The sequence below is a fragment of the Streptomyces sp. NPDC111744 genome, from assembly GCF_055634995.1.
This window is the reverse complement of record NZ_JBVKCG010000038.1, coordinates 1-44,601: the sequence shown is the minus strand read 5'-3', so window position 1 is coordinate 44,601 and position 44,601 is coordinate 1. Positions and strand designations below refer to the sequence as shown.

Annotated in this window: 33 protein-coding genes and 8 pseudogenes; 20 read left to right on the top strand and 21 right to left on the bottom strand. The window is 69.0% G+C overall.

The genetic code is table 11. From position 1 onward, the window contains the following. Positions 1 to 207 (top strand): annotated as a pseudogene (locus ACZ7OO_RS41475) (hypothetical protein); the annotation flags it as partial. 31 nt (positions 208 to 238) lie between these two features. Here the strand turns inward: ACZ7OO_RS41475 and ACZ7OO_RS41470 are convergent. Continuing rightward, positions 239 to 682 (bottom strand): hypothetical protein, encoded by a 444-nt coding sequence (locus ACZ7OO_RS41470; RefSeq protein ID WP_471512584.1) that lies wholly within the window; start codon positions 680 to 682, stop codon positions 239 to 241. Between ACZ7OO_RS41470 and ACZ7OO_RS41465 the strand changes: the two genes are divergently transcribed. Next, positions 669 to 1,175, top strand: coding sequence for a M48 family metalloprotease (locus tag ACZ7OO_RS41465; protein WP_471512583.1), 507 nt, complete (start codon positions 669 to 671; stop codon positions 1,173 to 1,175). The two genes, ACZ7OO_RS41470 and ACZ7OO_RS41465, sit on opposite strands and share 14 nt — an antisense overlap. Positions 1,176 to 1,851: 676 nt before the next feature. Here the strand turns inward: ACZ7OO_RS41465 and ACZ7OO_RS41460 are convergent. From ACZ7OO_RS41460 to ACZ7OO_RS41440, 5 genes and pseudogenes are all read right to left on the bottom strand, one after another. Further along, positions 1,852 to 2,472: a DedA family protein gene (locus ACZ7OO_RS41460; protein ID WP_471512582.1), complete on the bottom strand. Its 621-nt coding sequence runs from the start codon at positions 2,470 to 2,472 to the stop codon at positions 1,852 to 1,854. A 45-nt stretch (positions 2,473 to 2,517) separates the two neighbouring features. Continuing rightward, entirely contained in the window at positions 2,518 to 3,186 is a 669-nt protein-coding gene (locus tag ACZ7OO_RS41455) for a phosphatase PAP2 family protein (protein WP_471512581.1), read from the bottom strand. 240 nt (positions 3,187 to 3,426) lie between these two features. After that, on the bottom strand, positions 3,427 to 4,644 hold the full coding sequence (locus ACZ7OO_RS41450) for an AbrB family transcriptional regulator (RefSeq protein ID WP_471512580.1): 1,218 nt from the start codon (positions 4,642 to 4,644) through the stop codon (positions 3,427 to 3,429). Between the two features lie 222 nt (positions 4,645 to 4,866). Further along, positions 4,867 to 5,796 carry an undecaprenyl-diphosphate phosphatase gene (locus ACZ7OO_RS41445; protein ID WP_471512579.1) on the bottom strand — a complete coding sequence of 310 codons (930 nt, stop codon included), beginning with the start codon at positions 5,794 to 5,796 and terminating at the stop codon, positions 4,867 to 4,869. 354 nt (positions 5,797 to 6,150) lie between these two features. Continuing rightward, positions 6,151 to 7,860: pseudogene (locus tag ACZ7OO_RS41440) on the bottom strand (ISAzo13 family transposase). Between the two features lie 442 nt (positions 7,861 to 8,302). On the opposite strand from ACZ7OO_RS41440, the gene ACZ7OO_RS41435 reads away from it, so the two are divergent. Next, entirely contained in the window at positions 8,303 to 9,343 is a 1,041-nt protein-coding gene (locus ACZ7OO_RS41435) for a hypothetical protein (RefSeq protein WP_471512578.1), read from the top strand. A gap of 84 nt (positions 9,344 to 9,427) precedes the next feature. Here the strand turns inward: ACZ7OO_RS41435 and ACZ7OO_RS41430 are convergent. Both ACZ7OO_RS41430 and ACZ7OO_RS41425 read right to left on the bottom strand, forming a co-directional pair. Beyond that, positions 9,428 to 9,610 (bottom strand): annotated as a pseudogene (locus ACZ7OO_RS41430) (hypothetical protein); the annotation flags it as partial. A gap of 73 nt (positions 9,611 to 9,683) precedes the next feature. Then, positions 9,684 to 10,079 (bottom strand): annotated as a pseudogene (locus ACZ7OO_RS41425) (transposase); the annotation flags it as partial. A 1,146-nt stretch (positions 10,080 to 11,225) separates the two neighbouring features. On the opposite strand from ACZ7OO_RS41425, the gene ACZ7OO_RS41420 reads away from it, so the two are divergent. Continuing rightward, a complete protein-coding gene (locus tag ACZ7OO_RS41420) occupies positions 11,226 to 15,254 on the top strand; it encodes a carboxypeptidase regulatory-like domain-containing protein (RefSeq protein ID WP_471512577.1) in 4,029 nt (1,342 codons plus the stop codon). Between the two features lie 65 nt (positions 15,255 to 15,319). On the opposite strand, the gene ACZ7OO_RS41415 is transcribed toward ACZ7OO_RS41420, so the two are convergent. Further along, the gene (locus ACZ7OO_RS41415; RefSeq protein ID WP_471512576.1) at positions 15,320 to 15,751 is read right to left on the bottom strand and encodes a hypothetical protein; all 432 of its coding nucleotides are present in this window, start codon (positions 15,749 to 15,751) and stop codon (positions 15,320 to 15,322) included. 264 nt (positions 15,752 to 16,015) lie between these two features. Between ACZ7OO_RS41415 and ACZ7OO_RS41410 the strand changes: the two genes are divergently transcribed. Beyond that, positions 16,016 to 17,197, top strand: coding sequence for an adenosylhomocysteinase (locus ACZ7OO_RS41410; protein ID WP_471512575.1), 1,182 nt, complete (start codon positions 16,016 to 16,018; stop codon positions 17,195 to 17,197). A 669-nt stretch (positions 17,198 to 17,866) separates the two neighbouring features. Here ACZ7OO_RS41410 and ACZ7OO_RS41405 read toward each other — a convergent pair. Further along, positions 17,867 to 18,859 carry a hypothetical protein gene (locus ACZ7OO_RS41405; RefSeq protein ID WP_471512574.1) on the bottom strand — a complete coding sequence of 331 codons (993 nt, stop codon included), beginning with the start codon at positions 18,857 to 18,859 and terminating at the stop codon, positions 17,867 to 17,869. 359 nt (positions 18,860 to 19,218) lie between these two features. Between ACZ7OO_RS41405 and ACZ7OO_RS41400 the strand changes: the two are divergent. Next, positions 19,219 to 19,353 (top strand): annotated as a pseudogene (locus tag ACZ7OO_RS41400) (ATP-binding protein); the annotation flags it as partial. Positions 19,354 to 19,735: 382 nt separating this feature from the next. On the opposite strand, the gene ACZ7OO_RS41395 reads toward ACZ7OO_RS41400, so the two are convergent. Next, on the bottom strand, positions 19,736 to 20,260 hold the full coding sequence (locus ACZ7OO_RS41395) for a MarR family winged helix-turn-helix transcriptional regulator (protein WP_471512585.1): 525 nt from the start codon (positions 20,258 to 20,260) through the stop codon (positions 19,736 to 19,738). A 210-nt stretch (positions 20,261 to 20,470) separates the two neighbouring features. Here ACZ7OO_RS41395 and ACZ7OO_RS41390 point away from each other — a divergent pair, with 210 nt between their 5' ends. The 4 genes from ACZ7OO_RS41390 (at position 20,471) to ACZ7OO_RS41375 (ending at position 23,011) form a co-directional block, all read left to right on the top strand. After that, a complete protein-coding gene (locus ACZ7OO_RS41390; RefSeq protein ID WP_471512573.1) occupies positions 20,471 to 21,316 on the top strand; it encodes an alpha/beta fold hydrolase in 846 nt (281 codons plus the stop codon). A gap of 104 nt (positions 21,317 to 21,420) precedes the next feature. Next, complete coding sequence (locus tag ACZ7OO_RS41385; protein WP_471512572.1) at positions 21,421 to 21,840, top strand: organic hydroperoxide resistance protein; 420 nt, start codon at positions 21,421 to 21,423, stop codon at positions 21,838 to 21,840. A gap of 217 nt (positions 21,841 to 22,057) precedes the next feature. Beyond that, positions 22,058 to 22,477: an IS3 family transposase gene (locus ACZ7OO_RS41380; protein ID WP_471512571.1), complete on the top strand. Its 420-nt coding sequence runs from the start codon at positions 22,058 to 22,060 to the stop codon at positions 22,475 to 22,477. 36 nt (positions 22,478 to 22,513) lie between these two features. Beyond that, positions 22,514 to 23,011 carry an integrase core domain-containing protein gene (locus tag ACZ7OO_RS41375; RefSeq protein WP_471512570.1) on the top strand — a complete coding sequence of 166 codons (498 nt, stop codon included), beginning with the start codon at positions 22,514 to 22,516 and terminating at the stop codon, positions 23,009 to 23,011. Here ACZ7OO_RS41375 and ACZ7OO_RS41370 read toward each other — a convergent pair. Then, positions 22,980 to 23,534: pseudogene (locus ACZ7OO_RS41370) on the bottom strand (IS3 family transposase); the annotation flags it as partial. The gene ACZ7OO_RS41375 and the pseudogene ACZ7OO_RS41370 sit on opposite strands and share 32 nt — an antisense overlap. A gap of 270 nt (positions 23,535 to 23,804) precedes the next feature. Here ACZ7OO_RS41370 and ACZ7OO_RS41365 point away from each other — a divergent pair. Beyond that, a complete protein-coding gene (locus ACZ7OO_RS41365; protein ID WP_471512569.1) occupies positions 23,805 to 25,031 on the top strand; it encodes a cytochrome P450 in 1,227 nt (408 codons plus the stop codon). A 67-nt stretch (positions 25,032 to 25,098) separates the two neighbouring features. Here the strand turns inward: ACZ7OO_RS41365 and ACZ7OO_RS41360 are convergent, their stop codons facing one another. The 5 genes from ACZ7OO_RS41360 to ACZ7OO_RS41340 all read right to left on the bottom strand — a co-directional run bounded on the left by ACZ7OO_RS41360 (position 25,099) and on the right by ACZ7OO_RS41340 (position 29,616). Continuing rightward, complete coding sequence (locus tag ACZ7OO_RS41360) at positions 25,099 to 26,364, bottom strand: cytochrome P450 (RefSeq protein WP_471512568.1); 1,266 nt, start codon at positions 26,362 to 26,364, stop codon at positions 25,099 to 25,101. Next, positions 26,361 to 26,978, bottom strand: coding sequence for a GTP-binding protein (locus ACZ7OO_RS41355; RefSeq protein WP_471512567.1), 618 nt, complete (start codon positions 26,976 to 26,978; stop codon positions 26,361 to 26,363). Before ACZ7OO_RS41355 ends, ACZ7OO_RS41360 begins: the two co-directional genes overlap by 4 nt. Next, positions 26,959 to 27,315: a DUF742 domain-containing protein gene (locus ACZ7OO_RS41350; protein WP_471512566.1), complete on the bottom strand. Its 357-nt coding sequence runs from the start codon at positions 27,313 to 27,315 to the stop codon at positions 26,959 to 26,961. The genes ACZ7OO_RS41355 and ACZ7OO_RS41350 overlap by 20 nt, the downstream gene beginning before the upstream one ends. Continuing rightward, positions 27,312 to 27,731: a roadblock/LC7 domain-containing protein gene (locus ACZ7OO_RS41345; protein ID WP_471512565.1), complete on the bottom strand. Its 420-nt coding sequence runs from the start codon at positions 27,729 to 27,731 to the stop codon at positions 27,312 to 27,314. Before ACZ7OO_RS41345 ends, ACZ7OO_RS41350 begins: the two co-directional genes overlap by 4 nt. Before the next feature lie 154 nt (positions 27,732 to 27,885). Next, positions 27,886 to 29,616: a sensor histidine kinase gene (locus ACZ7OO_RS41340; RefSeq protein WP_471512564.1), complete on the bottom strand. Its 1,731-nt coding sequence runs from the start codon at positions 29,614 to 29,616 to the stop codon at positions 27,886 to 27,888. Between the two features lie 819 nt (positions 29,617 to 30,435). Here ACZ7OO_RS41340 and ACZ7OO_RS41335 point away from each other — a divergent pair. Continuing rightward, positions 30,436 to 30,917, top strand: a pseudogene (locus ACZ7OO_RS41335) (ISAzo13 family transposase); the annotation flags it as partial. Between the two features lie 731 nt (positions 30,918 to 31,648). Here the strand turns inward: ACZ7OO_RS41335 and ACZ7OO_RS41330 are convergent. Next, positions 31,649 to 32,209, bottom strand: coding sequence for a hypothetical protein (locus ACZ7OO_RS41330; protein ID WP_471512563.1), 561 nt, complete (start codon positions 32,207 to 32,209; stop codon positions 31,649 to 31,651). Positions 32,210 to 32,287: 78 nt separating this feature from the next. On the opposite strand from ACZ7OO_RS41330, the gene ACZ7OO_RS41325 reads away from it, so the two are divergent. Continuing rightward, the gene (locus ACZ7OO_RS41325; RefSeq protein WP_471512562.1) at positions 32,288 to 32,419 is read left to right on the top strand and encodes a hypothetical protein; all 132 of its coding nucleotides are present in this window, start codon (positions 32,288 to 32,290) and stop codon (positions 32,417 to 32,419) included. A 238-nt stretch (positions 32,420 to 32,657) separates the two neighbouring features. On the opposite strand, the gene ACZ7OO_RS41320 is transcribed toward ACZ7OO_RS41325, so the two are convergent. Further along, on the bottom strand, positions 32,658 to 34,016 hold the full coding sequence (locus tag ACZ7OO_RS41320) for an epoxide hydrolase family protein (protein ID WP_471512561.1): 1,359 nt from the start codon (positions 34,014 to 34,016) through the stop codon (positions 32,658 to 32,660). A gap of 891 nt (positions 34,017 to 34,907) precedes the next feature. On the opposite strand from ACZ7OO_RS41320, the gene ACZ7OO_RS41315 reads away from it, so the two are divergent. From ACZ7OO_RS41315 to ACZ7OO_RS41305, 3 genes and pseudogenes are all read left to right on the top strand, one after another. Further along, entirely contained in the window at positions 34,908 to 35,306 is a 399-nt protein-coding gene (locus tag ACZ7OO_RS41315; RefSeq protein WP_471512560.1) for a hypothetical protein, read from the top strand. A gap of 274 nt (positions 35,307 to 35,580) precedes the next feature. After that, a complete protein-coding gene (locus tag ACZ7OO_RS41310) occupies positions 35,581 to 35,814 on the top strand; it encodes a hypothetical protein (protein WP_471512559.1) in 234 nt (77 codons plus the stop codon). Further along, positions 35,814 to 36,079, top strand: a pseudogene (locus ACZ7OO_RS41305) (hypothetical protein). The gene ACZ7OO_RS41310 and the pseudogene ACZ7OO_RS41305 overlap by 1 nt, the downstream one beginning before the upstream one ends. A 573-nt stretch (positions 36,080 to 36,652) precedes the next feature. Here ACZ7OO_RS41305 and ACZ7OO_RS41300 read toward each other — a convergent pair. Both ACZ7OO_RS41300 and ACZ7OO_RS41295 read right to left on the bottom strand, forming a co-directional pair. Beyond that, on the bottom strand, positions 36,653 to 37,348 hold the full coding sequence (locus tag ACZ7OO_RS41300) for a response regulator (RefSeq protein WP_471512558.1): 696 nt from the start codon (positions 37,346 to 37,348) through the stop codon (positions 36,653 to 36,655). Then, the gene (locus ACZ7OO_RS41295) at positions 37,345 to 38,670 is read right to left on the bottom strand and encodes a sensor histidine kinase (protein ID WP_471512557.1); all 1,326 of its coding nucleotides are present in this window, start codon (positions 38,668 to 38,670) and stop codon (positions 37,345 to 37,347) included. The genes ACZ7OO_RS41300 and ACZ7OO_RS41295 overlap by 4 nt, the downstream gene beginning before the upstream one ends. A 191-nt stretch (positions 38,671 to 38,861) precedes the next feature. On the opposite strand from ACZ7OO_RS41295, the gene ACZ7OO_RS41290 reads away from it, so the two are divergent. From ACZ7OO_RS41290 to ACZ7OO_RS41275, 4 genes are all read left to right on the top strand, one after another. Continuing rightward, positions 38,862 to 39,710, top strand: a complete 849-nt coding sequence (locus tag ACZ7OO_RS41290) for an ABC transporter ATP-binding protein (protein WP_471512556.1) — start codon at positions 38,862 to 38,864, stop codon at positions 39,708 to 39,710. A gap of 56 nt (positions 39,711 to 39,766) precedes the next feature. After that, on the top strand, positions 39,767 to 42,304 hold the full coding sequence (locus tag ACZ7OO_RS41285) for an ABC transporter permease (protein WP_471512555.1): 2,538 nt from the start codon (positions 39,767 to 39,769) through the stop codon (positions 42,302 to 42,304). Between the two features lie 274 nt (positions 42,305 to 42,578). Continuing rightward, on the top strand, positions 42,579 to 43,034 hold the full coding sequence (locus tag ACZ7OO_RS41280) for a hypothetical protein (RefSeq protein WP_471512554.1): 456 nt from the start codon (positions 42,579 to 42,581) through the stop codon (positions 43,032 to 43,034). Positions 43,035 to 43,112: 78 nt separating this feature from the next. Next, a complete protein-coding gene (locus tag ACZ7OO_RS41275) occupies positions 43,113 to 43,949 on the top strand; it encodes a transposase family protein (RefSeq protein ID WP_471512553.1) in 837 nt (278 codons plus the stop codon). Positions 43,950 to 44,601: the final 652 nt, after the last annotated feature.

Below are 44,601 nucleotides of genomic sequence, written 5' to 3'. Positions count from 1 at the left end.
GTCGGCGACGCGTACGACAACGCCCTGATGGAGAGCACGATCGGCCTGTTCGAAACCGAGTTGATCAAGCCACAGCGGCCCTGGAAGACCCTCTCTCAGCGGGTGGACCGTGAGGCGGTGCTGGAGCGTTTCGTGGACGGACTGTCGGGCACCGATGAGGAGTTGCTGCGCCGGATGCTCGGGCCGGGCCCGGACCAGAGCCGGTAGGGGCACGGGCACATCAGATGCGCGTCGTTGTCTATCTGCCGTTGTTGCTGCCGCTGCTCGCGGCGCGGGGGCGCGGTTGTTGAGCGGGCGGTGCGAGCCGCGGCTGGCCACCTGGCTGCTGACCGTCTCCGCCGTGGTGGTGGCCGCGTCGGGCACCGTCTCGCTGGCCCTGCTGGCGCTGACCGGGCTGATCCGCATACCCGTGCTCGCCGGGCTGGGCCACTGGTCGCCGGCGGCTGCCCGGCAGGATGCCCCGGCCGGGCTGTCCGTCGCCGTGGCCGCCGGGCTGCTGCTGGCCGCGGCCGTCGTCGTCGCGTCGCGGATGCTGTGGCGTCGGGCGAGGACGCTGGCGGGCGCGGTGCTGGACGCGGCGTGCATGCCGGCGCCGGACGGCCTTGTGGTCGTCGACGACCCGGCGCCGGAGGCGTTCGCCCTGCCGGGGGCTGCCCGGCCGTGTGGTCGTGTCCACCGGCATGCTGGACGCCCTCGACGACATGGAGCACGGCATTCTGCTCGCTCACGAACGCGCCCATCTGGCCGGTCACCACTACGCGTTCGTCGCCCTCGCGCAGTTCGGCGCCGCGGCGAATCCGCTGCTGCGCCCGCTGGCTGCGGCCGTGACGTTCACCATCGAGCGGTGGGCCGACGAACGCGCCGCCACGGTCGTCGGCGACCGCCGGGGCGTTGCCCGCGCCGTCGGCAAGGCCGCCCTGGCCGCCCGCCACGCGCCGGGACGCTCCCGGCACCCTGGGGCCGCCATGGGGGTGCTCGGGGTACTCGGCCGTCGCGGCCCGCTGGCCTCCGCGGGCCCCGTCCCGCGGCGCGTTGCCGCCCTGCTCGCCCCGCCGGTGGCGGATCGCACCGTCCCGGCCCTGGTCACGGCGGTGGTGCTGGGCGTCGCGGTGTGGTGCACCGCCGAGGCCGCCCATGATCTGCACGTCCTGCTGAAACTGGTCGGCGCCTGGTGACAGTGCCGGTTGCCCGCCACAGGGCGGGGCACCAGCACATCCAGGGAACGCCGCTGCGGTACGGCTCAGCGGATGCGGGCTCGGCCCCGGGCCCGGGGTGGGTCGCGGTGCGGCGGTTGTCTGTGCCTGCACTGCCGCGGGCCCGGCAGACGGTGGTGAAGGGCCGGGAGACCTTTTCTGCGGCCGACGGCGGCGCTTTCGGTGGGGTTGGGCTTCCTGCCCGTGTCGGGGGCCGCCGCGGGGCTGGGACCGGTGGCGACCGGGGCGGTGGTCTCGGTGCTGGCGGCATGCGCGGCGGTGGTCCAGCCGCAGGCCGGCCGGGCCCTGGACAGAGACAAGTTGGCCGCGGAGGCGGGGCGATGCTGCCGGGGCCCGTCCGGTGTGGGCTTGCCGCCGTGCTGATCGGAGTGGGGACCGGGCTGATCACTCCGCTGGGCTTCGTGGCGCTGGCCGTCTCTGCCCCGGCCGGGCGTATCGAGCTGATGATGGGGGTGGCGGAGCTGGGGGACGCGGGCGGCCTGCTGCTGGTCGCCGGTGTCGCGGCGGCCGCGACGCTGACCGGTGGTTTCGCGGTGCTGGCGGCCGTGACCGCGGCTGCGGCCCGGGCGGTGTCCCGACGCGCAGGCGGTGGGCCGGAGCCGGCGCTATCCCGAGCCCTGAGCCGGCTTCGGGGTGGTCAGCGGGTGTGGTGGCGGCGGAGCAGGTGCCGGGCGATCAGCGCGGCGGCCAGGACGCCGAGGCCGATCAGGGCGTAGGTCTGGTAGCGGGTGATCTGCTGGTAGATCGGCCCGATGTCGGTGCCTGCCACGTAGCCGAGTGCTGACCACAGGCCGACCCACAGGGCGGCGCCGAGGGTGTTGAAGGCGAGGAAGCGGGGCCAGGGCATGCCGGTGGTTCCGGCGATGATGCCGTTGGCCTGGCGCAGTCCCTCGATGAAGCGGGCGACGGTGACGACCGCGGCGCCGTTGCGGGTGAAGAAGTCCTCGGCACGCTGGAAACGCTGCGGGGTGAGGAGGACGTAGCGGCCCCAGCGGTGGACGAAGGCCCGGCCGCCGCTGCGGCCGATCAGGTAGCCGACGTTGTCCCCGGCGATCGCGGTGATCAGGGCGATGATCGCGACGGCGGCGATGTTCAGCTGCCCGGCCCCGGCGTAGACGGCGGCGGCGATCAGGATGGTCTCGCCGGGGACGGGGATGCCGAAGTCCTCCACGAAGACCAGTACGCCGACGGCGAGGTAGCCGTAGTGGTCCAGCAGCGGGGCCAGGTGGGCCAGCGGGCCGGGCAGCGGTGGGGCCATGCGTCAATCCTCCTGCCAGGGCCGGCCGCGGTCAGGTCCAGCCGGTCAGCTTGCCGCGGTGGTGGCGGGCGCGGTGGTGGTGAGCACCGGCCGCAGCGGGGTGCGGGTCAGCGTTTCCAGCAGCCGTGCTGCCGGCCTGTGCAGGGCGGCGTATCCGGCGAGGACGACGGTGGCGCCGACGGCCAGGCCGACGAGGACGTCGTGGGGGTAGTGGACGCCGACCCAGACGCGGGAGGCTGCCATCAGCAGCGCGGCGGCCGAGGCGAGTACGCCCAGGCGCCAGTTGATCAGCAGCACGGCCATCGCGACGGCGCCGGCCATGGCGGAGTGGTTGCTGGGGAAGGAGTAGTCGCTCGCGGCGGGGCACGGCTCGACGGTGAAGGAGTGCGGCAGCGCCCGGCAAGGGCGGACCTCGCTGACCAGGGTCTTGAGTGTGGCGTTGACGGCCAGGGCGGCGGCGATGGTGACGGGCGCGCACAGGGCGGCGGTCATGGCCCGGGGGCCGGTGCGGCGGGCGGACCACCAGGCGGCTGCCAGCAGGACGCCGAAGAGCAGAACACCGTAGGTGGTCCAGAGGTCCACGGCGGTGTTGAGCCAGCCGGGGGTGTGCCGGGCGGCGTCGGTGACCTTGGTGTACCAGTCGCCGTCGAAGGACGGGCCGTCGAAGGCGGACAGCGGGCCGGAGGCGGTGGCCGCAAGGTGATCGAGAGGCAAGGGGGCTCTTTCCCGCCGCCCCGCCCCGCGCGTGGCGCCGCGGGGCGGGTGTATACGGCAGTCGGGCAGACAATCGTCTACACGCACGTAAAAGTTAACTTCTACGCGACTGTAGATGATGAACGAGGGATGGCCAAACCCTCAACCCCCGGGTCTGCATACCGACTCGCTGCCCGGAGCGCCCGGTTGAAGCAAGCGGGCGGCGGCCGTGCCCGGCCGCCGCCCGTGCGCGCATGGGGGTCAGCGGCCCGCTGGGGTGAGGTCGTCGAGCGGGTCGGGGGTGCCGGCCGGTGCCGGCTGTGCGGTGGCGGCCGACTGTCCGGCGGCTGCGGTGCGGCGGCGCAGGATCCAGCGGATCAGGGCGGGGGCGGCGAGGACCATGAGGAACAGGCGTAGTGCCTGGACGGCGAAGACGAGGGTGACGTTGGCGTTGGACGCGCTGGCGGTGGCCAGGACGGCGTTGATGCCGCCGGGGGTGGTGGCGAGGTAGGCGTCGACCAGGGTGATGTGGGTGAAGGCGGTGACGGCCCAGGCGAGCAGGCCGCAGGCCGCGGTGGTGGCGGCGGAGTACAGCAGGACCTTGGGCAGCAGTCGGCCGAGGGTGCGCAGGGTGTCGCGGGTGAAGCGCAGGCCGACCTCCAGACCGATGACGGTGAAGGCCAGTTCGCGGGCCAGCTCGGGGGGCTGGCTGCCGTATCCGGCGGCGGTCGCGACCGCCGCCAGCAGGACGGGGCCGAGTAGGGCGCCGGCGGGCAGTCGCAGCCGTACGCCGAGGATGCCGCCGGCGATCGCGGCGGCGGCCAGGAAGGCGTACCCGGTAACCGAGTTCTCGACCTCGATCTCGTCGGCGCCGAGCAGGCCGAAGCCGGCGCTGTGCGGGGCGAGGAGGAATCGGACCAGCAGCGGGGTGCTGAGCACGACCAGGGTCAGGCGTACGTACTGCATGAACGCCACCACGCGGCCGTCGGCGCCCAGGTCCTTGGCGGTGGCCACGATCGCCGCCGAGCCGCCCGCGACCATGCCCAGTGCGGCGGTGCGCTCGTCGATGGGGCTGCGGCGGGCGAAGGTGAACCCGGCGGCGAGGCTGAGCGCGAGGGTCGCCAGGGTCACGGCGAGCAGCGGGAGCAGGGCGGGGCCGCTGCTGCGCAGCGCGTGGACGTCGAAGTAGGTGCCGATCACCACGCCGACGACGGCCTGCGCGGCGGTGTGGACCCGGGGCGGCATGCCGGTGGGCAGGAGTCCGGACAGGGCGGCGGTGATGCCCCACAGGACGGCGGACAGCAGGTGCGGGGCGGGCAGGCCGATCTCTTCGGCGGCCTTGCCGGTGAACCAGACGACGGCCGCCAGCGCCACCCACACGGCGGTGCGCGGCGCGGCGGCGCGCAGCCGCGCTACCGCGCCTTCGGGAGCGGAGGCAGGGGATTGCTCGGCCGTACTCGACGGCGAGAACAGGGGCACGGTGGCTCCAGGGTCTAAGGAGTCGAAGGTGCAGCAGGAGGAGAGCTGTCCGCGCCGAGACACATGCCCGCCCGCCCCGCCGCAGGACATGGGAGGGCATGCGGGCATGGCACACCTCGGAGACAGCAATTTCTACACGCGTGTAGAAGTAACTGTGACTGTAGGGGACCGGCACGGGAGGCGGCAACTCGGCGACCGTCGACTCGGCAGCCAACTGGGCCGTCAGGCGAACCAGATGATGCTGCCAACCCCGGCGAACAGGCAGTAGACCGCGAACGGAGTGAGGGTGCGGGTGGTGAAGTAGCGGGACAGGAAGCGCACGGCGACGTACGCGCAGATCCCGGCGGTGAAGAAACCGGCGATGACCTGGCCGTGGATGTGCGCGCCCGCGGGCCCGGCCAGGCTGGGCATCTTCAGGACGCCCGCCGCGAGGATGACCGGCGTGGCCAGCAGGAAGGAGAACTTGGCGGCGTCCTCGTGGTCCAGGCCGCGCAGCAGCCCGCCGACCATGGTGATCCCCGACCGGCTGATCCCGGCGAACAGCGCCAGCGTCTGGAACAGGCCGATGACCCCGGCCTCGCGGTAACTCAGCGTCTCCAGCCGCCGGGAACCGGCCCGCGGAAGCGTGTCGGCCGCGACTGCCGCCCCGGGACCGGCGCTCAGGCTCGCGGAGCGGGCCTCGGCGCCGCGCCGCAGACGCTCGCCGACCAGCAGTATCAGCCCGTTGACGGTCAGGAACACCGCGGCAGCCAGCGGCTTGGCGAACAGAGTGCGGAAGGTGTGCTCCAGCGCCAGCCCGGTGACGCCGACCGGGATAGTGGCCACCACCAGCAGCCAGGCGAGCCGCTCGGCCGAGGTCTGGACCGAGCGGGAGCGCAGCGAGGAGACCAGGGCCCGGATGATCCGGACCCAGTCCTTGCGGTAGAAGATGAGCAGCGCGCAGGCGGTCGCGACGTGCAGGGCAACGACGAAGGCCAGGTAGGGGGAGGCTTCAGAGTCGCCGGTGGAGGTCTCGGTGACCAGGTGCTGCCACGAGCCGCCGATCCAGGCGGGCAGCAGCACGGAGTGGCCGAGGCTGGAGACCGGGAAGAGCTCGGTCACGCCTTGCAGGGCGCCGATGACGACGGCCTGCAGGTAGGACAGTTCAGTCACGGGGGATTCCTCGTCAAGATTCGAGAGCGAGGGGGTGGGCCGCCGGGCGCAGGGCGCACTCGGGGGACACTTCTTCTACGCGGGTGTAGAAGTTCTACGCGAATGTAGAAGGCGGCGGAGCGAGCCGCAACCGATGCAGGTGAACACCGGGCGACCGTCCCATGACAGCGGGGCCGCGCCGCGCGGGCGGATGTGGCTGCGGTACGCGGCGCTCTTCACCGCCGCCTTCCAGGTCCACGGCATCGCCGCTGACCTCGCGCGCCCACCTCCGACCAGGCGGAGTCGCCGGGAAACTGCCGGCTCCCTTCCAGCGCCCATGCGTCCACCGCGAGGTACCCGAGCCTGCGGCGGAGCTCAGCGGCGAGGTCGTGCAAGCGCATCCGGCATGGGAATCGACAGGGCAGGGACCTGCCGAACAATAACTCCTAGATGTTGGTGAGGATTACGGGGTGTGAGGTCGTGCCCGGCGATCGCGGCGAGCTGTTGTGCCGTGGTCACGGTGAGGGCGCCGACCGGGACCGTGTACCCGAGCCCGGTGAGTACGGGTGTGGCCTCCCGGACGGTCGCGCCGATCCGGCTCTTGGCCAGGCCGGTCGCCTCGGCGAGTGGCGTCTGGGCCATGGTCCAGGGCTTCGTGAGGAGGAAGACGACAAGCTGGTCGGCGACGGAGAGTCGTCTGCTGCCGGCGCCGGGCCCGCCGTCGGGGCGTTTGCCGGGCAGGAAGATCGGCGGGTGCTCGGCACACCAGGCTTGGTAACGGGCGGCGAGATCGTCGAAGGCGGCGGGTTCGAGTCCGGTGAGGCTGGGGTGCCGCAGCCACATGGGGAGCTTGTCGCCGGTGGGAAAGCGTCCGAACTCGACGCTGGGCGGGGACAATTCAGGAGCGAGCGGTTCGGGGCGCAACGTGTAGTTCCACGTGCCGTGCCACTCGTGCGGCGTGAGAGGAAGGCGTTCCATGACGGTGTCGGGGATGGTGACGCCGGTGGGGTAGGCGCCGGGGTCGAGCTCGGCGTGGACGGACAGTCCGCTGCGTGTCGTGGTCGCTCCGATGGTGCTGACGACGACTTCGTGGCTGGTCAGGGCCCTGCCACGCCAGTTGATGCTGATCTGTGAGAACAGCCGGTGCTCTATTTTGTTCCATTTCGATGTTCCCGGTGGAAAGTGACAGACAGTCACTTCAAGGCCCGTCTCGTAGGCGAAGTCCGCGAGATCCTTCTTCCAGGCGCGCACACGGTAACCGTTGGAGCCTCCGGCGTCGGCGGTGACCAGCAGGCGGGAGGCGTGCGAGTAGCGGCAGCGCCCCTCACCGTTCCACCAGCGGCGCAAAGTGGCCACCGCGAAGGCAGAGGTGTCCCCGTCGCAGCCCACCGACACTCAGCCTGCGTCCGCGCCGATGTCGTAGATCCCGTACGGCACCGCTTTCTGGGCGCCCTTCTCGGGGAAGTCATGTGCGCGGACCTGCACCGGCTGTCCGGCACGGTGCCACTCGCGTCCGATGACCGCGTAGTTGCCCAGCGTCTCCTTCTTCTTGGCATCCACGCTGATGACCGGCTGCCCGTCGGCGAGGTACTCCGTGACCTGGTCATTGATGTAGCGGAACTGGGCGTCCCGGTCCGGATGCCGGGCTCCCTCGGTGGTCCTGGAGGTGCCCTGCAGAGAGAAGCCCTCCGCCTTCAACAGCGCGGCCACCGTGTCCGAACCGACCCGGTGCCCCTGACGCGTCAGCTCGGCCGCCAGATTCCGTGTGGACTTCACCGTCCACAGCAGCGGAGATTCCGGGTCACCCCGCTGGTTCGGCTCGACCAGCGCCAGCAACGCGGGCACCAGCCCCGGATCGGCCTCCCGCAAGGGCTTCCGACCCGCGCCCGGTGCCCGGACCCGGCCAGCGGGCTCCTCCGCGTGCTCCAGCTCCCGCTTCCCGCGCGACACCGTGGACTCCGCCACCCCGGCCGCTCCGGCCACCATGCGGATCCCGCCGTGGCCCAGAACGCGGGCCGCGGCGCCCAGCGTCAGGCGCTGCTGGCGCTCATCGAGATGCGGCAGCAACAGCCCGAACGCCTCCACCAGCTCTGCCTTCGTGCCCTCCGACACTCCTGCATCCTACGACCCAACAGCCCACGAAAACCGCAGAGTTATTGTTCGGCAGGTCCCTGGGCATTACCCGCGTGGGCTGACGGATCGCCAACTTCCAAGTGCGGCAAGTTCGGTGGACCAGCCATGTCGAGTTGTATCAGCCGGGCCTGTGGCATGGTTTGACTTCGGTCAGCAGGGAGCACTGAAATTTCCTTGAAGGCCTATGGGCTCGCAGTCATGCTCCTGACTGCCAGGGATAAGTGATATTCGTCTCACGCGCATCTCTGAACCGCTGTAGCACCGTCGGTCGTTTCCTTGTTGCAGCAATGGCTGTACATCATCGTCCCGGCGGCAAGGAAACGCTGTCTCGTCGCAACATCTCGCGAGATGTTGCGACGTTCTGGTTCACTATTGTGTGCCGGGCTGTTTGCGCATGGAAGATTGGCAGGAAATGTTCAAATGGACCCGCTGGCGACTTTTCGCGGTCGCCCTCATGGCGGCCATGGGAGTAAGCGTCGTGGCCGCGACGTCGGCTTCCGCATCTCAGTTCCCGTGGAGTGGCGCACAGAGTCCCAGTAACATGGTTTCTGGTGACACCCCCGCTGTCGCCGCAGTGCCCAACACCACCACCGAGCTGAGAATCTGGCGCGGCGAAGGTAGTGGGGCTACGGCCCTTTACTGGTCATTCAATGGGGGTGCGGCCCAAGAAATACCGGGCGGCGCTCAAACGTCCAATGCGCCCACACTGGCCGTCTTTAATGACCACATGGTCGCTCTCCATCGCGGAGTGGATAATCGAATCTACTATCAGCTGTTCGACTACGACTTTCACTACTGGACTGGTTCCTGGGTTGCTCTGCCCGCCAGTGTGACGACCCTCGGAACGCCGTCGGTGACAACATTCGCGGGCGGTACCCAGCTCTACGTGGTCTGGCGTGGCACGGAAAGCCACATGTACCTGGGGTACCTCGACGAAAACTGGAACTGGACCGGCATGGGCCAGGTCGCCGGTAACGGTGTAACCATGAGTTCTCCCGCCATCGCGCAGATGGGGAGCATAACCTCCGCTCCTAACAACATGGGCGACTTCCTTGTGGTCGTGCATCGAGGGACCAACAATAGGGTCTACATTCAGATCGGAGTCGTTCCTCGGGGTAGTAATGCCGTCACTTGGAATCCGGAGTGGATCGAACTGCCTGGCGGCTGGCAAACAAACGCGAGGCCCGTCATCGCCTCTACGGGACCCACGAGTGGGCATGCTCAGGTCGGGATCGAGACCCAGGACGGTGTACTGGCCTGGATGGATCTCGATGTGGATGAAAGTGCTAATACGATCCATACGGGAAACTGGATCAGGGACGCGTACAACACTGCCATCAATGCGGCTCCATTCTTCTATGCGGTGGGACTCACGATCTATGCCGCCGCAATGCTGCAAAACGGCCACAGGATGACTGAGAAGCGAACGTACTGACCTCGATCTTGCGTGAGGGTCCGTCGACGGAGTCGGCGGGCCTTTTCGGTTTCCGGGGCGGGTGGTGAGCAGGCCGGTGGCCTGTCAATCCCCTCGAACTGTGGAGACCTTCTGATCGGCCAGCTCCACGGCGGAGTTGGCCCGGTGGTCGTGCTCGTAGTCGATCGGACTCTTGAACCCGCACAGGCTGTGTAGTCGGTGCGTGTTGTAGAAGCCGGTGATCCAGGTCGCGATCCGCAGTCGGGCCTCGGTGCGGGTGGCGAACGTGTACCGGTGGACTTACTCGACCTTGAGCACGCTGTTGAACGCCTCGCTGACGGCGTTGATGCCCCTATGGATGTCAAGCGGCGTCTCGGGCTGGGGCCGTGCGGTCTGCCAGGGGGGTTTGGGGGACGATGATTCGGTAGATCTCTCGTGCGACGTACCGTTTGAGGCAGCGGATGATCTCGCGGCGCGTTTTGCCCTCGGCGAGGCGTCGGCGCATGTAGTCCTGGGTGCGGCTTTCCCAGCGCAGGCGACTGAGGAGGATCCGGAAGAGGGCGGCATCGGCCTGGCGGTCACCGCCCCGGTTGAGCCTGCGACGCTGGGTCTTGCCGGAGGAAGCCTCGACCGGGCTGGTGCCGCACAAGGCGGCGAAGGATGCCTCGTTGCCCAGGCGTTCGGGGTTGTCCCCGGCAGCGATGAGCAGGGCCGCGGCGCTGTCCGGGCCGACGCCGTTCACCTCGAGCAGTCCCGGAGTGCCGTCAGCGTCGAAGATGTCGATCGTGCCCTTGCCGGCTACCTGCCCCCGGGCTTCGATGACCTTGTGGGCGAGGTGGAATCCGTCCATGGACGCGGCCACCGTCAGCCCCGGGCTGTGGAGGCGCGGACCACCCCGCCTGCGCGGGGACCACGCCCGCGAGCGTGCGGCCTGAACCAGACAGGGCGTCAAAGCGCGGAACGCGGCGCGGTTTCACGGCAGTTGAGCGTCGACTTGACCCCTTTTGCATCATTCCATGTCGCGATCCCGACCGATGAAACGTGATCTTTAACAGTCAACCTCTTGACCGGTAAATGAAATAACCACCCCAATGGCTCCCTGGGGGATTGAAACATTCCATGGCCTGCCTCGCCGATGTGCGGGGCGGACAGGCCGAGGCAGGAACGGAGCAACAGGGTTGAGGACGTCAGCAGAGCAGGGACCCGCGAGACGGCGAAGAGCGATCGCCGGTCCGCAAGGACCCGCAGTCGCCGTGCCGTCGGTAACAGCCATTCGGCTGACTGCCGCTGATACCCCCTCGGACACCGCTGTCGATCAGGCATCCGCGCCGTCCGCCACGACATCAAAGGTCTCTTCCCGGCACACCCGCGGCACGCCCAAGACGGGTGCGACAACCTTCTTGGACCTGCGCCGTGCCGAGATCAGGCCAGTCACCGGCCTACGTTTCGCGCAGGCAGCTTCTGGCGGCTACAGGCCCTCGGATCCGTCCCCTCCCGGCACCGGCAGCAGCATCCGACCGCGACGAAGCGGCGGCACTGCGCTGCCGGCCCCGAAACGGCTCGCCTGACGAGCCGTACCCCCGAAGCGTGCTGAAGGGGCTTTTCATCGTCGAGTGGTACCGATGAGGCGAGTCCTTCCGAGGGCGAGCCTCAAGCAGAGCGCCAGGGTCCGGTCCGGGATGTTCCCGACCGCGAGACACCCACCGGCCAAGCCATCCTCCACTCCGACGTCCCACGACCTCGACGAAGGATTTCCCGTCATGGTGAGACGCGGGCGCCCTCGCGCCCTTGTAACGATTTTTATATCCGTCTGCCTCGGCCTGCTTGCCGCGGTCCAGACGCCCGCAGTCGCCGCCGCATCGACGACTCATACCCGGCAGGCCGCCACCCGCCGGCCGCGAACGTGCCCGAACCGCGAGCCGCGCTGCCCGCTTCCTCGAAGAAGCAGGCGCCGGAAAACGCTGATTACCAGCCGGCCGACTGCTACCACCCCACGGGTGAAGTGAACTGCTTCGCGATGGTGCGGACGTCCGGCCATCGCGTGATGGCCGACGCGGACGAGCCGCCGGCCAGCGCGTTGACCCCTGCGGACATCCAGGCCGCCTACCACCTGCCGGCCACCGGCCAGGGCCAGACCGTCGCTATCGTGGACGCCTACGGCTATTCCTCCGCGGAGTCCGATCTCACGGTTTTCCGTCGGCAGTACGGGCTTTCCGCCTGCACCACGCAGAGCGGCTGTTTCCGCAAAGTCGACCAGCGGGGCAGCACCGACTACCCGCCGGACGATTCCGGCTGGGCCCAGGAGACCGCGCTCGACCTGGACGCCGTCTCGGCGGCCTGTCCCGCCTGCAACATCTTGCTGGTCGAGGCGGACTCCAACGTACCGTCCGATCTGGGCGCCTCCGTCAAGACCGCGGTAGCACTCGGCGCCAAGTTCGTGTCCAACTCCTACGGCTTGTCGGATGCCGTCGCGGCCGGACGCGTGAACGACGCCGACTACGATCATCCGGGCGTCGTGGTCACCGCGTCGAGCGGCGACATCGGCAACATCGTCGAGTGGCCGTCCTCCGACCCGAACGTCGTCGCGGTCGGTGGCACGACCCTGACCGCGGCCCCCGGCAGCTCGCGCGGGTGGACCGAGACGCCGTGGTCCCAGGGTGGAAGCGGGTGCTCCTCGTTCGAGCCGCGGCCCGTGTATCAGAGTGAACTGGCGACCGACTGCGCGAACAGGGCGACAGCGGACATCTCCGCAGTCGCGGACCCGAACACCGGCCTGGCGGTGTACAACTCCCTTGAAGGCGGCTGGGTTCAGATCGGCGGCACAAGCCTGTCGTCGCCGCTGATCGCCGCGATGTACGCGCTGGCGGGAGCCCCTGCCCCGGGAACCTATCCGGTGACGTACCCCTACATCCACGCCCGCAGCGACCTGTTCGACGTCACCGCGGGCTCCAACGGGACCTGCGGCACCGTACTGTGCACCGCCGGCCCCGGCTGGGACGGGCCCACCGGGCTCGGCACGCCGAACGGTGTCGCCGCCCTGGCCATGGGTGCGCAGGGAACCGTCAGCGGAAAGGTCACGAACAACGCGGGCGGCGCTCCCGTCGCCCAAGTGCCCGTCGTGTTGACGGACGCCACCCACCAGCTCACGTTCCGTGCGATCACGGACAGCACGGGTCAGTACCAGGTCAGTGTGTCCGCCGGTACGTATGACCTGTCGGTCTCGGTGTTCGGATACGGAAAAGGGACGGTCAGCGGCGTCGTGGTGGCAGCCGGCGGGAGAACCACCGCGGACGTGACACTCACGAAGAAGCCGAAGCGCACGGTGACGGGCACGGTCACGGACTCCGGCCACGGCTGGCCGCTCTACGCGAGGATCACCATCGACGGCGACCCCGACGGGCCGGTGTACACCGATCCCAGGACCGGTACCTACTCGATGGCCCTGCCCGAGCAGACCGAGTACGCGATGGACGTCACGCCGGTCTATCCCGGGTACACGCCGTCCGACACGACGCTCGCGCTCGGCGCGAGCGACCTCCGCCGCAACGTCACCGTCAAGCCGGACACCACGCAGTGCACCGCACCCGGATACGGGTACCCCGCGCAGGCCGACTTTGACGGATGGACCACGGCCCCAAAGTACGGCTGGACCGTCACCGACCACGGCACGTCCGCGAAGGGCTGGCAGTTCGACGACCCCGGCGGCCGAGGGAACCTCACCGGAGGCACGGGCGGCTTCGCGACCGCTGGCTCCCAGAGCAACGGCGTGGCCGAGGACACGGACCTGACCTCGCCGCGGTTCAACCTGGCCGGGTGGAAGAGCGCCGATCTCAGGTTCAACGCGGCCGCCGCGCTCGTGGCAGGCTCCGAGGCCGACGCGTCCGTCACCACCGACGGCGGCAGAACGTGGAAGCAGGTGTACCGCGCCGTCGACGGTGTCGACGGATCCGTAGATGTCCCGCTCACGCAGGCACTCGGCCACCGCGATGTCCAGGTCCGCTTCCACTTCAGCGGCCAGGACCAGTCGTTCTTCCAGCTGTCGAACGTGTCGGTCGGCCAGTGCCGAGCACTCGGCGGCGGACTGATCGAGGGCGAGGTCATCGACGCCAACACCCACCAGCCGCTGAACGGCGCGACGGTGACGGACACGTCCGCTCCCGTGACGGACGCCTTCGCCACCACGGTCAGCAAGACCACCCCGGACGACGCGAACCTGCCTGACGGCTTCTTCTGGCTGTACAGCCCGAAGGCGGGCGGCCACACCGTCACCACGACGGCGCCGCGGTACACGACCACCCATGCCACCGTCACCGCGTCCGGCGCCGTACACGTCTACAACCCCGTCATGAAGGCGGGCCGGTTGAAGGTCACGCCTGCCGACCTGTCGCTGAAGACCGGGCTCGGGAGCAAGGCGAGCAAGGACGTCACCCTCACCAACACCGGCACCGCGCCCCTCAAGGTCTCGGTGTACGAGCAGAACGTCGGCTCACCCGGAACCACGCCGACGGCGGCGGCCGACGGGTCGTGGCAGAGCCTGCCTGATTACCCCGATCCAGTCATCGAAAACGTCGTGGGCTCCTATGAGGGCAGGACGTACTCGGTGGGCGGGACAATGAACGTGTTCGGCGGAGGCATGCTCGGGCAGTCCGCGCTCGTCAAGCACAACTACGTGTACGATCCGGCAGCCGGGTCCTGGGCACGGATTGCCGACCTGCCCGAGCTGCGGACGGCCGCCACAGGCGCGTTCGTGGACGGCACGCTGTACGTTGTCGGGGGCTTGGACTACCCCCCGACGGGAGGAAGCGGCACGGTGGAGTCCACCACCTACGCGTACCACCCGGGCAGCGACAGCTGGTCACGGGTCGCGGATCTGCCGCAGGCGTTGGACCTCTCCAACGCCGCCGTATTCGATGGCAAGCTGTACGTGATCGGCGGCCAGACGGCCACAGAGAGTTCGACGGCCGCCTACCGCTACGACCCGGCCGGCAACACCTGGACCCGGATCGCCGACTACCCGACCGCCATGGACTCGGGCGGTTGCGGCGGGATTGTCGGCGGTATCGTGTGCGCGGGGGGCGAGACCGAACGGCAGGGGCACGTCACTGCCTTGGCGAGCACCTACGTCTACCACCCGAAGACGGACACCTGGACGCATGCCGCCGACATGCCGTACAACGACTACCTCGGGTCGTACAGCTCCGCAGGCGGTGAACTCCAAGTCGCCGGAGGCCGGACCATTCCCGGCGGACAGACCCACCGGGCCGTGCAGTACGACCCGGTGGCCGATGTCTGGACGAACCTGCCCGACGCCCCCACGGCCGTCGACGGTGCGGGGCGCGGCACCGGTTGCGGACTGTCCCTGATCGGAGGGGCGACCGGGCCCATGCCCATCGGCACCACCGGCGTCAAGACCCTGACCGGGTTCGACCAGTGCGGGGGCGATGACGTGAACTGGCTGTCGGAGAGCAGGACCACGGTGAACCTGGCACCCGGCCACTCGGCTCGGATACGGGTCACCGCCGACGCCGGCGTCCTCGCGACCCCGGGCGACTACGCGTCGGCACTGTCCCTGATCACCGACTCGCCTTACCCGAGTCACCCCGTCCCGGTCACCCTCCGGTCGACCGCGCCCGCCTCCTGGGCGCGGATCTCCGGCACGGTCACCGACGCGATCACCGGCAACGCCCTTCCCGGGGCTGCGATCGTTCTGTCCGATGCGGGCAGGCACCTGATCACGGTGACGACCGACAGCCGCGGCCAGTACGACGTGTGGCTGCCTCCGGCAACGCTGACCATCACCGCCGGCGCCGACGGACATGCCGGCACCAGCCGGCAGGTGACCACGAAGCCAGGCAGCGAGACGAAGGTGAACTTCACCGTGTCAACTACCGCACAAAGAGCTGCCGTTCCGCCACGCCGACCACTGGCGTAGCGAAGCAAGTCTGCGCCCGGGCCGGACACCGGAGGTCAGTCCACCCCCTGCCCAGGCGTAGCTCATCAACGGCCGCTGCACTGACCCAAGTCGGCGGCGCCGAGCTCGTTCTGTCCGTCTGCGGAGGCTTTGCGCAGCTGGCGGTGGAGGGCGACGACATCCTCGGGGTCGGGGGTCAGTGCGGGGGCCGGATGATGCGGGCCGGGACGCCACTGATTGGACGAGACGGGAACGCCGCGGGGTGCCGTGGAGTGGCCGGCGATGTGAGCGCGCCAGTGGTGTTCTTCGGCCAGGGTGCGCCGTCGGGTCCAGCGTGCCGGGAAGATGCCGCGGCGGTGCCAGCCCGTGGGCACGGGGGCGAAGGTGATGCGTCCTTCGAGACGGAGCTGGTCGAGGTGGAAGGCTCCGGAGAAGAGGCGGTCGGTCAGGTCGATGTCGGTCAGGACGAGGTGCGCGGCGTCTACTCCCTTGTATGGAGGACAGCCGTGCCCCGACACGCAGGTATGTCAGTGGGTGCCTGTTTCTGAACCCGAAGGGTCTCTTGCCGCACTGGGGTTATGCGTATAACGTCGACTGTGCAGGCATGTCCGTCACCGTTCCCGGAGAGGAGGCCCCCAGATGACCATGACTGGCGGGAGCCGCCATCTGTGGATATTCGGTGATCACTCGTATCTCAGCCAGTTCTACGGCTGACAAGTCGGTTCAGCTCCAGGGCACACATGTGCCCACCTCACCGACCTCGTCAGCCAAGGAATCTCGTCATGACAACAACCGTCCCCGTCCGCTGCACGATCCCCCACGACGACACCCAGTGGGCCGCCCGTCACATGCCGCTGCTCGCGGCCACCATGCAGACCCACTCGGCCGCGTTCGCGGGACGGCGCATCGGGATCTGTCTGCACATCGAGCCGAAGACCGCTGTTCTGGTGTCCTTCCTGGCTCAGGCGGGCGCGCAGGTCACCCTGACCGGTTCCCCCGGTACCACTCAAGAGGACACCGCGGACGCCCTGCGCGCAGCCGGCGTCACCGTCATCGGCCACCGATCGGACGACCTCGACCAGCACCGCGGGAACATCGCGCAGGTACTGGACTCCAGGCCGGACCTCATCCTCGACAACGGTGCGGACCTTATCGAGGCCGTGATGGCTCGAGGGGGTCTTCCCGGCGTCATCGGGGCCACTGAGGAGACCACCACGGGCGGCCTGCACATCCGATCCTGGAGCTCCCCGCCGCCCTTCCCCGTAGTCGTCATCAACGACAGCCGGCTCAAATTGCTGGTCGAGAACGAGTTCGGCGTCGGCCAGAGCGTTGTCCAGGGCTTCATGAACGCCACCAACCTCATGCTGCCCGGTGCGCATGCGACCGTTGTCGGCTATGGGCCCTGCGGGCGGGGGGTCGCCGACACACTTGCCCATCTGGGCGCCCGGGTCGCGGTGGCGGACATCGACCCTTACCGTGCTCTGGAGGCACTGATGGCGGGTCATCAGGTCGGAGAGCTGAGCGAGCTTCTGCCCCGGACCCAGTTGCTCTTCCTGGCCACCGGCCACCCGGGAGTGATCGGCACAGCCGAGCTGGACGTCCTGCGGGACGGTGCGGTGATCGCCGGGGTCGGACACAGGCCGTGGGAGCTGGACACGGACGCGCTGGCCGAGCGCACGCGGGCCGTGCACCGATCGGGCGCCAGCGGGCAGGAACGAGCCGTCCACCGCCTCGACGACGGTCGTGAACTGGTCGTGCTCGCCGATACCAAGATGATCAACCTCACGGCGGCCAAGGGCAATCCGATCCAGGCGATGGACCTCGGACTCACCCTCCAGGCCCGCAGCCTTGCCGCGCTTGCCACGACCACGGATCAGTCTCTCAGCCCGGGCGTGCAGGCCGTCCCCGAGCCCATCGACAGGAGCGTCGCCACCGACCTGGTGTCCATGCTGAGCCACATCTGAGGTCCATCGAAACCCGGGTGGCCCGCCCCGCCAGGCCGGGCCACCCGGAATCGCCTTCCCCCTGAAAGACGTGACCAGGCTGGGTGCGCCGTGGGAGAGTCGAAGGGCTGGGAACGCGGTGGGAACGGGGTGGCGGCGGTCCGGGCGACCGTCGGTCCCTGTCGTTCTCGAGATGCCGGCTGGTTGGTACGGCGGGACTGCCTGCTGGTGATGCGCCTGGTCATGAGCGTGATGGCGGCCCAGGTGATCAGGGACTCCGAGTGTTGGATGAGCCGTTCGTAGTCGCGGGCGTGTCGGCGGGCGTGCGTGATCCAACGGCCATCTCAGCCCCGACGAATACGAACGCCGACACACCGCTGAACTCATGCTCGCCGCGTGATCAATAACCGCGTGCCCACCTTCATGGGGGAAGGCCCGGGGCGTTGTGCAGACCGTATGCCCATCGCCCAAGAGGGAACCCACCGATCCCGGCTTCAACTCCTTCGAGGATCGCGTGGTTGACAACACGGACACATGTCTCACGCCCGTTCGCTACTGCCCGTTACAGCCGACCGACTCCGGTAACCCGCGAGGCCGGTTACCGGAGTCGGCAGACCGGCAATGGCCGGATCGCGTACGCGGTGTGCCGCCGGTTATTGCGGTGCCGATGGTGACCGGCGGTAAGCGGTCTCAGTACTTGCCGGACGTCTTCCAGTAGACGTAGTAGTTCACGTCCGTGGCGTTCATTTCGACATCATCGTGATTCGTGGACAGTGTGACGTTCGTCCAGCTGCCGCCGGAGGACTCGGGCGCGAAACCGAACCATACGAACCCGCCGGGCTGGGTGGAGTCCCTGTAGAAGGAGCCGACGTACGCCCGATTTCCGTCGGTGCCGCTGATGGCGACCTGGCCCGCACCGTCGTTGGTCAGGGCGAGGGCCGGCGTCCGCTGCGTCAGGTAAGCGGAATGATCACCCAGCTGGCGGGGCTCCGACCACTCCGAGTGCCCGTACTGCTGGGTCGCGAGGTTCACCACGTTGTCCGTCCCCGTCCACGCGAGCGCGATGCGTCCGAAGGAGGAGTTGTACGCAATGGCGGGCGCCACGTTGCTCTGCGCGTAGGGGATGTACGCGGGGCCGCCCCAGTTGTTGGGGTACCGGTCGCTGCCCACTCCGTTGAAGTACACGCCGTAGAGCTGGTTGCTGTTGGAGCTTCGGTAGGCCAGATAGACGGACTCACCGCCGGGGAGCGCGGTCACGGCGGGAGGCTGGTTGGTCGGCGTCACGACGTTTCCGGGGACCACCTGGAAGTTGCCCAGGGTCAGTACGTTTCCGGTCGTGGTGATTCCGGCGTAGTAGATCCGCCCGTTCGAGCCGGTGTGGTAGATCCGGAAGCCGTACTCCGTGGATATGACCTGAGGGGTGGCCCCGGTCGTGGCGCCCGGCCAGGCGTGCCAAGGGCCGTTGTTCAGTGAGATTCCGATGCTGTTGTCGAAGTTGCGCCACACCTGGACGAGGTTGCCGTTCGTGTCGCGCGCTTCTGTCATGCCCAGTGACTGGAGGCGCACCCCGCCTTCGTACTGCTGGTGCCACCCGCTTTCCTCGCCCGGCTGTGCGGCAAAGGACGTTGTCTGTGTGGCTGCGGTGATACCGAGCGCGGCGATCGCCGTGACCGCCGCTGCCATCCACTTCCTTTTTCTGGAACGGGGCAGTGATTTTCTGGCAGACGCCTTCAGGAAACGCATGACAGGTACTCATTTCTCATGGGTTGACACGTCGAGTCGGCGCGACGGCGACTGCCGATCGGCAGGCGGTCCCAGGGGTGTGTGGCGCCGGAGAGTGCGGAAGCGCGGCCGGCCGGTGATTCCCGGGTCGGGATATCAGGGCGCGCGGCCGCGACGGAAATGTTTGCCGCTTCAAAAACATATCATGAGGATGTCTTTGATCATCTACATGGGGTAGGAGCCAGGTGGGGTGGCCTCGGCGGCCGCTACCTTCCCGGCGTGACCGTCACCAGACACGCCGTTGACGCGAGGTCTTCGGCGACGAGACCGTGGCCGCCGCCGTGATCGACCGCCTCGTCCACCACGCCGAGGTCCACTCTCTCAAAGGCGACTCCTACCGCATGCGCGGACGCCAACTCGGACGCGTCCCCACCGCGACACACGACTCCGACTGAACACCGGCAACCAGACCCGGTGGGTCAGAACTCGACCGCCCAAACCGGGTCAGGATTCAGGTTCGTGATCGCCGAGCTGGTGCCCTCCGTGGCTCCGGCACCAAATGTCATCCAGAACCAGGATTCAGCCGCCGCCGACATCAACACGCTCGCGAGGAGCCTGGGGCAAGGGGGAAGGACTCGGACCGTGTCGGTCTGGCGGCGCTGCAGACAATCTGTACCCAGCTCACCGTGGATGTCGGGGCGGCCGCAGAGGAAGAACCGTGGTCCCAGCTGTCTCAGTCGTGCGCCCCGGCGCCGCCTTCCGGGCGCTGGGGCGCTCCGCTTTCCGGGTGGGGCCGCCTCCAGCGTCCCGGAGCCCCACGTGCGGGGCTCCGGGACGTCAGGAGGCGGCAGCGCTACCTGGCCCGCTCGGTTCGGGCGTTCCGGCGGGTGGGGTGCTGGTGGTGTGGCGGTGGACGTTGGCCGTCAAGCGCCGGACGAGGTCCTGGGCGCTGGTGATCTCGGCGGGGGTGAGCCCGATGGCGTCGCCGATGGCGGGCGGGATGCTCGCGATGTGCCGGTGCAGGGCGGTGCCCTCGGCGGTGAGGGCGACTTCGACGACGCGTTCGTCGTCGGTGCGGCGCCTGCGTGTGAGCAGGCCGTTCGTCTCGAGGCGTTTGATCAGCGGGGTGACGGTGCCGTAGTCCAACTGCAAGGTGGCGACGAGGTGTTTCACCGTCATGGCGCCGTGCTCCCCGAGAGCGACCAGGACCAGGTACTGAGGGTAGGTCAGGCCGAGGGGGTCCAGGAGCGGCCGGTAGGCCCCGGTGATCGCACGGGAAGCCGCGTACAGCGAGAAGCACAGATGGTCGTCCAGCAGCGGCGGCCGGAGAACCGGCCCCGGCTCCGGTCCCGGCTCGGGCATGTCCTGGTCGTCACTCATGGCTCGGTTCCCCTTCACTTCACGGTCGGCTCAGGCCCTCACCACCCTCGCATCACCAAGAGCTCAAAACAATCGTCCACAACTAACTTGTGCACGAGAGAAACGTTCGCTAGGTTTCTCGGTGTCGCCACGGACGGGAACGCCCGGAGCGGCCACCAGTCGGAATCAGCGCATATCTGAAGGGGAATCGCCATGAAGCTCACGACCGCCCTCCGCCCCACCCGCAAGCGTGTCGCCGCCCTCGGCGCCGTCGCCGGAGCAGTGGCCCTGGCCCTGGCGGTCACCGTCCCGGCAGACGCCACGGGCGCACACCACACGCCGGACAAGAAGCCCACGGTGGTCCTGGTCCACGGTGCGTTCGCCGACTCCTCCAGCTGGAACGGCGTCGTCAAGCGCCTCCAGCACGACGGCTATCCCGTGGTCGCTCCCGCCAACCCGCTGCGCGGCCTGGCGAGCGACGCCGACTACCTCACCAGCTACCTCAAGAGCGTCAAGGGCCCGATCGTGCTGGCCGGCCACTCCTACGGCGGCGCCGTGATCACCCAGGCCGCAGCCGGCAACCCCAACGTCAAGGCCTTGGTCTACATAGCCGCCTTCGCCCCCGACAAGGGCGAGAGCGCACTGGAGCTGTCCAACAAGTACCCCGGCAGCACCCTTGGCCCGACCCTGAACGCCGTGCCCTTCCCGCTCCCCGGCGGCGGCACCGGCACCGACCTCTACATCAAGGCCGACAAGTTCCACGACCAGTTCGCCGCCGACGTACCCACCCCCGTCACCGACCTGATGGCCGCCACCCAGCGCCCCGTCGCCTCCTCCGCCCTGGAGGAAAAGGCCACCGAGACCGCCTGGAAGACCATCCCCTCCTGGGACCTGATCACCACCCGCGACTACAACATCCCGCCCGCCGCCCAGCGCTTCATGGCCAAGCGCGCCCACTCCCACACCACCGAGATCGCCGCGTCCCACGCCGTCTCGGTCTCCCGCCCCGGCGCCGTCACCCGCATTATCGAACAGGCCGCCCGCACCACCACCCGCTGAACCGCCCCCCACACCCCCGGGAGCCGGCCGCCACACACAGGCGCCCGCCCGACCCCCGCGACTCGGCTGCACCTCCGCACACCCACAGGAGAACGAGAACCACCATGGCCAACTACACCGCTTCCGTGAGCGTCACCGGCGAAGGCCGCAACGGCGGCCGCGTCCAGTCCGACGACGGCCTCCTGACCGCCACCCTCGCCCTGCCCAAGGAACTCGGCGGCGCCGGCGACGCCACCAACCCCGAGCAGCTCTTCGCCGCCGGCTGGGGCTCCTGCTTCCTCGGTGCCCTTCGTCTCGCCGCCACCCAGCGCAAGATCCGACTCACCAGCACCGCCATCGACACCAAGATCACCCTCGTCCACGGCGACGACGGCTTCAGCCTCGCCGCCGTCCTCGACCTCGAAATCGGCGGCGTCGACCAGGACACCGCCACCGCCCTCGCCGAGGCCGCCCACCAGATCTGCCCTTACTCCAAGGCCACCCGCGGCAACATCCCCGTCACCATCAACGCCACCGCGGTCTGACCTCTCCGTCTCACACTCCGCCACCCCGCCACGGCTGGGTCCGCCAGGCCGAGGCCGACCACGGTGAGCGGGACGACCGTCTCACCACCGCCGAACGCGACGAGCTGAAGCAACTCCGCGAGGAAAACGCGGAGTTGCAGCGCGTGTACGAGATCCTCAAAGCCGCGAGTGTCTTTTTTGCCCAGGAGCTCGACCGTCCCCGGACGAGGCCGACGAGGTGATCAACCACCTGCGCGAGAGCGGCCTCGGGGTCGGGCCCGTATGCCGGGAGCTGGACCTGTCGGAGTCCGCGTATCACGCACGCAAGAAGTGGCCGAAGTCGGCACGCCGGCTCCGTGACGAGCAGCTCATGCCTCTGATCGAGGCGATCCACGCCGAGTCCGGCGGCACCTGTGGAGCCCGCCGGATCGCCCGCGCCCTGCGGCGCAAGGAGGTGGATGTGGCCCGCTGCACCGTCGAGCGGCTGATGGCCGAGCTGGAGATCGAGGGCGTCATCGGCGGCCGGCGCCGGCGCACTACGATCCCCGAGCCGTCGGCGCCCAGCCCGCCGGACCTGGTCGACCGTGACTTCACCGCTTCGGGCCCGGACCAGCTCTGGGTCGCGGACATGACCTATGTCAGAACCTGGCCGGGCTGAGCGTATGCGGCGTTCGTCCTGGACGTGTACTCACGAATGATCGTCGGCCGGCAGGTCGCCGGCCACATGCGTACCGGACTCCCGCTGGACGCCCTGGAGATGGCACTGTGGAGACGCCGGATCAAGAAGGACTCCGGCCTCATCCACCATTCGGCTCGCGGCAGTCGATATGTGTCTATCCGCTACACCGAGCGGCTGGCAGATGTCGGCGCTTCCGCCTCGGTTGGCTCCGTCGCGGACTCGTATGACAACGCCGTGGCCGAGGCCCTCAACAGCACCGTCAAGGCCGAGCTGATCGAGATGCAGGGCCCTTGGCGGGACTTCGAGCAGGTCGAGCGGGCGATCTTCCAGTGGGTGACGTGGTACAACGGAGGTGCGTCTCCACTCCGCGCTCGACTACGTACCGCCCGCCGAGTACGAACGCGACTTCCGGCGAAGCCTGGTAGAAGAACCGCAGGCCGCCTGAAACATGACCGGCGGACTCTACGAAACCCGGTTCAGCGTGGAATCCGACGATGCCGAACTTCCTCATGACGCGTGCCACCCGCTTGTGATTGACCCGCTCGCCGCCGTCCCGGGGTTCGGCGGTGACGCGGGGCCCCGTAGGTGCCGTCCGATTCCTGGTGGATCTCGGTGATCCGCTCGGCGAGCTCGGTATCGGCCCGAGCCCGGTCGGCCCGCGCTTCCGCGCCGGCCAGGTGCCGGTAGAAGCCGGAACGGGAGACCTTCACGATCCGGCACAGCCGCTTGACGCCGAAGACGCCACGGTGATCCTCGACGAACTGGAAGCGGCTGCTCACCAGCTGGTCTCGGCCGCAAAATACTTCGCGGCCCTCCGCAGGATCTCCCGCTCGAGCTCGAGTTCCTTCACCCGCGCCCGCAGCTGCCGGTTCTCCTTCTCCATCGCGGTGGCCTCCACCGCCCCGGGCCGCGCGGCCTGCTCGGCATCCCGCCCCCACGTGCGGAGCGTCTCGTGGTTGACGCCCAGGTCCTAGGCCACCGACGCGTACGTCCCACCCGGGCTCGAGTGATACAGCGCGACGGCATCGGCCCGCACTCAGACGAGTACTTCGACCGACGTCCCCAACGGGAACTCCTGTCCTATGGATCATCACGATCCGATGATCAGGGTGTCCACGATCAAGGGGCAACGCCCAACCCCCTGGAATCAATCGTCCAGACAGAGTGGTGACGTGCGCAGGCTGGCCTCCTGCCTTGCGTGTAACGAATCGTTTGTACGCTCAACTTCGGTCAAGACTGGGCTGTTTGAGTCACCGGAAGATCACTAATCTGGCGCCTGAGCGCAAGCATCTACCTGAGGAGTTCCGTGTCCGCTGCCCCGCTGGTTCCCGACATCCTTTCGCCCGAGTTCGCCATGGACCCCTACCCCGCCTATGCGGTGATGCGGGAGAAGGAACCGCTCATCTGGCACGAGGCGACGCAGAGTTACATCATCTCCCGTTACGAGGACGTCGAGCGCGTCTTCAAGGACAAGAACGCGGAGTTCACGACCGACAACTACAACTGGCAGCTAGAGCCGGTCCACGGCAAGACCATCCTGCAGCTCAGCGGTCGCGAGCACGCGGTGCGCCGGGCGCTCGTCGCACCCGCCTTCCGCGGCAGCGACCTGCGGGAGAGGTTCATGCCGGTCATCGAGCGCAACTCACGTGAACTCATCGACGCCTTCCGGCACTCCGGCTCCGCCGACATCGTGCGCGACTACGCGACCCGGTTCCCGGTCAACGTCATCGCGGACATGCTGGGTCTGGACAAGGCCGACCACGCCCGGTTCCACAGCTGGTACACCGCCGTGATCGCCTTCCTCGGCAACCTCTCCGGCGACCCCGACGTGACCGCGGCGGGCGAACGCACCCGGGTGGAGTTCGCCGAATACATGATGCCGATCATCCGCGAACGGCGCGACAACCCGGGGGACGACCTGCTGTCCTCGCTGTGCGCCGCCGAGGTCGACGGTGTCCGGATGAGCGACGAGGACATCAAGGCCTTCTGCAGCCTGCTGCTCGCGGCCGGCGGCGAGACCACCGACAAGGCGATCGCCAGCATCCTGGCCAACCTGCTGCTGCACCCGGAACAGTTGGCCGCTGTCCGCGAGGACCGGAGCCTGATACCCGCGGCCTTCGCGGAGACGCTGCGCTACACCCCGCCGGTGCACATGATCATGCGGCAGTCGGCCACGGACGTCGAGGTCAGCGGTGGCACCATCCCGGCCGGGGCCACCGTGACGTGCCTCATCGGTGCCGCCAACCGGGACGAGCAGCGCTACCGCGAACCCGACCGGTTCGACATCTTCCGCGACGACCTCACCACGACGTCGGCGTTCTCGGCCGCCGCCGACCACCTGGCCTTCGCGCTCGGCCGCCACTTCTGCGTCGGCGCACTCCTTGCCAAGGCGGAGGTCGAGACCGGGGTGAACCAGCTGCTGGACGCGATGCCCGACCTCCGTCTCGCCGACGGGTTCGACCCGGTCGAACACGGGGTGTTCACCCGCGGCCCGCAATCACTGCCGGTCCGTTTCACCCCGAACGGCGGCTGAGAGCCACTGCCCCCATCCCCCGGCGGCCCGGGCAGCGGGCACATCCCTGCCGGGCCGGCGCGTGCCGCTACTGCACGGTGGGGGTGAACCGCACGGGCAGGGACGTCAGTCCGCGCATCCAGACCGAGGGACGCCAGGTCAGGTCCTCCGTCCCGACGGCCAGCACCAGGTCGGGGAGACGCTCCAGCAGCGTCTCCACCGCCGTGCGCGCCATCACGTCCGCGAGGAGCGGCGCCGGGTAGGGGCAGCGGTGCTCCCCGTTGCTGAACGACAGGTGCGCCGAGTTCTCCGCGCCGACGTGTGACTCGGGCCAGATCTGCGGGTCGGTGTTGGCCGCCGCAAGGCCCAGGACGAGGCAGTCGCCCTCCCGGATCAGACGCCCGCCGAGCTGCGTGTCGCGCACGGCCCAGCGCCCGATGAAGTTCTGCGTCGGGGTGTCCAGCCACAGCACCTCGTTGAGCGCGTCGCCCACGCTCACCCTGCCGCCGGAGACGTTGAGCGCGAAACGCTCGTCGGTCAGCAGCAGCCGCAGCGTGTTGCAGATCCAGTTGGCCGTCGGCTGCTGCGCAGCGGCGATGACGGAGATCAGGTCCTGCACGATCTCCTCGTCGCTGAGCCCCGCCGGGTCCAGCAGCATCCGCGAGGTGACGTCCGAACCCGGCCGCTCCCGCTTCTCCTTGACCAGCTGCATGATCCGCTCGCCGACGCGCACGTACGCCGCCACCGGGTCGTCGCCCTCACCGGCGTCGAGCGAGATCCGCAGGTCGTCGACGAGCTGCTCGGTGTCCGCGCTGTTCTGCGGCATGCCGCACATCCACAGCACCCCACGGGCCGGCAGCGCGTGCGCGTACGTGCTCATCAGCTCGGCCTCGCCGCTGCCCGCGAACGAGGAGATCAACTGCCCGGCGATAAGCTCGCATTCACGAGCCAGCTCGAACTGGTCCACGCCCTCCAGCGCCTGCGTGATCACACCCGCCCGGCGCTGGTGCTCCGTCCCCTCGGTGAACAGCACCGAGGGCTGGTAACCGACGAACGGCAGCAGGGGCCAGTCCGGCGGGATGTTGTCCCACTGGTTCCACCGCCTCGAGTCCCGCGCGAACAGTTCGTCGTGGCCGGTGACGTAGCAGAGCTCGGGGTAGCCGAGGACGAGCCAGGCCGGGATGTCGTTGTCCAGCAGCACCGGCGCGACCGGACCGTGGTCCCGGCGCAGGGAGCGGTACAGCTGCGACGGCGTCTGCTGGTACTCGAGGCCGGCCAGCTGCACGGCGGAGCCGTGCGCGGGGCAGCCGGGCGGAGGCGTGGTCGCGGACGGGGAGCCGGTGGGGTCGCTCACGGTGTGCTCTCCTGGGACAGGGCCATTGAGTAGAGGTGGTCCACGAGGGTGATGAGGACCTCCTTGCCGGAGGACCGGACCCGGGCGTCGCAGTCGACCATCGGGACGTGCTCGCCGAGGGCGAGGGCCTTGCGGATCTCCTCGAGCGAGAAGCGGGTCTGGTCGTCGTCGAAGCGGTTCACGGCCACCACGAACGGGGTCTTGTGGTGTTCCAGCCTGTCTATCGCGTACCAGGAGTCCTGCATGCGGCGCGTGTCGACGAGGACGACCGCACCCAGCGTGCCGGAGAACAGGCGGTCCCACAGGAACCAGAAGCGCTCCTGGCCCGGTGCGCCGAACAGGTAGAGGACCATGCGCTGGTTGAGACTGATGCGGCCGAAGTCGAACGCCACCGTCGTGGTGGTCTTGCGCTCCACGCCGGCCGTCTCGTCGACGCCGTGCCCCGCCTGCGTCATCACCTCTTCGGTGTTCAGCGGCCGGATCTCGCTCACCGAGCGGACCAGGGTGGTCTTTCCCACCCCGAAGCCGCCGACGACGACGATCTTCAGGCCGGTTTCGGCGGCATCACCCAGCGGCGTGCGCCGGGAGGGCAGCTCAGAGGTTGCGGAGCCCATGGAGGACCTCCTGGAGCAGGGCGGTTTCGGGGAGCGAGGCGACCGACTCGGCCGCACGGGGGTGACGGGCGCTGATCTTGCCCATGTCATGGAGGTCGCCGACGAGGATCCGGGTGACGGTGACGGGCAGCTTGAGTTCGGCGGAGATCTCGACCAGCGCCGTGGGGTGGCGGCACATCTCGAGGATCCGCACGTGCTCGGACTGCATGCCGGTGCTGGGTTCGCTCTCGCTGACGATCAGCGTCACCAGGTCGAAGGCGTCGTCGGCAGTGCTACGCCCGCCTGTGACCATGTAGAGCCGGTCGGGATCGCCCACGTCCACGGGTCTGTGCATCACGCGGAGGCACCTCGGCCGGCGGGCGTGCGTGGTTCGGCCCGCAGGTGGTCGCCGATCTGCTCGACGAGTTCCGTCATCTGGTGACCGACGACGCCCGGGTCGGCGTTCTCCTGTGCGACGACCGCGAGGTGAGCGCCCTCTCCGGCCTCGACGATGAACAGCAGGCCACCGTGGAACTCCGTCATGGAGTGCCGTACTCCGCCCGTTCCGTCCCCGAACTCCGAGGAGGCGCCCTGTGCGAGGGCCTGGATGCCAGAGCAGATGGCCGCCAGCTGGTCGGCCTGGTCGAGCGTCATGTGCTCCGTCCAGCACAGCTTCAGGCCGTCCCGGGACAGGACGAGCGCGTGGCGTGTGCCCGGGGTGCGCTCCAAGAGGGTCGTCAGGAGCCAGGTGAGGCTGTTGTCAGTGGTCTCCATGGTGGGTGGGACGGGTTGTGACCGGTCAGGTCACCCGGCCCGTTCCTCCAATCCATCGGTTACGGCGGCGAGGTGCGGTGCTGGTGGGCTGATGCCCGTGAGGAGTACGGAAGTAGAGATCCGCGGGGGCGGCCCTGCGCGGACGGTTCGTGACCTAGTCGGCCGCTGTCCCGGGCCCGTCGTCGGGCGGGGTGGCGGAGTTGTCGGCCGTACCACCGTGCCGGGCACGGTGGAAGGCACCGAACTGGCTTCCGGCGTTGCGAGCCGGTCCCGGCTCACGGGACCCGGCCGAGGGCGCCGGCACCGACGGTTTGTGCCGGGCGCGCTCAGCCTCGGCCATGGTGCGGCCGGGGGCGCGTACGGGCAGTCCGTTGTCGGTGACGGTGTCCGGGCCGCGGGAAGGCCCGGAACCGGGCTCCGGCGCGAGGTCCGCGGGGGCGACCGGCTGGACGAGCGGTGCGGGCGCCTCCTTGGCCGCGGGGGCGGGTACGGTCACCGGAGCCTGTGCGGCGCGCCGGGGCCGCTCGACGACGGGCTCGCGCTGCTGGGCCACGAGCTCCGGTGGCAACAGCACGACGACGCCGGTGCCGCCGCGCGAGGAGGGCCGGTAGTTGACACTGATGCCGTAGCGCTCGGCGAGCCGCCCCACCACGGCCAGGCCGAGGCGGGTGCCCTGCAACGAGGCGAGGTCGGTGACACGGCCCGACACGGACTCCTCCGCCCGGCGCATGGCGGCGTCGGACATCTTCAGGCCGCTGTCCTCGATGGTGACGACGAGGCCCGCGCTGCGCTCCTCCACGTAGACGTGGACCTCGTCGATGGGCGGCGAGAAATTGGCGGCGTTGTCCATGAGTTCGGCGAGCAGATGCATCACGCCTTCGGAGGCGAAGCCCGCGATCGCCGCCTTGCTGGAGGAGTGCAGACGCACGCGCCGGTAGGCGGCGATCCGGCCGACCGCGCCGCGCAGGATGCTCTCCATGACGATCGGCTTGTTCCAGACACGGCTGGAACGGCCGCCCATCAGCAGGGCCAGCCGGTCGGTCATGAGGCCGAGCTGAGAAGCGCTGTGGTCCAGCCGCAGCAGGTCGCCGAAAACCTCCCCGCCGTGGCGGTCCTGCATGTCCCGCAGGTCGGCGAGCATGGAGACGGTTTTCGCCTGGACCCGGCTCAGCGCCTTGGCCGAGGCGGCCTGGGCGGCGGCGGACCGCCGTTCGCTGTAGGCCAGTTCCCGGACGAACCATTCGGCCGAGCCGGCCAGTACGGAATCCTGCGGCCAGTCGAACTTGGTGAGGACGGTGTTGCCTGAACTGCCTTCCCTTAGCAGGGCCACCGCGGCGGGCAGTGTCTCGCCGGTCAGGCGGTCGAGTTCCGTCCTCTGCTGCGCCAGCTCACTGCGCGTGGTACTCAGCTCGCCCTCGGTTTCGGTGGCCCGTTTGACCGATTCGGCGAGTTCACCGGCGAAGGTGTGGAGCATCTGGCGCAGTTGCGGATCGGACGGTGTGGCCACACGGGAGAGCGCCTCGTCGGCGCTCGCGCCGTCCTTCAGGTGCCGTGCGACGCTCGGCAGGCTGACGCCGACGAGCTGGGCCGCCTGGGCCTCCTGCTGCCGCCAGTTGTCCTTGGTCATCTCCAGTTCGCTGCGGCAGGCGCCTGCCTGCCGCAGGGCACGGCGCAGTAGGTGGGAAGCGGTGCCGGCAACGGCCGCGACGCAGACGCAGGCGACGAGCGCCGTGCCCAGTACCCAAGTGCGGGTGCCGTCCGGAGCGAGGATTACCGAGGTGGCGGCCCCGGCGGCCGCGATGACCAGGACCACCGGGAACACGGCCGGGGAGGAGCGCGCCCCTTTCCCGCGTCGACGCTGACGGGGGCTGGCAGGCACTGACATTCCGCGGTCCCTCGGTCCGTATGAGCAGAGATCACGTGGGCGACTGGACGTCGTCGACGTCCCGGAGTGCAGCCGCTCGGGGACGGCGGGGTTCCGGATCACGCACGCCGCTCATGCTAGCCACCCCTCCAAGCAGTGGGACCGCACCAACAACCCCATCCCTTACACGAATTCAGTTAGTCGGGAAACCGCCCTCGCAGCACGTGCGCGTGATATGCAACTTTGCCCGTTACTGACTGATCTTGGGTGTGCGGAACTCGGCGTTCTGTGGTGGTCCTGTGTAGGCCATCGCACGCTGAGAACATGATTTGAGCGATGAGCAAATGTTTTCGGCCAAGTCCGCGCCGAAGTGCTCGCTCCGTCGACTGTCGGACGGGGAAGGCGAAACGGCCTGCCAACTTCGCAGGCAGGCCGTCATCGGACATCGACGTCAGAAATTGAGGCACGTGGAGAAGGGCCCGGTCGGGACCCGCAGTACCTGACACACCGTGCCGCCCGCGATGTCTCCGTTGGTGAACGTCCAGGACTGGCTTTCCGACACTTCAAAGTGACGGCTGCTGCCGTCGGTGAAACCGCAGATCGAGCGTAGCCACGTTGTCATGCTGCACCGGGATAGACGGTCAGGCCCAACTTGTGCCAGTCTCCGGCGGCGGGTGTAGGCCCGCCAGAGCAGGTCGGGATCGGGGGTATGGCCGGGTGGCCTGTCCACCACAGCCGCAAGGTCTTCGGTCCCCGGCTCCGGCCAGGCAGCCGGTAGACGGTGAGCCGGACCAGGGTGCCGGGGACGATGGGGCGGGGGCCGCGGCTGTCGTGTCCGTCTGCGACGGGGACACCTCTGCCTTCGCGGTGGCCACTTTGCGCCGCTGGTGGAACGGTGAGGGGCGCTGCCGCTACCCGCACGCCTCCCGCCTGCTGGTCACCGCCGACGCCGGAGGCTCCAACGGCTACCGTGTGCGCGCCTGGAAGAAGGAACTCGCGGACTTGCCTGCGAGACGGGCCTTGAAGTGACTGTCTGTCACTTTCCACCGGGAACATCGAAATGGAACAAAATAGAGCACCGGCTGTTCTCACAGATCAGCATCAACTGGCGTGGCAGGCCCCTGACCAGCCACGAAGTCGTCGTCAGCACCATCGGAGCGACCACGACACGCAGCACACTGTCCGTCCACGCCGAGCTCGACCCCGGCGCCTACCCCACCGGCGTCACTGTCCCCGACACCGTCGTGGAACGCCTTCCTCTCACGCCGCACGAGTGGCACGGCACGTGGAACTACACGTTGCGCCCCGAACCGCTCGCTCCTGAACCCGGAGACAGCGACGCCAGCGACGACGTCAACCAGAACGGCAGCGGCGGCGACAACGACGAGTGGTACTCGGATGCAGGCTGGTGGGCCGACGCCTTCAACTATGCCACCATCGGCGCGGGGTTCATCTCCGCCGTCCTCGGGCTCGCCAGCCTCGTCCTTCCCCCGTTCGCCGTCGTCGGTGTCCCGGCCGCGGCGATCTTCGGCGGCATCGCGATGGGAGCCGGCGCGCTGAGCACCCTGCTCACCGGCATCGAATACGGCTTCACCAGCAGCAAGTTCCTGTGGTCCGCGGCCGGCACCGCGCCGAGCCTGGTCACCTGCGGCGAGTCCAGGTAGGTCACCCCGGTCGCCAAGAGGGTGGCTCCCGTGGTGAAGCAGATCGCGGAGGAGGGCAAGGAACTCGTCTTCTCGATCACCAGCGGCCTGTCGTCGATGTTCTGACCACCGTCCCGGGAACCGTCTCAACGTCCCCGTCGGGTGATTGGCCTGGTGTTCAACCTCGGCCGTCCACCTGACCCGCTGATCTTGTTTCGTTCCCGGCACAGCAGGGCGGCCGTTCTTCACGCTTCGAGGTGTCGAGCAACGTCACGTGAAGGAACGGTACGGTTCGGCAGCGACTCAAGGGGCACGGGGAACTGCGCGACCAGCCACGATGGGCCGCCGACGATCGACGGCCCATCGTGGCCCCGCGGCGGGGTCACAGATCAGCACAGCCCGCAGAGCGCTTAGCGGCCCAACCGCCGCCGTACCCGGCGTACTTGCTCGTTGTCCGAGACCGAGTCGAGGAGTCGGCGCCCGGTGCCGGGCTCGTACGCCGGGCCCTCCAGGCGGCGCAGGGCGGCGTCGCGGACGACGGCGTATGCGACCGGGGTGTCCGTCTTCGGGAGGGTGACCGGGTGGCGGCCGTCGGGGAGTTTGAGACGGGTCGGGAGGCGCAGTTGGACCGCTGTGCCGTCGGGGGCGGGGATCAGTTCGGCGTCCAGTGTCAGGGCGGAGACCGTGACCTTGATGCGAGCCGGGACTCCGCCTGGACTCGTCGCCACGTACGGCAGCGGGAGCGAACGTCCGCCGCGTCCGGTGTTCGTCCCGGCGGCGCCGGCCGTGTCGGGGCCAAGTCTGCGCTGGCGCTGGTCCACGTCGAGGGCGAGCTGGCCGCCGGCCGTCCAGTACGGGAGCGCGAGGCTCTCCTTGAGCGTGCAACCGACGATCGCGCAGATCAGGCACAGCACGAGACGCTCACTGCCCCCGACCAGTTCGTCACCGTCGGGGACGAGACCTACGCCCAAGGGCGTCGACCTGGAGAAGGTCTGACCGTCCCGCTGCCTCCGATTCCGTTCGTTGACCCCCATCACAAGGAGACACCCATGTCACAATGGTGGACGCTCGCCGTTCCCGCGACCGTCATCTTCGCCCTGTGGGGCATGTCCGGCTCAGCACACAGTCATACCAACGAGACCAAGGGCCGCCCGTCACGCCAGATGCGGTTGCAGTACTAGGCCTCGGTGCGGCAGTCGGCCATGACCCGGTAGAAGAGGTCGAGCGAGCCAGGACATCTTTCTGGTGAGCGAGCGTACAGGGTCGCATGGCGCGCGTGACGCCGGCGCGTTGGGGGCAGCTGGCCCGGCGAGTGGTGCCGGGGGCCCGGAGGCCGCGCAGGCGCCCGGTTCCCCCGGGCCTGACGCACAGTCAGGGGCCTTGTCCGGGGCGGCATGTGTGCCGCCCCGGACGGTCGTCCTACCGCAGTGACCTGAAGGCCTGGCGGATCTCCTGGGACAGCAGATGCGGCTGCTCCCATGCGGCGAAGTGGCCGCCCTTGTCGACCTCGTTCCAGTGGATGAGGTTGCCGAAGGCGCGTTCGCCCCAGCTTCGCGGTGCGCGGTAGATCTCACCCGGGAACACGGTGACCGCGACCGGGAGGGTCGGGATGTCGAAGGCGTCGAACGGGCCGCCGCCTGCCTGCGCGCCTTCCCAGTACAACCGGGACGAGGAGGTCCCGGTGTTGGTGAACCAGTAGAGCGAGATGGCGTCGAGCATCTCGTCGTAGGTGAGGACCTTCTCCGGCCTGCCGTCGGAGTCGGTCCACTCCGCAAACTTGTCGTAGTAGTACGCCGCCATTGCGACCGGCGAGTCGGCCAGCGCGTAGCCGATCGTCTGCGGGCTCTGGTTCATCATCGCCGCGTAGCCGAAGCCGTCGCGGTAGAAGTGCAGCAGCCGGTCATAGGCCACCTTCTCGCGGGCCGACAGACTCGCGGGCGCGGGGTCGAAGTTGCGCAAGTGCCGCACAACGTCCGGCGGCACGGTCCCGGGCATATTGACGTGGATGCCGAGGAGTCCCTCCGGGCGCTGGACCGCCAGCAGCTCCGAGATGATCGCACCCCAGTCACCGCCCTGCGAGACGTACCGCTGGTAGCCCAGGCGGAGCATGAGCTCGTGGAACGCGCTCGCGACCCTGGCCGGATTCCAACCCGCCGAGGTCGGCTTGCCCGAGAAGCCGTAGCCCGGAAGCGTCGGAAGGACCAGATGGAAAGCGTCCTCGGCACGCCCGCCGTGGGCGGTCGGGTTGGTGAGCGGTCCGATGACCTTCAGCAGCTCGATGATCGAGCCCGGCCAGCCGTGCGTCATCAGCAGCGGCATCGCGTCGGCGTGCGGCGAGCGTATGTGCGCGAACTGGATGTCCAGCCCGTCGATCTCCGTGATGAACTGCGGCAGCGCGTTGAGCCTCGCCTCGGCCTTGCGCCAGTCATAGCCGCTGCCCCAGTACTCCACGAGCGGGCGGAGCCTGGCCAGCTGGGTACCCTGGGACCGGTCGCCGACCGTCTCCCGGTCGGGCCAGCGCGTCGTCTTCACCCGACGCCGGAGTTCGTTGATGTCTTTCTGCGGGACCCTGATGCGGAAGGGGCGGACGCCAGCGATCTGCTTCACCGGGCCGGCCACGCCCGGCGCCGGCACGACGCCCGACGACGCCACGCTGCCCTCCGCCGCCTGCGCCTGGCCGGGCATGCCGAGCTGGGTAGCAGCGACGGCACCTGCGGCCAGGCCGAGGAACCGACGGCGGCCAGTGTTGCGCTGACCGGCACTTTCGGTCGTGCTCATCGGGAACTCCTTTTCTCGACTGCGAGCATGGCTCGCAGTCACGGTGGGGTGGTGAGGGTGAGGGGCCGGGTCCGCGCTGAGGAACAGCAGGCTCAACGGGGTACCCGCTCGGGGGATCTCCGACCTGGTCCCTTGCGTCGCTGACCTGCTGTTGGCGTCGGTGCCCGTACCGCCGGCGCTGGGGCCGGTGGGTCCGAGTGATCGTTGTGCCTCGTTTTCCACGCGCGCCCATCAGGTGGCCGCGGTGGGGCGCCTGCGATGGTGAGGGTCGGTACGCTCAGGCAGCTCTTCAGTCGGTGCCCGATTCCCTGTCCGTCACCCAGGCACGTCATCGCCTGGGGGCACGCGTGCGTGAAGGCCGACGACTGCGGCCGCGGCACCCAACTTCCAGCGGTTTCGCGGCCCTGCCGGGAGCGGTGGTGGCGCAGGCTGATCCCGGAGGGGATGGCGGCGTGGGCACGGCACCGAGCACACAGCCGACTTTGGCGGCGGCGGATCGCTGGCCGGAGTGTGAAGGTGTCGGCTGCTCACAGGCTCCTGGACATGCACATATCGCGCTGCGGCAGACGCCTTCGGCGCGCGCGATGCCGCCGGTGCGATGCGCATCGATCGTGCGGCTCACCGCCATGGCATGTTGCCCCCTCCCGTGCTCGATGTGTCGCCGGCCACAGAAACCTCCGCCCGGAGACACCTCCGCACCCGTCACCAGTTCGTGCGGTGATGATCATGGCAGCGATCACATCACCGGTCAAGCAGGTGACAGATTGCCGCACATGTGCACACCGTCACCCGAGGTCGCACCAGCACGGCCAACCGGGTTGGCAGAAGGCCGGTCTTCGCCCTGACCCTGCGGGACGGGAGCCGACCACGGACCACTTCCTTCCCGAGCCGGTGCTCACCGAGGCCGTCGCCGCGGCGTTCCTCAACCATCCGCGCTTCGTGGTCGCCACGCCGGACTCCCCGCGTGAGAACACCGTCACCGTCCAGACCCGCAACGGCATCCGCTACCTCCTGGTCCTGAACGTCGACCGCGACGCCGACGGCCAGGAGCTGTCGACCCCGGTCGCCGCCGTCGCCTTCGCTGCAGGCTGGCTGCTCACCGCCGACGCGAGCGACCAGGACCGCGCCGTCGCCGGTCTGCTCAACTACGTCGCCGCCACCTGGGACCGGCAGGGCATCCCGCTGCGCGAGCACACGCAGGCAGTTGCCCGCTCCCTACCCGCTAGTACTGCAACCGCACTCATCGCGTCACCGCAGGTCAGGCTGGGTTCGCCACTTTCACCGCACTGACGGCGAGGTGGAGGGCGACGGTGGCTTCCACGCCTGCTCGGACTGCGAACCAGCAGGTCAGCATCGCGCGGAACTGACGGCATGTCACTTCTGCTGGGGCGGCGCATGCTGCCCGACCTGCGGCGACACCCCGAGTGCGGTTGCAGTACTAGCCCGTTCGAGTGAGCGCCTGCCTCGGTGCCCGGTGCCCGCGCAGTTATCAACAGGCCATCCCCGTTCCGCGTGCACAGCGATACCGTGAAGGCGCACGCCCGTCCCGCGTCTGGAGGCTCCGATGACCGACCAGCCGGCTCCCGCCGACGGAGCCGTCCGGCAGCAGCTGGAGCCCGCGGCCGCCGACGCGGTCGCCTACGCGGCCCGAACTCGCGAGCAGGCCGACCAGTTCGCCGCTGTCCTGGAGGACATCGCCGAAAACGGGCTGCCCTCGCCGGAGGACTGCACGCCGTGGGAAGACCTGCGGGAAGCGCACCTCGCCCGACTCGCCGCGCAGCGGCCGGCCGTCGCCTGATGCCCCAAGGACACGGGCCCCGCCGCGCCCGGATCGCTTTCTCCGACTCCGCCGCCAAACAGCTGGAGAACCTCACCAGCGAGGCGGACATGCACGCCCTGGACCGCGCCCTGGTCGTCGTCTCCGTCGATCCCGAGATCGGCGAACCGATTCCCGGCGACACCACCGGCCCCCAGCTGCGGCAGTACACCGATGACGTCGAAGCCGTCCGCACTTCGTCACCGCTCTGCGCACCGTGGTCGTCGTTGCGTACATCGAGGTCTGATCTGCACAGCTGCCGCCGCGGCAGCAACCGCCGTCGTGCTGCTGTTTGGTGAAGTGCGGAGCGAGGCCAAGGCTGCCGTCAAACGCGTCTGATGACCAGCACAGCGACGTCGTCCAGGTGGTCTCCGCAACCGCAGCGTCGAGGATTCGGTCAGCGATCGCCTCCGCCTCCCCAACCCTGCTGTGGAAGCTGAGCACCCGCCGGAAGCGGTCTTCCACCGCCGCGCGCATCAGCCCGGTCTGCACTGCCGCCAGCCGGGCCCCACGTACTGCGTCGGAGCCGGTCGCCTCGGCCGTCATCGCCCCGTACAGCAAATGCAAGATGCGCAGGGGATCCGGCGCGGGATCGGCAGGGCTCCTTCGGCCTTTCTCCTCCACAAGATGAAAAAAAGCCAGTCAAGCCGAGCAAGGGGGTACCTGCACCCTCGAGGACTTCAACGCGACCGACTCCGCCCCTCACCGCTTATGGCCTGGACGGAAAACCATTCCTGATGCAGCGTCAAGTGGCTGCCGGCCGGTCATGGTTGGCGTCCACCGACAGCCGATTCGCCGCCGCGCTGTCGCGCACGAAGGTTCATCTCCGGCCGGTGCAGACCCCGACTTCCCAGGCCCAGGCCGCGATCTCGACGCGGTTGCGGGCGGCGAGTTTGCGCTGGATGTTGCCCAGGTGGGTCTTTACGGTGGAGTGGGTGACGTAGAGCTCGGCCGCCACCTCCTCGTTGGTGTATCCACGGGCGACCAGGCGGACGACGTCGAGTTCGCGCTGGGTGAGGGGTTCGGCGAGCCGAGTGAGCGCACGGGTGGCAAAGGGTGCGGGGCGGGACCTGGTATCCACCTGCGGGGGTGGTGCCATGTGCTGCAGGAGGCGGACGGTGACGGAGGGGGAGATGAGGGAGTTGCCGACGGCCGCCGCACGTACGGCTTCGGCGAGGAGAACGGGGGCGCCGTCTTTGAGGAGGAAGCCGCAGGCGCCGTTGCGCAGGGCCTGGTAGACGTATTCGTCCAGGTCGAAGGTGGTGGCGATCAGGACGTTGAGCGGGTCCGGCACGTCGGGGCCGGCCAGCAGGCGGGTGGCTTCCAGGCCGTCCATTGCGGGCATGCGGATATCGAGGAGGCAGACGTCCGGACGGAGTCGGCGGGCCGCTTTGACCGCGTCGGTTCCGCTCGCGGCCTCGGCGACGACGTCCATGTCCGGCTGGGCGCTGAGGATCATACGGAAGGCCGACCGGACCATCTCCTGGTCGTCGGCGATCAGGACCCGGATCTTCATGGTGTCATGCTCACAGAGGTGGTGGAGGCCGGCGGTCGCGGGGTCATGGGCGGTTCGCCGGGGGGTGCCGGCGGCAGGGGGATGTCGGCGGTGACCTCCCAGCCGGGGCAGCCGGGTCGGGGGCCCGCGGTGAAGTGACCGCCGAGAGCCTCGACCCGTTCGCGGAGTCCGATGAGACCGTACCCGCCGCGCTGCCGGTCGGGCGAGGGCGGTGCGGTGGCGCCGGCTCCGCGCCGGTCGGCCGGCGGACGGCCGGACGCCTCGGTCCGGGGGCGGTGTGCCGTGCCGCTTGCGGGCCGGCCGTCGTCGGTCACCGAGACATCCAGCCGTCCGGCCCGGAGCCGGATGTCCACGGTGACGCGTGCGGCGGTGTCGGCGTACTTGCGGATGTTGGTGAGCGATTCCTGCACCAGGCGGTGCACGGTGGTGCTGATCTCGGGCGGGAAGGATCGTTCGGCGAGCCGGGGGTCGAGGGTGAGCCGGGCCGCGGGCGAGAAGCCCTCGACGAGGTCGCGCACCCGTGTGAGGTCGCCTCTGGGCCGGGTGGCGGCCGGGTCCCCCGGGGCGCGCAGCACGGAAACCGTGCTGCGCATCGACTCCATCGCTTGCGAACCGGCCTCCTCGATCCCGGCGAACAACCGGTCAAGGTCTGCGGGCGCCGGTGCCTGGCCGACCGAGGTGACGTAGCGGGCCGCTTTGGCCTGCGCGACGATCGCGGTGACATGGTGGGCCACGAAGTCGTGCAACTCCCGGGCGTGCTCCAGCCGCTCGGCCTGGCGCGCGGCCTGTTCCGCGGCCTTCCGCTCGCGGTCGCGCAGGGTGTCGGCGAGGCGCAGATACAGGCCCAGTACCACCATCAACACGGTACCGATGAGGAGCACCGGCCCCCCGATGGTCGTCACGAGCTCGTGCTCGGTTGGAATCCGTAGGAGCAGCAGCAGGGCGGCCACGCTTGCCGGGGATGCCAGAGCGGCGATCCGCAGCAGCGGCTGAAGGCGCACAGTACGGGTGATCATCAGCAGGAGTGCGCACAGTTCCGTCATCCCTGGGGTGTTCTCGGGCCGCTGGGTCCGGGCCAGCTGCAGCTCGGCCACCGACAGTGCGAGGGACGCTGCCACCGCACAACCCGCGACCAGAGGAAAGCGCGCGGGCGCTACGAACAGAGCCACCACGCACAGTGCACCGGTGACGGTGGCGGCCGCCGCGGTGGGGGCGAATCCGCTGTTGAGCCCTTCGGCGACGAGCAGGCCGAGGACGAGGACACCCGCCAGCACGAGCAGGACCTGATACGAGCGGGAGCGGTCCCGGAATGCGTGGATCATGCCGCCTCACGTTACGGCGGTATCCGGCGGGCCACCTCAACTCATCGGCCGATGCGGGCGGCCCGGGCCGTTCGGCAATCCGGTTGATCCGCCGCGGCCCTGACCCACCGGACGATCGAGGTGCGGAACGTGGGCCAAGTCCCACGCCCCCTTCACCCCACCCTCTGCCTGCTGAACCGGAGCCTTCCGCCATGTCACAGCACCTTGGGGCGCAGCGCCCCGGAACGACGCCGCGCCCCCTGACAGCGCAGGCGGTCGCCCGGCCCACCGCTCCCGTGGCGGCCTCGGCCGGAAATCTGACCAGGGTCTACGGCCAGGGAGAGACCCAGGTGACCGCGCTGGACTCCGTCTCCGTGGAGTTCGACCGCGGCCGGTTCACCGCGATCATGGGCCCGTCCGGCTCGGGAAAGTCCACGCTGATGCACTGCATGGCGGGTCTGGACACCATCTCCTCCGGTACGGCACGGATCGGCGATGTCGAGCTGTCCTCCCTCGGAGACAAGCAGCTCACCCGGCTGCGCCGCGACAAGGTCGGCTTCATCTTCCAGGCGTTCAATCTGCTGCCGACACTGACGGCCGCCGAGAACATCACGCTGCCCATGGACATCGCAGGCCGCAAGCCGGACCGGCAGTGGCTGAACCGGGTCATCGACACGGTGGGCCTGACGGAAAGGCTGTCCCACCGCCCGTCACAGCTGTCCGGTGGCCAGCAGCAGCGGGTCGCCGTCGCCCGTGCGCTGGCCTCCCAACCCGAGATCATCTTCGCGGACGAGCCCACCGGAAACCTCGACACCCGATCCGGTAGCGAGGTACTGGGCTTTCTGCGCTCGTCCGTGCTGGAGCTGGGCCAGACCGTGGTGATGGTCACCCACGACCCCGTCGCCGCGTCCCACGCGGACCGCGTGGTCTTCCTCGCCGACGGCCGGATCGTCGACACCCTCCACAACCCGACCGCCGATGCGGTGCTCGACCGCATGCTGCGCCTCTCCGCGACTGCTTCCCGGCATCCGGGCCACGCCCCCAATAGGTACGCCGGCTGACCGGCGGACTCTCCATGTCCGGTTGCCTTCCCCTCTCCCCCCAGGACTGATCGCCCATGTTCCGTACCGCCCTGCGCAATGTGCTCGCGCACAAGGCCAGGATGCTGATGACCGTCCTCGCCGTGACACTCGGCGTGGCCTTCGTCGCCGGCACTCTGGTCTTCACCTCGACCGTCTCCGCCGCGTACCAGAACAGCTCGCACAAGGGTTTTGAGGACGTGGACGTCGCCATCGAGTCCGGCGCTCCCAGCGCTCGCCCGGATACCGCCCCCAGGCTCACCCCGGTACTCATGGGCCGGGTGGCGAAGGCGCCCGGCGTGCAGTCGGTGACCGCAGTGGTCTCCGGTTTCACCGCCGTGGCCGGCAAGAACGGCGATCTGGTGGGTGAGGGATGGACCACTCAAGGCGCCAACTACGCCGTGAACAGCGGTGACCGGGACGCCCGCTACCCGCTCAGGGAAGGCCGCGCCCCCAAGGGGCCGGACGAGGTGGTTCTGGACGCCAAGACCGCCGAGCGGGCGGGGTACCGGGTCGGTGACACCGTCCGCCTGTCGGTCGACGGGCCGGTCCGCACGCCGCGACTGGTCGGAATCTTCACCACCGACAACGGTGAGGTCGCCGCAGGCGGCACGCTCGCCCTGTTCGACACGCCCACCGCACAGCAACTGTTCGGCAGGACCGGGGAGTTCAGCGATATCGACATCAAGGCCACACCTGGCACGTCCCCGACCGAGCTCGCGGCGACCGTCGAGAAGGTGCTGCCCAAAGACCTGCGGACGACCACCGGACAGAGCCTCGCCGACTCCCAGGCACTGAGAGCCGAGGCCAGTGTGGACGACTTGCGGTCCACCCTGCTGGTCTTCGCCGGTATCGCACTGTTCGTCGGGGTCTTCCTCATCGCCAACACCTTCACCATGCTCGTCGCACAGCGCACCAGGGAGCTGGCCCTGCTGCGCGCGGTGGGCGCCACCCGACGTCAGGTGACCCGCTCCGTCCTGATCGAGGCGTTCCTCGTCGGCCTGCTGGCCTCGGTGGCGGGGCTGGCCGCCGGCATCGGCATCGGTGCCGCGCTGCGTCCGCTGGCCTCCTCCTTCGGCAAGGGAGGACAAACACTGCCCGATGGCCCCCTGACCATCACTTTGGTCACGGTCATCACCTCACTCGCCCTCGGTATCGGCATCACGATGCTGGCCGCCTGGCTGCCCGGTCGCCGCGCGGCGAAGATTCCGCCGGTGGCCGCGATGGGCAGTGTGCACGCGGTGGCCACCCCCCGCTCGCTGGTCGTGCGTAACGTCCTCGGGGCCCTGACCACCACGACCGGCGCCGTGACTGTGCTGGGTGCGACTGGCCTGACGTGGGACGACGGACAGATGCTCATGGCGCTGGGCGCTGCGGTCCTGATGACCGGGGTGCTCGTCCTGACTCCCCTGCTGTCCCGCCCGTTCATCGCCGCCGCGGCGCCGGCACTGCGCACCTTCGGCGTCTGCGGCAAGCTCGCCCGCGAGAACGCCCTGCGCAATCCGCGCCGTACCGCGGCCACGGCCTCGGCCCTCACCATCGGCCTCACCCTGATCACCGCGCTGACAGTGGTCGCGGTCAGCAGCCAGCGGAGCATCGACCAGAAGGCCACCGCCTCCCTCTCGGCCGACTACGTCGTGCGGATGGCCACCTACGATCCGCTCTCCCAGACGGTCGAGAAGCGCCTCGGGAAGGTCGACGGGGTCAGCGCCGTCAGCCCCCTGCGCCAGGCCCCGGTCCGCATCGCCGACCAGGAGACCTTCGTGACAGGCATCGACGCCACCACTGTCCGGAGCATGTTCCGGCCCGACTTCACCAAGGGCTCGCTCGCCGGATTCGGCGGCCGCGGCATCATCGTCTCCAAGGACACCGCACAGGAACTCGGATGGCACACCGGTACCACCGTGCCGATCACCTACCCGGACGGCAAGCGGGGCCAGTTGACCGTATCCGGCATCTTCCAGGGCAACGACCTGCTGACCGGCATCATCACCGACACCCACACCCTCGACCCGCACCTGCAGACCACACGTGCCTGGCAGGTCCTGGTGAAGACCGAAGGCGGCCCCAGCGACACCGTCAAGCGGGCCATCGCCAAGGCGCTCGGCGACAGCCCGGCCGTACTCGTCCAGAGCAAGCAGGACGTCTCCGCCACCATCGCCCGCGGCATCACCATGATGCTCAACATCCTCTACGGACTCCTCGCCATGGCCGTGATCGTGGCCGTCCTCGGCGTCATCAACACCCTGGCCATGTCCGTGGCCGAACGGGCACCGGAGATCGGCATGCTGCGTGCCATCGGGCTCGACCAGCACAGCGCCAAGCGCATGCTGCGCCTGGAGTCCTTGACCATCTCCCTCTTCGGCGGTGTCCTCGGCATCGAGCTGGGCATCTTCCTCGGCTGGGCCGCAAGCCGCCTCCTCGCCTCCGAGATGCCCGGCTTCGAACTCGTCCTCCCCTGGGGACGTCTGGCCCTCTTCCTGGCACTCGCCGGCTTGGTGGGAATCCTCGCCGCCCTCTGGCCCGCCCGCCGCGCCGCGCGCCTCAACCTGCTCAGCGCCATCAAGGCGGAGTAGGCCGGCGGCAGCGATGGAGACAGCGAAGGGCACCCTGAAGCCGGCGGACCAGCAGTTGCGCCCCGGTGACTGCGGCGGACCGGGCGAGCGCGAAGCCCTTGAGCCTCCGCCATCTTCGAACGTGCAGTTCAGATGGGGTGGTGTGGGAGCCCTCCGTGGTGCTCGGGCTGGTCGTGGGCGACTGTCTTCGGTCTTGATCGTCTGACGGTTCCTGCTGGGCCGGTTCTGTCGGTTCTGCCACGCTGTCGGACTGGTGCCGCCTACGCTCAGGTGCATGGCGGAATCCGAGATCGCGGAACGGATCGCAGCGCGCCGCGCGGAGTTGGACGGACTCGAGGAACAGCTGGTCAAGCAGCTGGAAGAGGTGCGGGCCGAGCGGGACGAACTCGCCGTCGCCGAGCGGGTGTGGCAGCGGATGGCCGGGCAGCTCCACGAGGAGGCGCAGGCTTCCGCGCCGCTGGCCGCGCAGGTCGCGGGCCAGGCTGTGCTGTTGGTCCCGCATCGTGGGCCCGGCATGGGCCAAGACGCGCTGCCGCCGCACTACCAGGGCATTCTCGCTGTTGTGCAGGGTGCGGGCGGGCCGGTATCGACCAAGCAGGTCGGCCAGGAACTCGGGCTCGACACCGTGACGCCGGGCAAACTGGAGCCGCTACGCGGCAAGCTCTCCAAGCTTGCCGGGCGGGGCTGGCTGCGCAAGCTCCCCGACGGCCGTTTCACCGTACGCCCGTGACCAGCAGCAACGGCGACCACCACAGCCGATTACCGTGGGGGCCGTAACCCCAGTTCCCCCGGCGGGTGTTGAGATTGTGTGACGAATGCCAACAAGCCCGCCGAGGGCACCTCCCTGGTCTACCAGTGTCGCCTCAACGTGTCCACGCAGACCGTCGAATACTGCGCCGGACTGCTGCGGGCGCACCTGAGGGCAATAGGCTCCCCGTTCCGCTCACTGCCTCCCCGCCGGATCGTGCTACTGGTGCTGTCGATGCTGCGGCACGACCAGCGCGTCCTCGACCTGGCCGGCGGAAACAACGTGCCCGAAACCACCCTGCGGCGCTGGCGCGACGAACTGGTCGGCCTGCTCGCCGCCTGCGCCCCACGCCTGGACCGCCCCCTGAAGAAGATCGCGAAGCGCGGCGGGGAAGTCGTCCTCATCGACGGCACGTTGATACCGACCCAGCGTCGCACCGGAGCCCAGGACCGGCGCAACTACTCCGGCAAGCACCACCGCCACGGCCTGCACTTTCTCGCCCTGACCGACGAGAGGGGCCGCCTGATCTGGATCTCCGCCGCCCGGCCCGGCCGCACCCACGACGCGAAGGCCGCCCAACATGACCACATCGTCGTGCAGTTGAAGGCCGCCGGCCTCGGCGCCCTCGCTGACCTGGGCTTCATCGGCATCGACAAGTCCAAGGACCCCGATGACCAGGTCATCATCACCGGTTACAAGGCCACCCGGGCCCGCAAGCTCACTCCCGGCCAGAAGCAGGCCAACCAGGTCCTGTCCGCCGCACGCGCCCCAGTCGAACACGGATTCGCAAACCTCAAAGCCTGGCGCATCCTGACCAAGCTCCGCACCGCCCCCGGCCACGCCACCGCCCTCCTGCGCGCCCTGCTCGTCCTGACCAACATCCACGTCAACCGCTGACCTGACAGACGATCAAGACCACAGACGCCTGCGCCCGACCAGCGCGAGCACCGGGGAGGGCCCCCACGCCACCCCATCCGACCTGCATGTTCGAAGATGGCGGATCTTCTCTGTCAATCGCCGCATGGAACCCGGCGTCCAGTCCCGGGGATCAACCTCAGGACACGGCCTGCTCCAAGGCCGAACAAAGTGCTTGGTGGGCGCAGGGGGGCGCCCAACCGATGCCCCTGCCTATCGCACGGGTGCCTTGCTCCTCCGTGCCTCAGCACGCTGTCCGCAGGTCCGCCCGGTCTGGTCGATCGCGGATGTGGATTCCGAAAAGTTGCCACCCCAGGTCGATGCGCGTTGCTAGACATGGAGTCGTGGCTGGGAAGCGCAAGATACAAGGTGGCGGTGAACCCGACCTGGTCCTGCTGGTGCACGGGACCTTCGCAGGCAGTCAGAGGCGGGAGGATGAAGGTGACCGCTGGTGGCAACGGGGCAGTACTGTCTGGCGTGCGCTAGAGGAGCACCTTCCTCCTGGCACGCAGTTACCCGCGGGGAAGACGATGTTGTTCCAGGTCACGTCCGCTGGAGTGGTGTATCGACGGCCACTCGGCGATCTCGTTTTGAGGCTATGCGGTGAGTTCGGTGGGCAGGACGGTGTCGTCGG

Excerpts from the sequence above, each read along its gene's own strand:
- ACZ7OO_RS41470 (WP_471512584.1), bottom strand. The coding sequence starts at position 682 with ATGCCGGTGGACACGACCACACGGCCGGGCAGCCCCCGGCAGGGCGAA.
- ACZ7OO_RS41460 (WP_471512582.1), bottom strand. The coding sequence starts at position 2,472 with ATGGCCCCACCGCTGCCCGGCCCGCTGGCCCACCTGGCCCCGCTGCTG.
- ACZ7OO_RS41435 (WP_471512578.1), top strand. The coding sequence starts at position 8,303 with ATGGAAGATTGGCAGGAAATGTTCAAATGGACCCGCTGGCGACTTTTC.
- ACZ7OO_RS41410 (WP_471512575.1), top strand. The coding sequence starts at position 16,016 with ATGACAACAACCGTCCCCGTCCGCTGCACGATCCCCCACGACGACACC.
- ACZ7OO_RS41405 (WP_471512574.1), bottom strand. The coding sequence starts at position 18,859 with ATGGCAGCGGCGGTCACGGCGATCGCCGCGCTCGGTATCACCGCAGCC.
- ACZ7OO_RS41395 (WP_471512585.1), bottom strand. The coding sequence starts at position 20,260 with ATGCCCGAGCCGGGACCGGAGCCGGGGCCGGTTCTCCGGCCGCCGCTG.
- ACZ7OO_RS41390 (WP_471512573.1), top strand. The coding sequence starts at position 20,471 with ATGAAGCTCACGACCGCCCTCCGCCCCACCCGCAAGCGTGTCGCCGCC.
- ACZ7OO_RS41385 (WP_471512572.1), top strand. The coding sequence starts at position 21,421 with ATGGCCAACTACACCGCTTCCGTGAGCGTCACCGGCGAAGGCCGCAAC.
- ACZ7OO_RS41375 (WP_471512570.1), top strand. The coding sequence starts at position 22,514 with ATGATCGTCGGCCGGCAGGTCGCCGGCCACATGCGTACCGGACTCCCG.
- ACZ7OO_RS41355 (WP_471512567.1), bottom strand. The coding sequence starts at position 26,978 with ATGGGCTCCGCAACCTCTGAGCTGCCCTCCCGGCGCACGCCGCTGGGT.
- ACZ7OO_RS41345 (WP_471512565.1), bottom strand. The coding sequence starts at position 27,731 with ATGGAGACCACTGACAACAGCCTCACCTGGCTCCTGACGACCCTCTTG.
- ACZ7OO_RS41340 (WP_471512564.1), bottom strand. The coding sequence starts at position 29,616 with ATGTCAGTGCCTGCCAGCCCCCGTCAGCGTCGACGCGGGAAAGGGGCG.
- ACZ7OO_RS41325 (WP_471512562.1), top strand. The coding sequence starts at position 32,288 with ATGTCACAATGGTGGACGCTCGCCGTTCCCGCGACCGTCATCTTCGCC.
- ACZ7OO_RS41320 (WP_471512561.1), bottom strand. The coding sequence starts at position 34,016 with ATGAGCACGACCGAAAGTGCCGGTCAGCGCAACACTGGCCGCCGTCGG.
- ACZ7OO_RS41310 (WP_471512559.1), top strand. The coding sequence starts at position 35,581 with ATGACCGACCAGCCGGCTCCCGCCGACGGAGCCGTCCGGCAGCAGCTG.
- ACZ7OO_RS41300 (WP_471512558.1), bottom strand. The coding sequence starts at position 37,348 with ATGAAGATCCGGGTCCTGATCGCCGACGACCAGGAGATGGTCCGGTCG.
- ACZ7OO_RS41295 (WP_471512557.1), bottom strand. The coding sequence starts at position 38,670 with ATGATCCACGCATTCCGGGACCGCTCCCGCTCGTATCAGGTCCTGCTC.
- ACZ7OO_RS41290 (WP_471512556.1), top strand. The coding sequence starts at position 38,862 with ATGTCACAGCACCTTGGGGCGCAGCGCCCCGGAACGACGCCGCGCCCC.
- ACZ7OO_RS41285 (WP_471512555.1), top strand. The coding sequence starts at position 39,767 with ATGTTCCGTACCGCCCTGCGCAATGTGCTCGCGCACAAGGCCAGGATG.
- ACZ7OO_RS41280 (WP_471512554.1), top strand. The coding sequence starts at position 42,579 with ATGGCGGAATCCGAGATCGCGGAACGGATCGCAGCGCGCCGCGCGGAG.